Origin of the sequence: Modicisalibacter ilicicola DSM 19980, from assembly GCF_900128925.1 — a bacterium.
Lineage (GTDB): Bacteria > Pseudomonadota > Gammaproteobacteria > Pseudomonadales > Halomonadaceae > Modicisalibacter > Modicisalibacter ilicicola.
The window spans coordinates 17,921-75,591 of sequence record NZ_FQUJ01000016.1 but is presented as its reverse complement, the minus strand read 5'-3'; the positions used below and the strand labels follow the sequence as shown (position 1 = coordinate 75,591).

Annotated in this window: 42 protein-coding genes (1 of these 42 cut by a window edge); 22 read left to right on the top strand and 20 right to left on the bottom strand. The window is 63.3% G+C overall.

What is annotated here, in order from left to right; translation table 11 throughout:
• From lepA to pdxJ, 6 genes are all read left to right on the top strand, one after another.
• Positions 1-1,746 carry the 3' portion of a translation elongation factor 4 gene (gene lepA, locus BUA41_RS15805; protein WP_072824613.1) on the top strand. Its footprint begins 72 nt before the window's first position, so 1,746 of the gene's 1,818 nt are visible here — the last part of the coding sequence; the start codon falls outside the window, past its left edge; it ends in the stop codon at positions 1,744-1,746.
• Positions 1,747-1,776: 30 nt separating this feature from the next.
• Positions 1,777-2,580, top strand: coding sequence for a signal peptidase I (gene lepB, locus BUA41_RS15800; RefSeq protein WP_072824611.1), 804 nt, complete (start codon positions 1,777-1,779; stop codon positions 2,578-2,580).
• A 51-nt stretch (positions 2,581-2,631) separates the two neighbouring features.
• Positions 2,632-3,321, top strand: coding sequence for a ribonuclease III (gene rnc / locus BUA41_RS15795; protein WP_072824609.1), 690 nt, complete (start codon positions 2,632-2,634; stop codon positions 3,319-3,321).
• On the top strand, positions 3,318-4,217 hold the full coding sequence (gene era / locus BUA41_RS15790; protein WP_072824607.1) for a GTPase Era: 900 nt from the start codon (positions 3,318-3,320) through the stop codon (positions 4,215-4,217). Before rnc ends, era begins: the two co-directional genes overlap by 4 nt.
• Before the next feature lie 61 nt (positions 4,218-4,278).
• Positions 4,279-4,983: a DNA repair protein RecO gene (gene recO / locus BUA41_RS15785; protein WP_072824605.1), complete on the top strand. Its 705-nt coding sequence runs from the start codon at positions 4,279-4,281 to the stop codon at positions 4,981-4,983.
• 16 nt (positions 4,984-4,999) lie between these two features.
• On the top strand, positions 5,000-5,794 hold the full coding sequence (gene pdxJ / locus BUA41_RS15780; protein ID WP_072824603.1) for a pyridoxine 5'-phosphate synthase: 795 nt from the start codon (positions 5,000-5,002) through the stop codon (positions 5,792-5,794).
• A gap of 2 nt (positions 5,795-5,796) precedes the next feature.
• On the opposite strand, the gene BUA41_RS15775 is transcribed toward pdxJ, so the two are convergent.
• Positions 5,797-8,511 (bottom strand): ATP-binding protein, encoded by a 2,715-nt coding sequence (locus BUA41_RS15775; protein ID WP_072824601.1) that lies wholly within the window; start codon positions 8,509-8,511, stop codon positions 5,797-5,799.
• Between the two features lie 161 nt (positions 8,512-8,672).
• On the opposite strand from BUA41_RS15775, the gene cysM reads away from it, so the two are divergent.
• Genes cysM through ppc form a run of 5 tightly spaced genes read left to right on the top strand, consistent with a single transcriptional unit; the run spans position 8,673 to position 16,767 of the window.
• Entirely contained in the window at positions 8,673-9,569 is an 897-nt protein-coding gene (gene cysM / locus BUA41_RS15770) for a cysteine synthase CysM (RefSeq protein ID WP_072824599.1), read from the top strand.
• A gap of 2 nt (positions 9,570-9,571) precedes the next feature.
• Positions 9,572-10,963, top strand: a complete 1,392-nt coding sequence (gene rlmD / locus BUA41_RS15765) for a 23S rRNA (uracil(1939)-C(5))-methyltransferase RlmD (protein WP_072824597.1) — start codon at positions 9,572-9,574, stop codon at positions 10,961-10,963.
• Between the two features lie 32 nt (positions 10,964-10,995).
• A complete protein-coding gene (relA, locus tag BUA41_RS15760; RefSeq protein ID WP_072824595.1) occupies positions 10,996-13,260 on the top strand; it encodes a GTP diphosphokinase in 2,265 nt (754 codons plus the stop codon).
• Complete coding sequence (mazG, locus tag BUA41_RS15755) at positions 13,257-14,129, top strand: nucleoside triphosphate pyrophosphohydrolase (RefSeq protein ID WP_072824594.1); 873 nt, start codon at positions 13,257-13,259, stop codon at positions 14,127-14,129. The genes relA and mazG overlap by 4 nt, the downstream gene beginning before the upstream one ends.
• Positions 14,119-16,767, top strand: coding sequence for a phosphoenolpyruvate carboxylase (gene ppc, locus BUA41_RS15750; RefSeq protein ID WP_072824592.1), 2,649 nt, complete (start codon positions 14,119-14,121; stop codon positions 16,765-16,767). Before mazG ends, ppc begins: the two co-directional genes overlap by 11 nt.
• 114 nt (positions 16,768-16,881) lie before the next feature.
• On the opposite strand, the gene BUA41_RS15745 is transcribed toward ppc, so the two are convergent.
• On the bottom strand, positions 16,882-17,769 hold the full coding sequence (locus BUA41_RS15745) for a ketopantoate reductase family protein (RefSeq protein ID WP_072824589.1): 888 nt from the start codon (positions 17,767-17,769) through the stop codon (positions 16,882-16,884).
• On the bottom strand, positions 17,766-19,739 hold the full coding sequence (locus BUA41_RS15740; RefSeq protein WP_072824587.1) for a DNA topoisomerase III: 1,974 nt from the start codon (positions 19,737-19,739) through the stop codon (positions 17,766-17,768). Before BUA41_RS15740 ends, BUA41_RS15745 begins: the two co-directional genes overlap by 4 nt.
• Positions 19,740-19,838: 99 nt before the next feature.
• On the opposite strand from BUA41_RS15740, the gene BUA41_RS15735 reads away from it, so the two are divergent.
• A complete protein-coding gene (locus BUA41_RS15735; protein WP_072824585.1) occupies positions 19,839-21,092 on the top strand; it encodes an ABC1 kinase family protein in 1,254 nt (417 codons plus the stop codon).
• A gap of 6 nt (positions 21,093-21,098) precedes the next feature.
• Here the strand turns inward: BUA41_RS15735 and BUA41_RS15730 are convergent, their stop codons facing one another.
• On the bottom strand, positions 21,099-23,009 hold the full coding sequence (locus BUA41_RS15730; RefSeq protein WP_072824583.1) for a coiled-coil domain-containing protein: 1,911 nt from the start codon (positions 23,007-23,009) through the stop codon (positions 21,099-21,101).
• A 149-nt stretch (positions 23,010-23,158) separates the two neighbouring features.
• Here BUA41_RS15730 and BUA41_RS15725 point away from each other — a divergent pair, with 149 nt between their 5' ends.
• Positions 23,159-24,982, top strand: a complete 1,824-nt coding sequence (locus BUA41_RS15725) for an SEC-C domain-containing protein (RefSeq protein WP_072824580.1) — start codon at positions 23,159-23,161, stop codon at positions 24,980-24,982.
• 15 nt (positions 24,983-24,997) lie between these two features.
• Here BUA41_RS15725 and BUA41_RS15720 read toward each other — a convergent pair whose 3' ends face one another.
• Positions 24,998-26,371: an AmpG family muropeptide MFS transporter gene (locus BUA41_RS15720; protein ID WP_072824578.1), complete on the bottom strand. Its 1,374-nt coding sequence runs from the start codon at positions 26,369-26,371 to the stop codon at positions 24,998-25,000.
• A 149-nt stretch (positions 26,372-26,520) separates the two neighbouring features.
• Here BUA41_RS15720 and rfaH point away from each other — a divergent pair, with 149 nt between their 5' ends.
• Together rfaH and ccoM are read left to right on the top strand one after the other, a co-directional pair.
• Positions 26,521-27,066, top strand: a complete 546-nt coding sequence (gene rfaH / locus BUA41_RS15715; protein WP_072824576.1) for a transcription/translation regulatory transformer protein RfaH — start codon at positions 26,521-26,523, stop codon at positions 27,064-27,066.
• Between the two features lie 230 nt (positions 27,067-27,296).
• Complete coding sequence (gene ccoM / locus BUA41_RS19615; protein ID WP_281247856.1) at positions 27,297-27,419, top strand: cytochrome c oxidase subunit CcoM; 123 nt, start codon at positions 27,297-27,299, stop codon at positions 27,417-27,419.
• Positions 27,420-27,512: 93 nt separating this feature from the next.
• On the opposite strand, the gene BUA41_RS15710 is transcribed toward ccoM, so the two are convergent.
• The 10 genes from BUA41_RS15710 to BUA41_RS15665 form a co-directional block, all read right to left on the bottom strand.
• On the bottom strand, positions 27,513-29,033 hold the full coding sequence (locus tag BUA41_RS15710; protein ID WP_175546994.1) for a putative bifunctional diguanylate cyclase/phosphodiesterase: 1,521 nt from the start codon (positions 29,031-29,033) through the stop codon (positions 27,513-27,515).
• 122 nt (positions 29,034-29,155) lie between these two features.
• Entirely contained in the window at positions 29,156-29,776 is a 621-nt protein-coding gene (locus BUA41_RS15705) for a lytic transglycosylase domain-containing protein (protein WP_245791939.1), read from the bottom strand.
• Positions 29,757-31,478, bottom strand: a complete 1,722-nt coding sequence (locus BUA41_RS15700; protein WP_072824572.1) for a proline--tRNA ligase — start codon at positions 31,476-31,478, stop codon at positions 29,757-29,759. Before BUA41_RS15700 ends, BUA41_RS15705 begins: the two co-directional genes overlap by 20 nt.
• Positions 31,479-31,613: 135 nt before the next feature.
• Entirely contained in the window at positions 31,614-32,513 is a 900-nt protein-coding gene (locus BUA41_RS15695) for an N-acetylmuramoyl-L-alanine amidase (RefSeq protein ID WP_281247855.1), read from the bottom strand.
• Between the two features lie 44 nt (positions 32,514-32,557).
• Positions 32,558-33,295 (bottom strand): DUF3307 domain-containing protein, encoded by a 738-nt coding sequence (locus BUA41_RS15690; protein ID WP_072824571.1) that lies wholly within the window; start codon positions 33,293-33,295, stop codon positions 32,558-32,560.
• Between the two features lie 15 nt (positions 33,296-33,310).
• Positions 33,311-33,952, bottom strand: a complete 642-nt coding sequence (locus BUA41_RS15685; RefSeq protein WP_072824569.1) for a hypothetical protein — start codon at positions 33,950-33,952, stop codon at positions 33,311-33,313.
• A 245-nt stretch (positions 33,953-34,197) separates the two neighbouring features.
• Positions 34,198-35,373, bottom strand: a complete 1,176-nt coding sequence (locus BUA41_RS15680; RefSeq protein ID WP_072824567.1) for a vWA domain-containing protein — start codon at positions 35,371-35,373, stop codon at positions 34,198-34,200.
• Between the two features lie 3 nt (positions 35,374-35,376).
• A complete protein-coding gene (locus tag BUA41_RS15675; RefSeq protein WP_072824565.1) occupies positions 35,377-36,234 on the bottom strand; it encodes an AAA family ATPase in 858 nt (285 codons plus the stop codon).
• Between the two features lie 68 nt (positions 36,235-36,302).
• A complete protein-coding gene (locus BUA41_RS15670; protein WP_175546993.1) occupies positions 36,303-37,241 on the bottom strand; it encodes a GGDEF domain-containing protein in 939 nt (312 codons plus the stop codon).
• A gap of 155 nt (positions 37,242-37,396) precedes the next feature.
• On the bottom strand, positions 37,397-39,196 hold the full coding sequence (locus BUA41_RS15665; protein ID WP_072824561.1) for an ABC transporter transmembrane domain-containing protein: 1,800 nt from the start codon (positions 39,194-39,196) through the stop codon (positions 37,397-37,399).
• Positions 39,197-39,404: 208 nt separating this feature from the next.
• On the opposite strand from BUA41_RS15665, the gene BUA41_RS15660 reads away from it, so the two are divergent.
• The 7 genes from BUA41_RS15660 (at position 39,405) to BUA41_RS19310 (ending at position 47,752) form a co-directional block, all read left to right on the top strand.
• Positions 39,405-39,956 (top strand): O-acetyl-ADP-ribose deacetylase, encoded by a 552-nt coding sequence (locus BUA41_RS15660; protein WP_072824559.1) that lies wholly within the window; start codon positions 39,405-39,407, stop codon positions 39,954-39,956.
• The gene (locus BUA41_RS15655) at positions 39,953-40,525 is read left to right on the top strand and encodes an NnrU family protein (protein WP_072824557.1); all 573 of its coding nucleotides are present in this window, start codon (positions 39,953-39,955) and stop codon (positions 40,523-40,525) included. The genes BUA41_RS15660 and BUA41_RS15655 overlap by 4 nt, the downstream gene beginning before the upstream one ends.
• 253 nt (positions 40,526-40,778) lie before the next feature.
• Positions 40,779-42,278: a CoA-acylating methylmalonate-semialdehyde dehydrogenase gene (locus tag BUA41_RS15650; protein WP_072824555.1), complete on the top strand. Its 1,500-nt coding sequence runs from the start codon at positions 40,779-40,781 to the stop codon at positions 42,276-42,278.
• A 14-nt stretch (positions 42,279-42,292) separates the two neighbouring features.
• Positions 42,293-44,041 (top strand): GMC family oxidoreductase, encoded by a 1,749-nt coding sequence (locus BUA41_RS15645; RefSeq protein ID WP_084671708.1) that lies wholly within the window; start codon positions 42,293-42,295, stop codon positions 44,039-44,041.
• A 48-nt stretch (positions 44,042-44,089) separates the two neighbouring features.
• Positions 44,090-46,603 carry a CoA transferase gene (locus tag BUA41_RS15640; protein WP_072824553.1) on the top strand — a complete coding sequence of 838 codons (2,514 nt, stop codon included), beginning with the start codon at positions 44,090-44,092 and terminating at the stop codon, positions 46,601-46,603.
• An 11-nt stretch (positions 46,604-46,614) separates the two neighbouring features.
• A complete protein-coding gene (locus BUA41_RS15635) occupies positions 46,615-47,523 on the top strand; it encodes a LysR family transcriptional regulator (protein ID WP_072824551.1) in 909 nt (302 codons plus the stop codon).
• A 64-nt stretch (positions 47,524-47,587) separates the two neighbouring features.
• Entirely contained in the window at positions 47,588-47,752 is a 165-nt protein-coding gene (locus BUA41_RS19310) for an NnrU family protein (RefSeq protein ID WP_175546992.1), read from the top strand.
• A gap of 22 nt (positions 47,753-47,774) precedes the next feature.
• On the opposite strand, the gene BUA41_RS15630 is transcribed toward BUA41_RS19310, so the two are convergent.
• The 5 genes from BUA41_RS15630 to BUA41_RS15610 form a co-directional block, all read right to left on the bottom strand.
• A complete protein-coding gene (locus BUA41_RS15630; protein ID WP_072824549.1) occupies positions 47,775-51,368 on the bottom strand; it encodes a hypothetical protein in 3,594 nt (1,197 codons plus the stop codon).
• A 177-nt stretch (positions 51,369-51,545) separates the two neighbouring features.
• On the bottom strand, positions 51,546-52,445 hold the full coding sequence (locus tag BUA41_RS15625) for a hydroxymethylglutaryl-CoA lyase (RefSeq protein ID WP_072824547.1): 900 nt from the start codon (positions 52,443-52,445) through the stop codon (positions 51,546-51,548).
• A gap of 368 nt (positions 52,446-52,813) precedes the next feature.
• Positions 52,814-54,868 (bottom strand): acetyl/propionyl/methylcrotonyl-CoA carboxylase subunit alpha, encoded by a 2,055-nt coding sequence (locus tag BUA41_RS15620; RefSeq protein WP_072824545.1) that lies wholly within the window; start codon positions 54,866-54,868, stop codon positions 52,814-52,816.
• A complete protein-coding gene (locus tag BUA41_RS15615; RefSeq protein WP_072824543.1) occupies positions 54,865-55,719 on the bottom strand; it encodes an enoyl-CoA hydratase-related protein in 855 nt (284 codons plus the stop codon). The genes BUA41_RS15620 and BUA41_RS15615 overlap by 4 nt, the downstream gene beginning before the upstream one ends.
• A 219-nt stretch (positions 55,720-55,938) precedes the next feature.
• A complete protein-coding gene (locus BUA41_RS15610) occupies positions 55,939-57,546 on the bottom strand; it encodes a carboxyl transferase domain-containing protein (RefSeq protein WP_072824541.1) in 1,608 nt (535 codons plus the stop codon).
• Positions 57,547-57,671 lie beyond the last annotated feature (125 nt).

Below are 57,671 nucleotides of genomic sequence, written 5' to 3'. Positions count from 1 at the left end.
GGCAAGTCGACCCTGGCAGATCGTATCATCCAGCTCTGTGGTGGCCTGACCGAGCGGGAGCTCAAGGAGCAGGTGCTCGATTCGATGGATATCGAGCGTGAGCGGGGCATCACCATCAAGGCGCAATCGGTGACCCTGGACTACCGTGCCGAGAGTGGGGAAATCTACCAGCTCAATTTCATCGACACCCCGGGGCATGTCGACTTCTCCTACGAGGTGTCGCGTTCGCTGTACGCCTGTGAAGGTGCCTTGCTGGTCGTCGATGCCGCCCAGGGTGTCGAGGCGCAGTCCGTCGCCAACTGCTATACCGCGATTGCCCAGAATCTCGAAGTGCTGCCGGTGCTCAACAAGATCGACCTGCCCCAGGCCGATCCGGATCGCGTTGCCCAGGAGATCGAGGAAATCATCGGGCTCGATGCCGTCGATGCCTGCCAGGTGTCGGCCAAGACCGGCCTGGGCATGGAAGCCTTGCTCGAGCGTCTGGTGCGTGACATCCCGGGCCCCAGGGGGAGCGCCGAAGCGCCGTTGCAGGCATTGATCGTCGATTCGTGGTTCGACAACTACCTCGGTGTCGTGTCGCTGGTGCGGATCTTCGATGGCACCCTGAAGAAGGGCGACAAGATTCGCATGAAATCCACCCAGCGGGACTGGGAAGCCACCGAAGTGGGTATCTTCACCCCCAAGCGTCGCCCGACCGGCATCCTGCGAGCCGGTGAGGTCGGCTTCGTGGTCGCCGGTATCAAGGATATCCATGGTGCTCCGGTGGGCGACACCATCACGCATGCCAAGACACCGGATGTCGAACGCTTGCCGGGCTTCCAGAAGGTCAAGCCGCAAGTCTATGCCGGCATGTTCCCGGTGAGTGCCGACGACTACGAGGCGTTTCGCGATGCCCTCGAGAAGCTTGCGCTGAATGACGCTTCCCTGGAATATGAACCGGAGAATTCCGATGCCCTGGGCTTCGGCTTTCGCGTCGGTTTCCTCGGCACGCTGCACATGGAGATCATCCAGGAGCGTCTCGAGCGCGAGTACGACCTGGATCTTCTGACCACGGCGCCCACGGTGGTCTACGAACTGGCGATGGACGATGGCGAGATACGCTACGTCGCCAATCCATCGAAGCTGCCGGACATGGCCAACGTCGACGAGATGCGCGAGCCCATCGTGCGTGCCAGCATCCTGGTTCCTCAGGAGTTCGTCGGCAACGTCATCGCCGAGTGCGAACAGCGACGTGGCACTCAACTCGACATGCAGTTTCTGGGTAGCCAGATACAGCTGACCTACGAACTGCCGATGAGTGAAGTGGTCATGGATTTCTTCGACCGCCTCAAGTCGATCTCCCGAGGCTATGCCTCCCTGGATTACGGTTTCGAGCGTTTCGAGGCCGCCAAGCTGGTACGCCTGGACGTATTGATCAATGGCGACAAGGTCGACGCCCTGGCAGCCATCATCCACCGCGATCACGCCCACGGGCGCGGTCGCGCGCTGGTGGAGAAGATGAAGGAGCTGATTCCTCGTCAGATGTTCGATGTGGCCATCCAGGCGGCGATCGGTGGGCAGGTCGTGGCGCGCTCCACGGTCAAGGCCTTGCGCAAGAACGTCACCGCCAAGTGCTACGGGGGTGACGTGACGCGCAAGAAGAAACTGCTCGAGAAACAGAAGGCGGGCAAGAAGCGCATGAAGCAGGTCGGGCGGGTGGAGATTCCACAGGATGCTTTCCTGGCCGTGCTGAAAACTAACGATTGATTCAAAGAACCCTCAGGACCAAGACGACCCATGGATTTTTCGTTGCTGTTAGTGGTGGCCGTAGCCGTCACGGGATTGATATGGCTACTGGACATTCTCTGGTGGCGACGTGTGCGCCGCGACAAGCTGGCCAGGGCGGAGTCTGAAGCTGGCACGACGCTGGATGACAAGACCCGCCGCAAGCTCGGCAAGGAGCCCTGGCCGGTCGACTATTCCCGCTCGTTCTTCCCGGTGCTGCTGGTCGTTTTGCTGTTGCGCAGCTTCCTGGTGGAACCCTTCCAGATTCCGTCGGGGTCGATGCGGCCCACCCTGGAGATCGGCGACTTCATCCTGGTCAACAAGTACACCTACGGCTTGCGCCTGCCGGTGACCCACACGGAGATCGTCGATTTCGGAGAGCCGGAGCGTGGCGACGTGATGGTCTTCCGTTTTCCGGAGGAGCCAACCATCAATTTCATCAAGCGTGTCATCGGGCTGCCTGGCGACCGGATTCGCTATGAAGGCAAGCAGCTCTACGTCAACGGCGAGCCCGTGCCGAAGCAACTGACCGACGCCAGCCCGGCGGAGGCGCCGGGCGAACAGCGCTTCCAGGAGCGACTCGCCCAGCGGGTTCACGCGGTTTACAACAACCCTCGGGACCCGGGGCCTCAGGTGCGCGAGGTAGTGGTACCCGCGGGGCATTATTTCGTGATGGGTGACAATCGCGATCACTCCAACGACAGTCGCTACTGGGGTTTCGTCCCCGAGGAGAATATCGTGGGCAAGGCCTTCGCCGTGTGGATGCACTGGGATGGCGGACTGCCCAGCTTCACCTCGGTGCGTGGCATCGAATGAGCCCATCGCGACCCACCCCTTTTACCCGGCAACGACAGAAGTAGGAGCATCGTGAGTACCTCCCACACGGCCTTCAGCCGCCACATCGGCTATTCGTTTCGCGATCCCGCCCTGCTGGCGCTGGCGCTGACCCATCGCAGCTACGGTGGAGACAACAACGAACGCCTGGAATTTCTCGGCGATTCCATCGTCAATTTCGTGATCGGCGAGGCCTTGTTCCAGCGGTTCCCGCAAGCCCGGGAGGGCCAGTTGTCACGGCTGCGGGCGCGACTGGTCAAGGGCAAGACCCTGGCCGAGCTGGCTCGGGAGTTCTGCCTTGGCGAGCAGTTGCGCCTGGGGTCGGGAGAGATGAAGAGCGGTGGGTATCGGCGTGACTCGATCCTGGCCGACGCGGTCGAGGCGGTGATCGGCGCCATCTACCTGGATGGCGGCATGCAGGAGGCCAGGGCCCGGGTGCTTTCCTGGTACGCCAGCCGGCTCGAATCGATCAACCTCCAGGATACCCAGAAGGACCCCAAGACGCGGCTGCAGGAGTTTCTGCAGTCTCGCCAGTCGGCATTGCCGCGGTACGAGGTGGTCTCGGTGGAAGGCGAGGCACATGCTCAGACGTTTACCGTCGAGTGTCACGTGCAGCTGCTCGACGAGCATACTGTCGGCATCGGCACGAGTCGTCGCCACGCCGAACAGGAAGCCGCCGAAAAGGCACTGTCCCTGATCGAGCCCAGAGGAGGCCGCCCATGACGCAACGCTGTGGTTTCGTGGCCATCGTCGGCCGCCCCAACGTCGGCAAGTCGACCCTGATGAACCGGATCCTGGGGCAGAAGATATCGATCACCTCGCGACGCCCGCAGACCACGCGCCATCAGGTGATGGGCATCAAGACCGAGGGCGAGGCACAGTTCATCTACGTCGACACACCCGGCATGCACATCCAGACCCGGGACCGCAACAAGGCGATCAATCGCTTCATGAATCAGGCGGCCACCCAGGCGCTGCGCGACGTGGATTGCGTGGTCTTTATCGCCGACCGCACCCGCTGGACCCGGGAGGACGACGTGGTGCTCGACAAGCTTACCCACGTCAAGGCGCCGGTGATCCTGGTGCTCAACAAGGTCGACTGGCTCGAGAACAAGGCCGAGCTGCTGCCCTGGCTCGAGCAGCTGCAAGCCAAGCGGGAATTTGCCGCCATCCTGCCCATTTCAGCCAAGCATGGCACCAATGTGCCCGAGCTCGAGGCGGAGGTCGCCAAGTACCTGCCCGAAGGCGTCCACCACTTCCCCGAGGAGCAGATCACCGATCGCAGCCAGCGCTTTCTGGCGGCCGAGCTGGTCCGAGAGAAGGTCATGCGTCAGCTGGGAGACGAGTTGCCCTACCAGATGACGGTAGAGATCGAGGAATTCCGCGACGAGGGCCGTGTCGTGCACATCAGTGCCCTGATGCTGGTCGAGCGCGCGGGGCAGAAGAAGATCCTGATCGGCGAGAACGGCGAGCGCATCAAGAAGATCGGTCGCGAGGCACGCCTGGAGATGGAGAAGGCGCTCGGCGCCAAGGTCATGCTCAACCTATGGGTCAAGGTCAAGCGTGGTTGGTCGGACGATGACAGGGCGCTGAAGAGCCTGGGCTACGACCTGGACTGACCTTGCCAACCCTGGCCTGGCCATCGCTCGACGAGGGTCAGGCGAATGTCAGGAACTTGAGATGCAGCCTCAGCCGGCTTTCCTTCTTCACAAGCGTCCTTATCGGGAGACCAGTGCGCTGGTCGAGTTGATCACCCTCGAGCATGGGCGGGTGCGCGGCGTGGCCCAGGGTGTCCAGCGGGCCGGCAGCAAGGCGCGCTCGCGGCTGCAGCCCTTCACGCCGCTGCATGTCACCTGGATCGGGGAGGGCGAGCTCAAGCGCCTGCGGCTGATGGAGTCCGCCGGGGCGACGGCCCTGCTGGCCGGAGAAGGGTTGCTTTGTGGCCTCTATGCCAACGAGTTGCTGACTCGTGCGTTACCGCCGCTGTTGCCGGTGCGCGAGGTCTTCGCTTTCTATGGTGCCCTGCTCGGCGAACTGCCGGCCCCCGAGCGACGTGCTCCGGCGCTGCGGCGGCTGGAGGTCGCGACCCTCGAAGCATTGGATGCCGAGCCGGTGTTCCGAGATGAAGAAGAGCGCGAACTGGACCCTCAGCGTCGCTACGTCTATCGTGCCGAGAGTCGTCGCTTCGTCCCTGCCGGTGAAGGGCAGCAGGGCGCCGACGGGAGAACCCTGCGCCTGCTGGCCCAGGATGGCTGGACGCAGCCCGGCCTGGCCGGTGTGGCCAAATCGTTGACGCGTGCCGCACTCGCACCGCTACTGGGATCGAAGCCCTTGCGTTCGCGAGAGTTGATGTCACAACTGGCCGCGCGGCGACGGCCGAATTGAAACCTGGAGAATCCCCATGCAACCACCGCGCCTGTTGCTTGGCGTCAATATCGATCATGTCGCGACCCTGAGGCAGGCCCGTGGCACCCGCTACCCGGACCCGGTCCAGGCAGCGCTGCTGGCCGAGGAAGCCGGTGCGGACGGTATCACCGTACACCTGCGCGAGGACCGTCGGCATATCCAGGACCGCGATGTACAGCTGCTGGCCGAGGTGCTCGCAACCCGGATGAATCTCGAGATGGCAGTCACCGAGGAGATGATCGCGTTGGCGGAACGGGTGCGGCCGGCGCACGTCTGCCTGGTGCCCGAGAGACGCGAGGAGTTGACCACCGAGGGTGGCCTCGACGTGGTGAGCGGAGCCTCGCGCATCGCCCAGGCATGCCAGCGCCTGGCAGCCGCCGGTTGCGAGGTGTCGTTGTTCATCGACCCCGACCCCGAACAGATCCGGGCGGCCTTCGAGGCCGGGGCACCGGTGGTCGAGCTGCATACCGGCGCCTATGCCGAGGCCAGCGGCGAGACGGCGCGCATCGAACATGCGCGCCTCGCCGCTGCCGTGGAACTGGCCGGCGAACTGGGGCTGGTCGTCAATGCCGGCCATGGCTTGCACTATCACAACGTCGAGGCGATCGCCGCGATCCCGGGACTCAACGAACTCAACATCGGTCACGCCATCATCGCCCGGGCGCTGTTCGTGGGGTTGAAGGAGGCGGTCGCCGAAATGAAGCGCCTGGTGATCGCCGGTCACGAGGCGGGTTTCGTGGCTTCCCTGGAGGAGCACGACCACGGGCATGAAGCGGGTTGCTGCGAGTGATGTCACGCCTGGCTGCGTGATGCCTGCCACTCACGCAGGCGCTGCATGGCGCGGAAGACATCCTCGAGCATCTCTTGCGCAGCTTGGTGCCCCTGGGCCCTCACCCGGGTCTCGAGCGTCTCGCTGAGCAGTGCCAGTTCCGGAACGCCGCAATAGCGACAGGCGCCATTGAGCCGGTGCACGGCATCGAGAAACGCCTCCCCGTCATCGGCGGCGAAGCTTTCCCGCAACGCCGCCTCGCTGTCGTCCAGGCTGCCGAGCAGCATTTCCAGGGTGTCCTCGGCAATATCTGCCCGCCCGCCGGCCATGGTCCGTCCCAGTTGCATGTCCACCACCGGAAGGTCGCCTGGTTCATCGTCGCTCGCGATCGGCGGGGCAGGCTTGTCGAAGAAGGGGGCTGGCATGCCCAGGTGGGTGGTCAATACGCGGGCCAGGGCCTGCTCATCGAGGGGCTTGGTCAGCACCTCCTGCATGCCGGCCTCGAGTAGCCAGCGCGTTTCACCCTCCACGGCATGCGCGGTCAGGGCGACGAACGGACAATTCGCCCAGCGTCCACCGAGGCGGCGTAATGCGCGCATGGTGTCGACACCGTTCATGCCGGGCATGCGAATGTCCATCAGGACGAGATCGACGTTGCTGTCGTGGGCCAGGGCCACGGCCTCTTCACCACTCTCGGCAAGCAGTGGCTCGACCCCCGCCTGACGTAGCAACTCCTCGACGAGACGCCGGTTGGACGCGATGTCGTCCACTATCAGGACACGGGCGTTCCGAGCCCCGGTGTCAGGAAGATCAGGGCTTGGCGCGGTGGTCGTGTCGAGCTTGCCCGCCAGGGTGCGCTTGACGGCTTCACACAGTCGCGCCCGGGGGACCGGCTTGCACAGAATTTCGCTACCGGGGGGGAGCGTCAGGTCGGCCAGTTCATAGGGATCGGTATTGGCCAGCACCAGCACCGGGCAATCCAGTGCCGCCAGGCACTGGCCCCAGCTGTGCAGGGCATCACGGTGCAGATCGTTCCGGGCCAGGCTCACCACGAGCAGGTCCGGCGTCTCGGCCGTCGTCTTCTCTTCTTGACGTTCGATGATCCGGACTCGCGCGCCCCAGCGCCTGAATTGATGGCCCAGGGCCTGACGTGTCGTCCCATGGGGCTCCCACAGCGCGATCAGAGGCGCTGCAAGCCTGACTTCCGGAGCGCGTTCGGTGTCGGGGGTCAGGCTATGCAGCGCCAGCGTGAAGCTGAATTCGCTGCCTCCCTCGGGCTGGCTGGCAACGGTGATCTCGCCGCCCATCTGTTCGACCAGTTGCTTGCAGATCATCAGACCCAGCCCCGACCCCCCGTAGCGTCGGGCACGACTGAGCGAGCCCTGGCTGAAGGGTTTGAACAGATGCTCCTGGATGTCTGCCGGAAGGCCGATCCCGGTATCGCTGACCCTGATGCGCAGGGTGGTGGCATTGCCCTCGACCTCCTCGACGAGCACCCGGACGATGACCTCCCCGCGGTCGGTGAACTTGATGGCATTGCTGACCAGGTTGATCAGTACCTGCTTGATACGGTAGGGATCGCCGACGAGCTCGGCGGGAACGTCGTCGAACACCAGCCCCAGAAGCTGCAGATCCTTTTCCTGGGAAGCCGGCGCTTGCAGCGTCAGGACCTCGTCGACCAGGGCGACCATGTCGAAGGCCACGGCTTCCAGTTCGAGCTTGCCTGCTTCGATCTTGGAGAAATCCAGGATGCCATTGATGAGCGTCAGCAGGTTGTTCGATGCCGTCTCGATGTGCTCGAGCCATTCCCGCTCCCGGTTGTCGAGGCGGCCGCGGCCGAGCAAGCGACAGAAGCCGATGATGCCGTTCAGCGGGGTGCGGATCTCATGGCTCATGTTGGCGAGGAATTCCGACTTGATGCGGTTAGCCTGCAAGGCGCGGCGCCGCGCCATGTCGAGCTCGATGTTCTGGATCTCGATGGTTTCCATCGATTCCTGCAACTCCGCGGTGCTCTGCTCGAGCTGCAGGCGCTGGGCCTCTCGGGACTGCAGCAGATGCTCTCCCAGGCGATTGACGGCCCGGGCGAGGGAGGCAAGTTCTCGCGGGCCCGTTTCGCGAACCCGGTAGCCGTACTCGCCATCGATGAGCCGCTGCAAGGCCGAGCGCTGGGCCCTGAGATTGGGCAGGATCCGCCGCTGGATGCCATAGGCCACGGCGAGCAACAACACGGCCATGACCAACCAGGCGAGGGCATGGTGTGCCAACTGTCGATAGGTCGCGAGGGTCAGGTCGGTATCGCGGATGGTCATCTCCAGCCAATGAGGCTGGCTCGACTCGTCCCGGCGCGCCCAGGACAGGGGGATCATCGGCAGCGGCTTGAAGAGACGCCACTGATCGCCTTCTTCGATGAAGCGTGTCCGATTGTTTCTCGGCAGTCCCTGGAGAGGCTGAGTCTCGCCGAGCCTGACCAGCACCTGCCCATCGCCTCCGCGCAGCACGATGGAGCTGACCTCACGCAGATCCAGCAGCCGCTGCAGCAGCGGCTCCAGGCGTTCGCGATCACCGTTCAACGCGCGCGCCAGGGAGGGGGCCAGGAGTTCGACACTGTCATTCAGATGATCCTGCAGCATGTCGCGACGCTGCTGTCGATCCTGCAGGAACAGATAGCCGATGTAGAGCATCAATAGTAGCAACGGGATGCCCAGCACGAGGGTCAGGAGTCGATACTTCAACGGCATGGCAGTGTCCGGCGGTGAACCTGGCAAGGCAGTATCGCACATCCGCGGGGGCCGCCTGTCCAGTGACGGTCGGCACGGATATAATGCAGGCGACAGTGGTCGATAGTCAGTCTTTTACCCGACGGTGGCGGCATGTCTCCCGCCGTCAGAAGGATGGTCCCATGCAATTTCATACCCTCGAAGGTGTGGTCGGCAATACGCCGCTCGTGCGTCTGCAGCGTATCAACGCCGGTCACAACAATACACTCCTGGCCAAGCTGGAAGGGAACAACCCGGCCGGCTCCGTGAAGGATCGTCCGGCCCTGTCGATGATCAGCGAGGCCGAGGCCAGAGGCGATATCGCCGCGGGAGACACGCTGATCGAGGCGACCTCGGGCAATACCGGCATTGCCCTGGCCATGGCGGCAGCCATCAAGGGGTATCGCATGGTACTGATCATGCCCGACAACGCTTCGAGCGAACGCAAGCAGGCCATGGCCGCCTATGGCGCCGAGCTGGTGACCGTCTCCAAGGAGGCGGGCATGGAGGGCGCCCGGGACCTCGCCCAGAACATGATCGAGCGGGGCGAGGGCAAGCCCCTGGATCAGTTTGCCAACCCGGACAACCCCTTGTCGCACTACCGCACGACCGGCCCTGAACTGTGGCGGCAGACCGAAGGCACGATCACCCACTTCATCAGTTCCATGGGGACCACCGGCACGATCATGGGTGTCTCCCGCTTTCTCAAGGAGCGCAATCCCGACATCCGCATCGTGGGCCTGCAGCCCGAGGATGGGGCCAGCATCGCCGGCATCCGCCGCTGGCCCGAGGCCTACCTGCCGAGGATCTTCGACGCTTCCCGGGTGGACAGCGTGCTGGACATCGGCCAGCAGGAAGCCGAGGAGCACATGCGTCGCCTGGCCCGCGAGGAAGGCATTCTGGCAGGTGTCTCCTCGGGCGGCTCCCTGGCCGGGGCGCTGCGCGTCGCCGAGCAGGTCGAGAATGCGGTAATCGTCTTCATCGTCTGCGACCGCGGTGACCGCTACCTGTCGACGGGCCTCTTCGCGCCGGGAGTCTGACGATGGGCATGCTGGGTAGACGGCGCGCCGCCAGGGCGCCTGGGCTGCGTGTTTCCCGCGCATCATCCGGTCCGGAAGCCGAGGCGGCAGACTCGAGCCCGGACGAGCTGACCATCCTGCGCCTGGCCCATGATGGTCGCGGCATTGCCCGCGATGCATCGGGCAAGACCGTGTTCGTGGCCCAGGCATTGCCCGGGGAACGGGTCAGGGTGGCCATCCATCGCAGCCGCAAGCGCTTCGATGAAGCCCACCTGCGTGAGCTGCTGGTGCCTTCCGCCGAGCGTATATCGCCTCCTTGCCCCCATTACGCCCAATGCGGTGGTTGCGACCTGCAGCATCTGGCCTTGCAGGCCCAGCGCGAGCACAAGCGCGAGGTGCTGATCGACCAGCTGGCCCGCCAGGGCGTGTCCCTCGAGGTATCGCCGAGGCTACTCGGCGGGGAAGCATTCGACTATCGGCGTCGCGCTCGACTCGGGGTCAAGGTCGATGCCAAGGGGGAGGTGCATCTCGGCTTCCGGGCCCGAGGCAGTCGCCATCTGGTCGACATTCGCGACTGCCCGATCCTGGTGCCGGAACTGGCGGGGCTGCTGACCCCGCTGCGTGAGTGCCTGGATGCCCTCCAGGCGCCGCGACAGGTAGGGCATATCGAACTGCTAGCCGGTGACGAGGCCGTTGCCGTCGTGGTGCGCCAGTTGCGTGCGGATCCCGTCGATGCCCGCCGCTGGCGGCAATGGGCCGACACTCATCGGTTGTCGCTGGCCTTCCTGCGGGGGCGTGAGCAACCCGAGCTCCAGTGGGTCGGCAAAGTGCCGCGCCTGAGCTATACCCTGAAGAGTGGCCAAAGGCATCTCGAGCTGGAGTTTGCGCCGGGCGACTTTCTCCAGGTCAACGCCGAAGCCAACCAGTCGCTGGTTGCCACGGCCCTCGATTGGCTCGCTCCGGCGAGCGGCGATCGTGTGCTGGATCTGTTTGCCGGTACCGGGAATTTCACGCTGGCACTGGCACCCCACGTGGCTCGGGTCATCAGCGTGGAGGGGAGCACGACGATGGTGAAACGACTGCAGGACAATGCCCGCCGCAATGGTCTGAAGAACATCGAGTCGCACACGGGGGATCTGAATCAGCCCCCGTCCCTCGAACCGCTACCCGATATCGTCGTGCTCGACCCCCCGCGAGGCGGGGCGGAGGCCACATGCCGCGCCCTGGCGACGAGCCGGGTGGCGCGGATTCTGTACGTCTCCTGCGATCCGGCCACCCTGGCACGGGATGCGGCCCATCTGGTGCAGGCCGGCTATCGCATCACCCGAGCCGCCGTGGTCGACATGTTCGTGCAGACCGCACACCTCGAAGCGGCACTGCTGTTCGAGCGCGAATCGTTCCAGCACGCTCCTTAAATACCACGAACGACGCCAGGGAGAAGAGCACCATGGTCAAGGTTCGCGAAGATCAGCCACTGACCAATACCGGGAATGTCGATATCTCACTCTGGCTGGAGCGTCTGGAAGACGATGTGGCGCTCAGGGATGTCGACGAGATGCGCGCCGTGTGCGAGCTGGCCGATCATCTGGCCCGCACGGCGGAAAAACCGCACAAGGCATGGATGGAGAACGGCTCGAGCTTTCGCACCGGCCTGGAAATGGCCGATATCCTGGGGGAACTCAAGCTCGACCAGGAAACCCTGGAGGCCGCCGTCCTCTATCGGGCGGTGCGCGAGGGCAGGATCAGCGTCGAAGGCGTCGAAAAGCGCTTCGGCGGCGAAGTGGCCAAGCTGATCGATGGCGTGCTCTCCATGGCGGCGATCAGTCAGCAGCAAGCGCCAAGCCACGGCCTCTCCCAGCACAACCAGCAGGACAACCTGCGCAAGATGCTGGTCACCATGATCGACGACGTGCGTGTCGCCCTGATCAAGATCGCGGAGCGGACCTGTGCCCTGCGCCAGGTCCGGGAAGCCCCGCGGGAAAAACGCCTCCAGGTGGCACGGGAAGTCTTCGACATCTATGCGCCGCTGGCCCACCGCCTGGGCATCGGTCACCTCAAGTGGGAGCTCGAGGATCTGTCATTTCGCTATCTCCATGAAGAGGACTACAAGGCCATCGCCACGATGCTGGCGGAGAAGCGCCTCGACCGAGACCGCTACATCAAGGAGGTGGTGACGACCCTCGAAGGGTTGCTCGAGCAACAGGGCATCACCCGCTATCAAGTGGATGGTCGGGCCAAGCACATCTATTCGATCTGGCGCAAGATGAAGCGCAAGCACATCGACTTTTCCCAGGTCTACGATGTGCGCGCCGTGCGCATCCTGGTGCCGGAAGTGGCCGACTGCTATGCCGCCCTGGGCATCGTGCATTCGCGCTGGCATCACGTCCCCAACGAGTTCGACGACTATATCGCCAACCCCAAGAAGAACGGCTACCAGTCGCTGCACACGGCCCTGATCGGGCCGGAGAACAAGGTGCTGGAGATTCAGATACGCACCTTCGCGATGCACGAGGATGCCGAGCTCGGCGTCTGTGCCCACTGGCGTTACAAGGGCCATGAGGTGGGGGGCAAGAGCCGGGGCTACGAAGAGAAGATCGCCTGGTTGCGGCAGGTACTCGAATGGCAGGACGAGGTCGGCGATCTGGGCGACCTTCGGGAAGGGTTGTCCAGCGATGTGGCGCCGGACCGTATCTATGTCTTCACGCCCGAGGGGCATGTCATCGACCTGCCGCGAGTGGCCACACCCATCGACTTCGCCTATCGCGTGCATACCGAGGTCGGCCACCGCTGCCGTGGCGCCAAGATCAACGGTCGTATCGTGCCTTTGACCTACCGGCTCAAGACCGGGCATCAGGTCGAGATCCTCACCGCCACCCGGGGAGGGCCGAGTCGCGATTGGCTCAACCCCAGTCTCGGCTACGTCAAGACCTCCCGGGCGCGCTCCAAGATCCAGGCCTGGTTCAAGCATCAGGCGCGCGACCAGAACCTGGAGGAGGGGCGGGCGCTGTTCGAGAAGGAGTTCAAGCGCCTGGGGGTCGAGGGGGTCGATCTCCCCGCCCTGGCCAAGGCCGTCAACTACAAGACCCCGGACGACATGTATGCCGCCATCGGCGCGGGCGATCTGCGTATCGGCCAGGTGCTGCACCAGGCCCAGCAACTGTTCGGCGACAGTGACGACACGGAGCAGCTCGACCGCCTGCTGACCAAACCCAAGCCGCCCAGCAACAAGGACGACGGCATCACCGTGCTGGGCGTCGGCAATCTCAAGACGGCCATGGCCAACTGTTGTCACCCGGTGCCCGGCGACCAGATCATCGGCTACATCACCCAGGGGCGGGGGGTCACCGTCCATCGTCAGGACTGTCCGAACATCCTGCAGCTGCGCAGTGAAGAGCCAGGACGCATCGTCGATGTCGAGTGGGGAAGCCAGGCCCACAGCAGGTACCCGGTGGACATCGAGATCGAGGCCTGGGATCGCTCGGGACTTCTGCGTGACGTGATTCAGGTGCTGAGCCACGACCGGACCAACGTTCTGGCGATCAACACGCTCACCAACAAGAGCGACAATCTCGCTCGGCTGAAGATCACGCTGGAAGTCGAGAGCCTGGAGTCGTTGGGACGCATCTTCTCGCGCATCCAGCAGTTGCCCAACGTCGTCGATATCAAGCGCCTGCGCGACGGTGCCGGAAAAAAGAAGAGAGTGCGTTCATGAAAGAGCTTCCCCACCACGGCCTCGAGGATCTGCTCACCTTGATGGCGGTGCTGCGCGATCCTGAGCAGGGCTGCCCGTGGGACGTCAAGCAGGACTGGAACTCCATCGTGCCGCATACTCTCGAGGAAGCCTACGAGGTGGCCGATGCCATCGAACGCCGCGCCTTCGACGAACTGCCCGGCGAGCTCGGCGACCTGCTGTTCCAGGTCGTCTACTACAGTCAGTTCGCTCGCGAGGAGGCGCGTTTCGATTTCCATGACGTGATCGACACGCTGGTGACCAAGATGCTCAGGCGTCACCCCCATGTGTTCCCGGATGGCACCCTGGACTCGCGTCGCCAGGGGGTGAGTGCCGCCGATGTCGAGACGGCCCGGGTGAACTCGAACTGGGAACGACTCAAGGCCGAGGAGCGTGAAGGAGGGAACGACCCTGAAACGGTTTCGGTTCTTGCCGACATCCCACCGGGGCTGCCGGCACTGACACGAGCGGCCAAGTTGACCAGGCGCGCCTCGCGGGTCGGTTTCGACTGGCCCGATACCGACGGCGTGATGGCCAAGATTCGGGAGGAACTCGGCGAGGTCGAGGAGGCCCTGGTCGCTGGCGACGAGGAGCATCTGCATGACGAGGTGGGCGACCTGCTGTTCGCGGTGGTCAATCTCGCGCGACGCCTGAAGATCGACCCGGAGCAGGCGCTGCGGGCCACCAATGGCAAGTTCGAGCGACGCTTCGCCCATGTCGAGCAGGGCTTGGCCAGTTCGGGACGAACGTTCGAGGAGGTCGACCTGGCAGAGATGGATCGTCACTGGAACGACGCCAAACGTCTAGAATGCGGGCGGAACCGCAGCGAGGAGAGCAGCAATGAGTCATGATCTGCATGCGTCCCTGCGCGATAACGTGCGGGTGCTGGGCGATAGCCTGGGCCACACCATCGCCGAGGACCTGGGTGACGGCTTCGTCGACAAGATCGAGACCATCCGGGCGTTGGCCAAGCGCGGGCGTCAGGAAGGGGGGGAATCCCAGCGGGAGTTGATCGAGTACCTGCGGGCCTTGCCTGACCAGGACCTGCTGCCGGTGACCCGAGCCTTCAATCAGTTCCTCAACTTCGCCAACATCGCCGAACAGCACTACCGGGCACGCTTTCGGCGCGTCGAGGACTACAAGCCCGGCTCGCAACCGGTGCTCGGGGAGCTGATCGAGCGCATTCGCCAGGCCGGGCACAGCCCTCGCCAGCTGATCGAGACCCTGGCCGGGATGCGGGTCGAGCTGGTGCTCACCGCGCACCCCACCGAGGTCATTCGCCGAACCCTGATCCAGAAATATGACGCCATCGACGACTGCCTGACGGTGATGGAGGGCAGCGTCGATTATCCGGAAAGAGCCTCCCGGGCCCATGGACGCCTGAAGGAACTGATCAGCCAGGCCTGGCACACCGACGAGATACGCCACGAACGGCCGACCCCGGTCGACGAGGCCAAGTGGGGCTTCGCGGTGATCGAAAACTCGCTGTGGCAGGCCGTGCCGGATTTCCATCGTGATCTCGACAGCCTGTTGCTCGATGCCACCGGCGAGCGTCTGCCGCTGGATGCGGCACCCCTGCGCTTCGCTTCCTGGATGGGTGGCGATCGCGACGGCAACCCCAACGTGACCGCCAAGGTCACCCGGGAGGTGTTGCTGCTGGGTCGCTGGATGGCTGCCGACCTCTACCTGCGAGATCTCGACCAGCTCAAGGTCGAATTGTCGATGTGGAAAGCCAACAATGCGCTGCGCGCGGAAGTCGGCGACGAGGCGGAACCCTACCGGGCCTTGATCAAGCGCCTGATCACCCGGGTCGAGGCGACCCGGGACTGGGCCCAGGCCTGCCTCGATGGTGTCAACTACGATGGCGGACCGATCATCGAAACCCGGGACCAGCTCTATACGCCGCTGCTGGCCTGCTATCGCTCGCTTTGCGATGTAGGACTGAACGGCATCGCCAATGGCGTGCTGCTCGATACCTTGCGCCGGATCGCGGTGTTCGGCGTCACCCTTACCAAGCTCGACATCCGCCAGGAGGCCAGCCGGCATACTCAGGTGTTCGAAGAACTCAGCGACTACCTGGGACTGGGGCACTACCGGGAGTGGGATGAAGAGCGACGTCAGGCGTTCCTGCTGGCGGAGCTGGAATCGCGCCGCCCGCTCATTCCCCGACGCTGGGAGTGTTCCACCGAGACCCGGGAGGTGATCGATACCTTCCGTACCATCGCCCAGGAGCATCGCGAGGCGCTGGGAACCTACGTGATCTCCATGGCCGCACAGCCCTCCGACGTGCTGGCGGTGGCCCTGCTGATGAAGGAAGTCGGTGGCGACGTGCGCCTGCCCATCGCGCCGCTCTTCGAGACTCTCGCGGATCTCGATCGTGCCGGCGACGCCATCGACCGCCTTCTCGCCTTGCCCGGCTATCGGCGACTGGTCGACGATCGCCAGGAGGTGATGATCGGCTATTCCGACTCCGCCAAGGATGCCGGTCAGCTGGCGGCCGCCTGGGCCCAGTATCGCGCTCAGGAAGCCCTGGTCGACGTGTGCAAGCGGCACGGCGTCGATCTCACCCTGTTCCATGGACGGGGCGGCACCGTCGGCCGGGGTGGCGGGCCCGCTCATGCCGCCATCCTGTCCCAGCCCCCGGGCTCGGTGAACGGCAGCCTCAGGGTCACCGAGCAAGGCGAGATGATTCGTTTCAAGTTCGGTCAGGCGGACATCGCCCTGCGCTCGATGGAGATCTACACCTGCGCCGTGCTCGAAGCCACCCTGTTGCCGCCGCCATTTCCCGAGCCGGCCTGGCGCGAGGAGATGGACCGTCTGGCGGACATCGCCCACCGGGCCTACGTCGGCGTGGTGCGCGAGGACCCCAACTTCGTGCCCTATTTCCGTGCAGTCACCCCGGAGGGGGCCCTGAGCCGCCTGCCGCTGGGGTCTCGACCCGCCAAGCGCCGCCAGGAGGGGGGTGTCGAGTCCCTGCGGGCGATTCCCTGGATATTCGCCTGGACCCAGACCCGTCTCATGCTGCCCGCCTGGCTGGGCAGCGGCGAAGCCTTCGTCACCCGGGTCGAAGAGGAAGAAGGGCTGGAACGCCTGCGCGAGATGCGCCGCCAATGGCCGTTCTTCGGTACCTACCTCGACATGCTCGAAATGCTGCTGGCCAAGGCCGATATCGATATCGCCGCCTACTACGAGCACCGCCTGGTCGTCGAGCCTTCCCTCAAGGCCCTGGGAGGGCAGCTCCGCGATCGCCTGCGGCGTCTGCATGGCGTACTGCTCGAGATCCTCGACCAGGAAGCCCTGCTCGAGGATACGCCGCTGATCCGTCAGGCCATCGATGTGCGCAACCCCTACATCGACCCGCTGCACGGCCTGCAGGCGGAGCTTCTGCAGCGTAACCGCGATGCGGACGGGGCGATCAGCCCGGAGCTTTCGCGGGCGCTGATGGTGACGATGGCGGGGATTTCCGCCGGTCTGCGCAATACCGGCTGAGGCTTGCTGCGCTCGGCAATACTTTGTTGAAAATCGACGAGAAACGCTCATTTACTAACGTAAACTCCGCGTTCTCATCGGTTTCCGCCTAGCCTGACTATTGCCGGCAGGTTTTCAGCCCGGAGTATTTTCCCACAAGGCATCCAGTCGCGGCGCTGCAATGCCATGCCGCCCGGCCGCCTCGAGCAGCGGCCCGAGAATCGCGTCGCGTTCGGTGGGGCGGTCGGCCAGCACGTCCTGGAGCATCGAGGCGCGGTTGGTGGCGGTGGCTTCGATCACTTTCCAGATCATTGCCTCCCAGCCACCTTCGGGTGGCGCAATGCCTTCTGCCTGCATGATCAAAGTCAGCTCGTCGACAATGGCCGCGACCATGCCTCGAAAAGGACGGTCGCGCAGCTGGCCGTTGCGGATACGATAACGCGCGACCAGCGGGTTGATGGCGGCGTTGACGGCGAGCTTGTGCCAGAGACGTTGGCGGATATCGTCACAGGGGGTGGCGGCCAGGCCGGCCCGGCTCAGCACGGTGGCGATCTGGGTCGCGAGATCGCGGTGGCGACCGTCGAGATGGCCGATGAAGGTGTGGCCATGGCCGGCATGCACGACGCCATCCTCGCCTTGGGTATAGGCGCCCTCGGTGGTGGTGGCGCAGAGCACCTGACCCTGCCAGCACCGGGTCAGCGGTTCCTGTACCCGAAAGCCGTTCTGCCACAGCACCAGGGGCGTGGCGGGATCGATATGCGCGGCAAGCGAGGCAAGCGCCTGCTCGGCAGCATGGGCCTTGGTGGTGAGGTGCACCACCGCCGGTTGGCGGGGCGCCTGGCTCGCGGTGACACGCGGTATGGCGCAGCGCATCATCTTGCCCTCGGGGGTGCACAGATGCAGTGGTCGCGTGCTCGCGCGACGCCCCACCAGGACCGTCCTCATCCGGCTGTCGAGTCGACAGGCCAGCAGGCGCCCCAGGGCGCCGGGGCCGAGGATCAGCCAAGGTGCTGCTTCCGTCATGCGTCCTGTGTCCTGCGCGGCCGTCTGCTGCGGGCGGTCCTCTTTCCCGAACCGCTCTTTTCCGTGCCGCGCCCGCCTGCTGGCGAACTGCTGCGCCGACGTGACGCCTTGCCGCGTCCACGCCCGGCGGGGGCAGGCTCGAAGCCGTCGGCATCGCCCAGCGCCTGACGCATGCGCTGCGCGTCGGCGCCGGCCAGTAATGTGTGCAGGTCGGCGACCAGGTTCGTCATGAACGGCGCTGCCTGATCATCGCCCTCGGCGATGGCGCGCAAGCGTTGCTCCCATATCGCCGTACGCTCGGGGCGGGTCGCGGCGTCCGGCAGTGCGTCGATCAATGCTTGCCCGATGCGCGTGGCGCGCAGCGCGCTACCTTGGCGCACCAGATAGCGGCGATCGAGCAGCGTTTCGAGAATGCCGGCCCGGGTGGCTTCGGTCCCCAGGCCATCGGTATCGCGCAGGGTGCGCTTGACCGCGGGGTCGTCCACGTAGCGCGCGATATTCATCATCGCCTTGATCAGGCTGGCATCGGTGAAGGGCTCCGGCGGGCGGGTTTCCCGGTCTTCCACCGCCTGGTCGATTACCTTCGCGGACTCGCCTTCCTGCAGTGGCGGCAGCAAAGGCGCCTCGTCCCGCGTCGTGAAGAGCGGCTTCCAGCCGGGCACGAGCACTTCCTGGCCCTGGGCGCGAAAATGCTCGTCCAGCACGCTAAATTCTGCCTTGATTTCGCGGGTCTGCAAGGCGGGATAGAACTGCGCCAGCACGTTTCGGGCAATCAGGCGAAAGACGTTGGCCTCGGTTGTGGAGAGCCGGGAGAGGTCGGCAGTCGCCCCGGTCGGGGCCAGCGCGTGGTGGGCGCCCACGCGCTTGTCGCTCCAGGCCTTGGAGCGCAGCGAGAAGTCTGCGCCGGCAAGCCACCCTGCCAGTGTCGGGTCCTGGGCGCAGGCGCGCCCCAATGTCTCGCGTGCCGCTTGCCAGTGGGCATCGGGCAGATAGCGGCAGTCCGAGCGTGGGTAGGTGATCAGGCGGTGACGTTCGTAGAGTGACTGGCAGGTGTCGAGCACCGTCTTGGCCGAGAGCTTATAGCGTCTGGCGGCATCGACCTGGAGTGCCGACAATGAATAGGGCAGCGGTGCGACCTGGCGCTTGTCGCGGGATTCCAGCTGCGACAGCGTTCCTTCCGCCCCGGGCAAGCGCGCGGCCAGTTCCCGGGCGGGTCGAGGATCGAGCAGCCGCCCCTGGTCGTCGAGAGGGTGCACGTCGCCCGGCTGCCACCAGCCGCGTACCACCCCCTGGGCTACCTTGAAATCCGCCCACAGCACATGAAAGGGGCGAGGCGTGAATCGGGCGATTGCCTGATCGCGGCGTACCACCAGCCCGAGCACCGGGGTCTGCACGCGACCCACCGAGAACACGCCGTCATGGCCCGCCTGGCGTCCGGTCAGCGTCCAGGCCCGAGACAGGTTGATCCCGTACAGCCAATCCGCCCGGGAGCGTGTCTCGGCCGCCTGGTAGAGGCTGTGATAGGTGGCATTGTCCTCCAGCCGCGTCAGGGCGTGCCGCACGGCCGGCCGGTTGAGGTCGTTGATCAAAAGGCGCGATACCGGACCTTTCCAGCCGAGGTATTCGATGACCTCCTGTACCAGCAGCTGCCCCTCGCGATCCGGATCGCCGGCATGCACGACCTCGTCGGCCTGCTTGAGCAGCCCCCGCAATACCTTGAGCTGACCCCGGGCATTGCTGCGTGGCACGAGTTTCCAACGCGCGGGCACGATCGGCAGATGATCCAGGCGCCATTGCTTGTAGGCGGGATCATAGGTATCCGGGGCAGCCTGCTCGAGCAGGTGACCCAGGCACCAGGTGACGATGGTGTCGCCGACATGGATGGCCCCATCGCCACGTTTCGACGCCCCGGGAAGGGCGTCGGCGATGGCTCGCGCGAGACTGGGCTTTTCGGCGATGATCAGGCGCATGCCATATTCCCGAAGCAGTAGACATGGATATTCTTCCAGTATCGAAACGCGCTTTCCAGGTGTACGATTGCATGAATACCGTACAAGGCTTGTATCATTATGCGCGAACGCGGACGTTCCCGGCGACTATTGGGGCTTGGAGCAAGAACCGGTGGTGCAATGCTGCGAAGCCGGTTGGGCGGCAAGACGGATTGGCGTGCGCTGGGGGAAGCCCTTTTCGAGGGGTTGTCGGAACTCAAGGGGCCGGCGATGAAACTGGCTCAAATCGTTTCCCAGTGGGACGATCTGCTGCCGGCGGATCTTGCCGACGAGCTGGCTCGCCTGCAACGCCAGGCGGAACCCATGCCTTGGGCGCGCATTCGCGAGAGCTTGGAAGCCCAGTACGGCGAGCTGGAGCGGGTTTTCACCGATGTCGAAACGGCCCCGTTTGCCAGTGCCTCCATGGGTCAGGTGCACCGAGCCCGCACCCTCGATGGCGAGACCGTGGTGCTCAAGGTGCAGTACCCGGGGCTCGCCGAAGTGCTGGAAAGCGATCTCGCCCAGGTGCGAAGAATCCTCAGGCTCGGGCGCTGGTTCAAGGTACCCCAGGCCCGGCTCGACGCACTGTTCGAGGAGCTTGCCGCGAGCCTGCGCGGCGAACTCGACTACCGTGCCGAAGCCGAGGCACTGGCGCGCTATCGCTCGCGTTACGCCCACCTCGATTGGCTGGTTGTTCCCCAACCCCTGCTTTCGCTCAGCGGCGAACGAGTGCTCGCCATGCAGTACGTGGCAGGGACACCCCTGCGCGATCTCGAGAGCGCGGACGATGCCTTGCGCCAGCGGGTGGCGGGACATCTGGCGGACTGGCTGACCGACGAGCTTTTCACTCACGGTGAGCTGCATGCCGATCCGCATGCCGGCAATTTCGCCCTGGACGATCGAGGCCGGCTGGTTCTCTACGACCTGGGCGCGGTGATCCCGGTACCCCAGGCACGTCTGGTGCAGATGGTCGAGTTGCTGGAGGCGACCCTGGTCCAGGACCCCATGGCCATGGATCGGGCGCTGCGCAAGATGGGGGGGCGTCAGGGGGAGGGAGCGCCGTTGGCGCTGTACCGTGAATCGGCACAAGCCATTGCCCCGCTGTTCGCCCCGGGGGTGCAGGACTTCGGCGACATTCGCGTGCATCGACGCCTGCGCGAGCTCAGCCCCCGGGTCTGGGCGGCGATGGATCGCCTACAGCCCCCGGCGGATACCTTGCTGCTGTCGCGCACGCTGAATGGCCACTACTGGAATCTGGTCCGTCTCCAGGCGCGGCTCGACATGCATTCCCGTAGCCAGCCGTTGATCGCCTGGGCGAGTGGCGCCGGTTCCTGACGCTTCTCATCGAAGGGCTCGGCGCGCCTGCACCAGTGCGCGATACCAGTCGCGATGGGGTGCGTTGACCACCGCCGGTCGCTGGCTCAGGTAGCTCACGTTGCGGGTATCGCCCCGGGACGTGTTGGAGAGGTAGTTGGATAGCATGTTGAGGGTCGCTTCCCGGGCACCGTACTGGTTGATGAGAAACGTCTGAGCTCCCGGGTCGAGCTCGACCCGGTAATGACGCACCAGTGCCACCGCCAGGGATTCTGCGGTGCGCGAGAGATCGACATCGATCTCCCGGACCATCGCCGCACCCAGCGCCGCCTTGGCCGCCGCCGAGAGATTGGGTTCGAGCTGACCGAAATCAGCGGCATTCGAGCCGTTGATGGCGCGTTGCACCTGGGGTCGTGAGAGTTGGATATGAGGCTCCAGGGCCAGGGCGATCTCGATGGCCAGACGTCTGGAGGCGTCTATCCCCGTGGCCAGCAGACGCTCGCGATCGACGAAGTGGGGGTTGCGAAGCTGCTGGTGATCGATCTGTATGGTCTTGATGTGCCGGTCGAGGTGCTTGCAGACCTGCGCCTTGGCAGCATCGTCCAGGGCGATGACATGTTCGCGGATGCGCAATCCCCGGCGTCCCGGGCCCAGTCGCAGGCGCGTGTCGCCGTCGGCCAAATCGGCACTGATGGCGTCCCAGTGCTGCGAAGCCTTGAGCAACTGAGCGTGGCTGCGTCCCGCCTGTTCGTAGGCGTTGAGCGCCGTCCGATAGAGGCGCAGGGCATTGGTGAGCAGATCGGCCTTGGCGCGCAGGGAGGCGCGCCGTTCCGTCTGGCCAGCGTTGACTGCCTGGGCGAGATGCTGGATCTGCTCAGCCAGGGCGTCCATCGCCTGCTGCGAACGCTCCAGCAGTATCTCGGCGCGCAGGCCCCCGGCGGCGTCCTCGACCAGGGTGCCGGACTGCTCGGCTAGATAGGCGGTCAGGGCCTTGAGGCGCGACAATCCGGTGGCCTGGGCGATACGATGCTGAGCACGGGCCTTCTCGAGGTTGTCGAAGGCCTGGGCCAGACGCCAGCGGCCACGATACTCGAAGGTCAGCATGGGGATCTTGCGGCCGCTGATCAGCTCGAAGGCCAGAATCAGCATCTCCTCGACGTCCTGCAGGGTCATCAGCAGTTCATTGTTCTGCTCGATGGCCGCCAGTACCCGTTCGATGAAATTGTCGTCCCGGGCCACTCCCCGGCGCAGGTCCGGCGCCTGGCCCTCGAAGCGCTGACGCAGCAAGGCCGTCGCCTCGGGAATCAGAGCGGCGAGTTCGTTGAGTTGAGGATCGATGGTTTCCCGGTAGAGCGCGATCAGGTCGCGAATGCGTGCATGCTGTCCCACCCGTCGATAGATATCGATCTGGGCGATGATACGCGCGCTGTCGCGATCGTCGAGCAACTCGATGGCTGCCAGTTCCACCCCTTCCGGCGACAGGTCCTGCTTGCGCAGCAGCATGGCCGCTGCTTCGCGTCGCCGGGCATCTCCCTCCAGGCTTTCGACGATCAGATTGCGGGTCGCCAGCAGAAGATCCGGGAGGCTCTTGATGACCCGTTCGATCTTGCCGGCGGTCCTTTCCGCCTTGCGTCCGCCGGCGAGGTTGTGCACGACATTGGCGATGATGCCCGCCGCCCCGGTGATCACCGTGTAGGAGATGAAGAAGATGTAGTTCTCGGCGGTGGGCGCCTTGCCATAGCCCAGCAGGAAGCCGCCCCAGGCACCGAGCAGGGTGACCGGCCCGGCGGTCCAGAGGATCTGCAGGAGGCTGATCGTCCAGGGTACCTTCTCCACCGCCGAGGTGATGCGTCGAATCTCGTCCCGGCCTTCTCGTTCCAGACGGATCTGGGGCGTCTCGGTAGTGGTTCTGGCCGAGCGGCGAAAGGGCAGTCGCACGTCTTGGGTCCTTGGCGATAGGGATGTAACGGCGAGAAGCCCCGCTCTGGTGGGCTACCCTAGCACCCGCGATCGTGCCTCGCCAGAGCCGCGTCGTGTGAGCAGGAAAGCGCGCGTGCTAGAATGGCCATTTCGACAACGGAGGTGCGATGCTGGCGATGTGGGTGGAACAGCTCTTGAGCTATGCCGGCGGCGCGCTGATCGCCATTCGCGATGATGAGCACTACCCATCGCTGATGGTCTGGGCCAGGGACGAGGGCGTTCGGCGCCTGGCCGGCGATCTGGCGCTGGCCCAGGCCCTGGCGCCGGAGCTGTGGAATCAGACGCCACTCGAACGGCTGAACTTCGACACCGAACCCCTGGCGCGCCCCGAGCCCAACGAGCCTTGCTGGTGCGATTCGGGACGCAAGAGCCGCGACTGCTGCGGGGCCGTCACCCTCCCAGGCCCGGTGCCCGAGCATCTGATGTGGATGCTATCCCTGCGCGAATGGAAGGGCGCGACGTTGAAAGCGGCGCTGGCAAGCGGGCGTGCGCCTGCCCAGGCGCTGCTCGAGGCCGGTCTGATCGCTGCGGAGGGTGGCCAGCAAGGTCGCGCCCAGCAGATTCTCGAGGCACTCTTCGGGGTCTCCGACTGGAGCCTGCTGCCCGAGCAGACCGAACCGGCCCTCGAACTGCTGATCGATCTCTACCAGGAGCGCGGCTTCCACCGCAAGAAGGCGGCACTGCTCGACGGCGTGCTCGAGCGCGGGCCGCTTTTCCTGCGTGGCGTGGCCCTGGAAAGGCTCTGCCTGATGCATCTCGACAGCGATGACCTGGCCAGCGCCCGGGAAGCCTTCGTGCGTGCCCAGCAAACGCTGCCGGACTCCCCGACGCTCGCCTACATCGAAGCAATGCTCCTGCTTCACGAAGGTCACCCCCAGGAAGCCAGCGAGCGAGCGCGTTTCTGGTTCCGTCGCCTGGCCCGCCACAGCGATCTCGATCCCGAACAGCTGCAGTTTCTTGCCGACCTGGCAGAGAACCCGGGGGCCACCCTGGCCGAGCAGATGGTCAACTCCGAGGAAGCGCTGGCCACCCCGTTGACCAACCTTCAGGCCCTGCTCGAGACACTCGACGGTGCACCTCGCCTGAGCCTCGAACATGGTGTCGATGGCCACCTCGAATACCATACCAGCGCTCGGGAAGACACGCTGTATGCGGCTTGGCAGGCTCACTTCGTCATCGAGGTCGACGAGGATGCCGCCCTGGGTTTCAAGGACGATCCCTGGCCTCACGCTGCGGATTGGCTCGACGAGCTGTGCGCTCACCCCGAATGGCTCGATTCGCCCCAGGTCGTCCAGGCCCTGGTCATCGCCCTGGCGAGCCGCTTCGGCAGCCTGCCCTGGATGGCGGAAACCTTCTTCGTACCCCTCGCCGCTCGCTTCGAACGCTGGCTCACCCAGGTCGAGGAGGCGGGGGGGCGTTTCGCCTGGGACGATGCGGACAACGCGCTGCTGCTACGGACAGGGCTGGCGCTGGTCGTGGGGATGGAGCGCGGCTCGCGTCGGCGGTCGCGCCAGCTGGCCGAGCGTCTGCTGGTGCTCGACGACCAGGATAGCCTGGGACTGCGCGAGCTGGTTCTCGATCAGCTGCTGCGCGAAGGTCGCGACGAGGAAGCCGTGGTCCTGAGTGACCAGCGCGATCCCGAAGGGGAAGAGCCGCTATTGGGCGTTCTGATGGGGCGCGTGCTGGCCCTCTACCGGCTACAGCGCCATGAGGAAGCCAGGAATTCGCTGCGCACCGTGCGCGAGCTCAATGGCCACGCCATCGCCATGATGTGCGCCCCCAACCCGCGTCCGGTGCCCCTGGCCCTGGAGGTGCCGGAACCGGGAACCAAGGCCGAAGCCTGGCAGTATCGGGCGCTGATGCGCGATCAGTGGGCTGCGACACGGGGCGCGCTGGAATGGCTGGCTCGACAGCAGAAGGAGCTCGACTGAAAAGGAGTCCCGGGCTCAGCCAGCCTCCATGACCTGCCCGCGATCCGGCATCAACTGCGGGTCGCGACTGATGCGCCAGGCCAGCCAGACCGCTGGCAGGCCCATCAGCGCCGCCAGCAGGAAAAACACCATGTAGCCCTGCTCGGCGACCACCATGCCGGAAAAGCCACCGATGAACTTGCCGGGCAGCGTCATGAGCGACGAGAACAGGGCGTACTGGGTCGCGGTGTAGGCGCGGGAGGTCAGGCTCGAGAGGAAGGCGATGAAGACCGTGCTGGCCAGTCCGTTGGCCAGGTTGTCGCCCATGATCGTGATCACCAGCATCGGCAGCTCCGCACCGATCAGCGCCAGGACGGCGAACAGCAGATTGGTCAGCGCCACGATGAGAGCGCCACCGATCAGCATCGGCCCGATGCCGTAGCGCACCACCAGCAGTCCCCCGACGATGCCGCCGGCGATGCTCATCAAGATGCCGAACACCTTGGTCACGTTGGCGATCTGCGAGAGCGTGAAACCGAGATCGATGTACAGCGGATTGGCCATGGCCGCCATCGACAGGTCGCTGATGCGATAGATGCCGATGAAGACCAGCAGCCACAGGGCGCGTCGCCCATAGCGCGAGAAGAAGTCGGTGAACGGGCAGACCACCGCACCGATCGACCAGGCGCCCAGCCGACGCCACAGACGCGCTCGGCCCCGGCTGGCACGCAGGAAGGCGCGTACTCGAGGCTCATGAATCAGCTGTATGCCCAGGGGCGAGCGAGGCGGTTCGGGGCGCAGCAGTACCGTGAGCATGCCCACCCCGACCAGACAGGCCATGGTCAGATAGGCCCAGTGCCAGGACGCCAGGTCGGCGACGTAGAGCGCTCCGGCCCCGGCGGCCAGCAACCCGCCGCGGTAACCGATGATATAGGTCGAGGCCATCGCCGCCTGCACCTCTTCCTCGGCGGATTCGATGCGAAAGGCATCGATGACGATGTCCTGGGTCGCCGAACCGAAGGCCACCAATAGCGCGAAGCCGGCGATGGCAGCCAGACCGGCCCGCGGGTCGGTATAGGCGAGGCCCACCAGGCCGGCGGCGATCATGGCCTGGGCCAGCAGCATCCAGCCGCGGCGCTGACCGAACAGCCGGGTCAGGCCGGGCAACGGCAAGCGATCGACCACCGGCGCCCAGAAGAACTTGATCGAATAGAGGATGCCGATCCAGGAAAAGAAGCCGATCGCGGCGACCTCGATGTCGACATCGCGCAGCCAGGCGGTCAGGGTCGAGAAGACCAGCAGAAAGGGCAGGCCGGCAGAGAAGCCCAGGAACAGCATGGTAATGACCGGCGCTTGCAGATAGACGGTCAGCGCATCCCGCCACGAACGGCGCGCGAGAGAGCGGGTCATTGGTAGGCTCCTGCCATCAGAAAGGTCCTTGGTGAGCGGGCGTGAATCGCCGAGCTTGGCAACGGTGTTAGACTGCTGGACAACTTACGTGCTCCGTGCCTGGTAGATCAATGCCTTGCCACGGAGCAGGCCTCTAGCTATGGAGTGTTATGAGCGATCAATCTGCCGATGACGAGTTTTTCGAGGGCGACGCAACGCCTCGCTGGTACTTGATCCAGTGCAAGGGAGGCGAGTCCTTTCGTGCTTCGGAGCATCTGAACAATCAGGATTATGAGGTGTTTCATCCGGTGCTTCAGGTGCAGAAAAAGCGCCGCGGCAAGCTCGAATGGCTCGATGAGCCGCTGTTTCCGTACTATCTGTTCATCCGCCTGGACCGGCTGGCCAGCAACTGGCGTCCCATTCGTTCGACCCGAGGGGTACTCAGGCTGGTCGGCTTCGGCAACGAGCCCCTGCCGGTGGCCGACGAGTTGATCGATGCCTTGCGCAAGAGTTCCCTGGAAACCGCTTCTTCCCGGGATGGCAACGTCTATTTCCGCGCCGGCGAGATCGTCGAGATCACCGAAGGCCCCTTTCGTGCGCTTCAGGCAGTTTTCGAAAGCCAGAAAGGCGAGGAACGGGCCATCGTGCTGCTCAACATGCTGCACAACCAGCAACGCCTGGAAATGCCCGTTCACCATTTGCGCCGTCAGGAATGATTCCCGCGCAAGGATATGCCATGACCATCGCCGCACCCCGGGCGGTGACCGTGCATTACACCTTGCCCGAGTCGAGGATCGCCAGGGCCCTTGGCTGCCCTGAACATGATTCAAGTCAAGTTTTGTTCGTCTCCCTGTCGAGCACGCCCGAATACTTGATTCCAATCAACATCCCTGCGTGCTCCGTCTTCTAGAGTGGCTTCAACGAACATGAGGAAGGAGGTATCACCATGTACTGGGATGAAGCTGTCATTTTCGGGCTGGTGACCGTCGGCATGATGATCGCCTTCATGGGGGGATTCGCCGCCTTCATCATTCGCGATCAGAAACGCAAGGGCAAGCGTCTGCCCTGAGGTTCTTCGGGAAAGACTTGTCAGCGTGATCGCAGGATTGTCGTCAGGGGAGGGGGCTCCGCCCCCTTGTAGCCGGCCTTCGGGTCGGCTTTTTTAGGTCTGCACGACACGCAGGAAGGAGGGCGGGGCCGAGGCTCGGTACTCCTTGAGCCAGGGAATGACTCGATCCGCATCCATGGCGCGCGAGATCAGATATCCCTGGGCCTGATCGCACCCGGCCTTGGCCAGCAAGGCCAGCTGCTGCGGCGTCTCCACACCCTCGGCGATGACTTCCAGGCCGAAGTCATGCGCCAGGGCGATGCTCGAATTCACGATCATGGTGTCTTCTCGCTGCGACGGCAGACCCATGACAAAGGACTTGTCGATCTTGAGTACATCCAGCGGCAAGTGGCGCAGCTGAGCCAGGGAGGAATAACCGGTGCCGAAATCGTCGATGGCCACTCGGATGCCCTGATCACGCAGCTCTTCCAGCAGGCGTGCCGCCAGCGCCGGATCGAGCATCATCGTCTGCTCGGTGATCTCCAGCATCAGGTGACGTGCAGGGAGGCGTCGGCGGTTGAGCCCGGCCAGTAGGCGCCCGGCAAGCTGGGTATCGTCGAGATCCACGGCGGAAAGATTGACGGCCACATCCTCGGCGTAACCATGGACCTGCCACTCGGCCATGTGATCCATCACACACTCCATCATCCAGCTGCCGATCAGGGCCATGTGTCCCGAGTGCACGGCCAGGGGAAGGAATTCGTCGGGTTGCAATAGTCCCAGGGAAGGGTGCTGCCACTGCAGCAGGGCCTCGAAGCCGGCCACCTGGCCATTGGCGATACGAATCTTGGGTTGATAGACCACCTTCAGTTGCTGGTGCTGAACGGCATGCACCAGGTCCTGGAGAAGTCGCTTTTCTCGCTCGTGGCGATGGTCGAGCCCGCACTGATAGACGTGAAAGCCATCCCGGGATTGCCGTGCCTGTACAAGGGCGATGGAAGAGCGATACAGCAGCTGATGAACGTTTCGGCCATCCTCCGGGCCTTGCAGTATCGCCAGGGCGATCGTGGGAATCAGCGAGGTCCCGGAAAGCTGCAGCGGCTGGCCGAGGTGCTCGCGCAGCTGCTCGAGAAAGGCGGTCCCCACGATGGGCGGAGACACCAGCATCAGGAACTCGTTGCCGCCCAGGCGATAGAGGCGTCCATGATGGTATTCCAGCCGGATGAGGCGCTGGGTCAGGGCGACGAGCAGTTGATCGCCGATATCGTAGCCCAGGGTCTTGTTGATTCGCTTGACGTTGTCGATGCTCAGGCGGATCAGCATGAACGCCTGGTCGGCGTCGAGAAGCTTTTGCATCTCGCGCTGGGCGGACGATTGGCTGGCAATGCCGGTGAGCGGGTCGGTGTGGCGAAGCTGCAGGCGAGCAAGCAGGGCAAGCAATCGACTCTGAAGCCGGCTCGCGCGCCTTTCCTGGCGGGGCCGACGCCGTGATGCCCTCAAAAGCGGTTCAGCACCCCGGCTGGCGCCCACGGCAAGAAACAGAAGTAGGAGCCCGAGGCCCCGGCTCAGCGAGGCGAGGGTAACGACGATATAGCGTCTTGCGCGCCAGACCCAGGCGTAATTGAACGCGTTCAAGAAGTTCTCGATAGTGACAAGAGCGGTTTTTGCAGAAAGCACACATGAGACAACAACGGCTGGCATCGGTGCCAATTCGATTCGCAAACGACCAGTTCACGTTGAGGTAACAAAGGCTGCGTTCACGGCGATGCGCCGAGTGTATCGCCCTGCCACTCGCGGGGCGCTCGCCAGCGGGTCGACCAGGCCCGCATGACGCGTTCGGGGTACCAGGTCTGTCCAAGGCTGCCGTTGTAGCGTGCCAGGGCGCGGGTCAGGTCGCCCTCTTCCACGCGCAGATAGTGTGCCAGGATGGTGCAGCCGTAGCGCAGATTGAGAGCGGCATCGAAAAGATCATCCTCGGGCCGGCCGATGACCTCCTTCCAGAAAGGCATGATCTGCATGAGTCCCTGGGCGCCGGCGGAGGAGACGGCCGTTGGGTCGAAGGCACTCTCCACCTGGATGAGCGCCAGCACGAGTTCCGGTGACAGGCCGGCCAGAGCCGCCTCGAGTCGAACACGGTCGAGCAGGTCGGGGTATTGGCCGTTGCCCGGGGCGATTCGGTCGAGACGCGGCTGCATGGCACTCAGCCAGCGTCGGGACTGGGTATCCCGCTCCTTTTCTTGCGACGCCCTGACCGTGGACGCCAGGGTATCGAGGAGGGTAGAGGGAATGCTCTCGGGGGCACGCGCGGCACCTGTCGCCGATGAGGACAACAGGGCCGCAACGAGTCCAACCAGAAGGCTATGCTTGAAGGCGCTCACGCAGGAAATCGATCAATTCGTCCGCTGGGACCATGGTAGTGTTATCGTCACGACGGCCCTTGTACTCCAGTTCGCCGTTGTCCAGACCGCGATCGCCGATCACCACGCGGTGCGGAATGCCGATCAGTTCCTGATCGGCGAACCTGACCCCGGGGCGTAGGTCACGGTCGTCGAGCAGCACGTCGATGCCCTGGGCGGCGAGTTCGCCGTACAGGCGTTCGGCGGTCTCGCGCACGCGTACCGACTTGTGGGCATTCATCGGCACCAGCACCACCTCGAAGGGGGCGATGGCGTTGGGCCAGATGATGCCGTTGGCGTCATGGTTCTGCTCGATGGCGGCGGCCACCACCCGGGTCACCCCGATACCGTAGCAACCCATCCACAACGGCGTGGCCTTGCCGGTTTCGTCGAGCACCGTGGCGTTCATTGCCTCGGAATACTTGGTACCCAGCTGGAAGACGTGACCGACCTCGATGCCGCGCTTGATCGAGAGCGTGCCCTTGCCATCCGGAGAGGGATCGCCGGCCACCACATTGCGCAGGTCGGCCACCTTGGGCAGCGGCACGTCGCGTTCCCAGTTGATGCCGAAATAGTGCTTGCCGTCGCTATTGGCGCCGGCACCGAAGTCGCTCATCAGGGCCACGCTGCGATCGATGACGATCGGCATGTCGAGGTTGACCGGCCCCAGGGAGCCGGGCCCGGCCCCCACGACTGCACGGATCTCGTCTTCCGTCGCCATGGTCAGGGGTGCGGCGACCTCGGCCAGGTTCTCGGCCTTTATCTCGTTGAGTTCATGGTCGCCGCGAACCAGAAGGGCGATCAGGCCGCCCTCGGCAGCATGCACCATCAGCGTCTTGATGGTCTTCTCGATGGGCAGGCCGTGCTGCTCGACCAGGGTAGCGATGGTCCGGGCGTTGGGCGTATCCACCAGGCGCAGCTCCTCGGTCGGCGCTGGGCGAGTGGCCTGGATGCCCATGGGGACGGGCAATGCTTCGGCCATCTCGATGTTGGCGGCGTAGTCGGAGTCGCTGGAGAAGGCGATATCGTCCTCGCCGGATTCCGCGAGCACGTGGAACTCGTGAGAGCCGGTGCCGCCGATCGCGCCGTTGTCCGCCAGTACCGGACGGAAGTCGAGGCCCAGGCGCGTGAAGATACGCACGTAGGCGTCATACATCACCTGGTAGCCCTCCTTGAGCGAGGCTTCGTTCGCATGGAAGGAGTAGGCGTCTTTCATGATGAATTCCCGGGAGCGCATCACCCCGAAGCGCGGCCGGATCTCATCCCGAAACTTGGTCTGAACCTGGTAGAAGTTCATCGGCAACTGCTTATAGCTGCCGATCTCGCGACGCGTCAGATCGGTGATCACCTCCTCGTGGGTGGGACCGATGCAGTAATCGCGCTGATGGCGGTCGATCACCCGCAGCAGTTCGGGACCATACTGTTCCCAGCGCCCGGACTCCTGCCACAGCTCGGCGGGTTGCACCGCCGGCATCAACACTTCCTGGGCGCCGGCCCGATTCATCTCCTCACGCACGATGCGCTCGACCTTGCGCAAGGTACGCAGACCGACGGGCAGCCAGGTATAGAGCCCCGATGTCAGGCGACGAATCATGCCGGCGCGCAGCATCAGCTGGTGGCTGACGATTTCGGCGTCGGCCGGGGTTTCCTTGAGGGTGGCGATCAATAGCTGACTGGCGCGCATGGGGTAGAAGGTTCCTTGATGGCTTGTCGGCGTGGCGGCTCGCCACGGTGGTGACGTATCGGATGCATTGTACGGGCAAGCCCTGATGGCAGCAAAAGTCGAGGAAAGCGCGTGCGGGAGAGCGTGGCCACCCCGCTATTGGTATTCGTCGGTCTCGTCGTCGTCGCCTTCCTCGGCGCGGTAGCGCTCGCGCAGCGCCCAGGCGATCGCGGCGGTTTCCGCATCGGGAAGGCCGCGATAATCGCGTGGCCGAAAATGCATCTGGAATGCTCTCAGGACATGGCGCGTCTGGGGGTCGAGCTCGCCCGTCACCGCCACGGGATAGCCGTAATCGGCAAGTGTCGACTGCAACTCGGCCAGGGATGGCGCCTGCCGGCTGAAACGGTCGCGATAGTGCGCCACCCTGTCGGCCTCCGGCCAGGCGCCGATGCCAGCCTGATAGAGCCGGTGCCAGGGAAAAAGCGGGCCCGGGTCGATCTTGCGGGAAGGGGCGATATCTGCGTGACCGACCACGTTGGTGGGGTCGATGTCGTATTGGGCGATGATGTCCCGGGCAAGGCGAATCAGGGTATCGATCTGGGCCTTTGGGTAGGGCGCCCAGTGAATGGCGTCCTGGCCCTCGGGCCGGCCCTCGAGCAGTTGCTCGACCTGCACGAACGGGCGGTCGGGCCCCAGGTTGACGATCTCGATGCCGATCGAGGTGTCGTTGATGTTGCTGCGCTTCTTCCAGGCGCTGTCGCCGGCATGCCAGGCGCGACGGGATTCGTCCACCAGTTGATAGACCAGGGGCTGCCCGCGGGCGTGCCGGGCTGGCAGGGGAAGCAGGTAGTGGGCGCTGACCCGGGAGCCGGTCAGCGTCGTCAGCGAGCGCGACTCGTTGCCATCGGTGTAGTGAATCACCAGATGGCGTATGCGGCTTGAATGGGAAGGTGCTACCTGCCGCTGGTCGACGATATAGCCGGGGCGCTGTTCCAGGCCGCTGCAGCTCGCCATGACGAGGGTGACCACCATGATCAGCAGCAGTGGTGGGCACACCCTGCAGCGTGGGAGCCGACTTCGAGAAAAATAGGCGGACAAGGTCATGGCATCTGGAGTAAGTAGCGCAGGGCGAGCCCCAGCAGCAGGGTCAGGGAAAAGCTGAGCATGGTGCCCAGCAGCACATACTCCGTGAGCTTGCGATCGCGGTCCTCGCGCAGGTCGCCGAAACGCAGTACCGACTTGGCGGCCAGCAGAAAGCCGATGGGGGTGAATTCTCCGCTCAGCACGAAGGTCAGTACCAGGAAGCGTTCCAGCATGCCGATTCTTGCCCCGGCATCGGCCAGGGTGCCCCGGTTGTCGACCTGGGCACTCCAGCGCTGCATCACCAGCGCGACGAGGATCGACAGCGGGCGCGTGATCAGCACGTAGGCCAGCAGGATCGCCAGCGGTTCGGGGCGCAGCAGCCAGGCCTCCAGCGCGGGCATAGGCTCGGGCCGCGCCAGCCAGCGCCAGGCCAGCAGGATCACCAGCAGATGCAGCGTCTGGTCGATCAGAAAATAGCGGACCTGGTCGGGGGTGTAGCTCTTGAGGATGTCGATGAGCAGATGGCTGACGCCGATGGCCAGTGCCGCCAGCAGCGCGGCCCCCAGCGCCTGTCCGCTGACCAGCATGGCGACCAGCGCCAGTAGCGCATGCACCCCGGCATGCTGGTAGACCGCCGGAGAGCGGTAGCCTAGCTGCTGCTTGCTGCGCACCCACTTCTTGCCCTGCAGCAGGAAGTCGCCGGCCAGATGGGCGAGCAGCAGCAACAGCAGTAATGAGAGAGCCGAAGACGTCATGGCAGTTCCCTTTATTCAGCGCTTCGCTTGCTTCAGCTTCGAGGCGGTGTAGGCCAGGTAGTCGCGAATCAGAGGCCAGCGCGCCGCTGCGAGGCGACGATTGATGGTTGGCTGGGCACGGCCGAGGCGACGTGCCAACGCCTGCTGGGACTCGTCGTGCAGCAGGCTCAGCGACACCACCTCCGCGGAGAAGCGCGACCAGTGGCTGAGTATGTCGTCCGCGAAGCGCGTTACCAGCGTCAGTGTCACGTCGAGTTCGGGCGAAGAGGTGACGATCGCCAGGCGGTCCGTCGTGTCGCTCAGCTCATCCAGACGTCGGCCCGAGAGTATGAAGGCCTGGCCGTCGGCCTGCGCGAAATGCTGGGGGTCAGGAACTTCACCGGTTCCCACGCCGACGGCGATGCGCGCATCCCACATGGCCTGGCGGGAGGGCGACTGCTCTATCAGGGCCGCGCGAAGCAACACCGCTGCGGTCATGCTGTTGGCTGGATCGGGAAGCACGACCTGGAAACCATCGCCTCGGTAGCGGTCGCTGAGCGCATCGAAGCGGTTCTCGAGCAGTTCCAGGACCCGATCCAGGGTGCTGCCAAGCCGGGATTTGTCCTTGATGCGTTGCGAACCGACCACGTCGCCGGTCAGTACCCCGATAGTCGCCATTCTCTCCATTTGCCTCGAGTCGCGATCGCCTTAAAACGCTATATTGGCAGATTATAGCCGTAAAAAGCTATATATAGTGATAGCTAAAAAATACTATTAGTCAATATTATAGCTTTAAATAGCTATAATTGCCCATCCAGAGAAAGCGATGTGAAGCAAATTCTGTAATTATATACAGTATCAAAAGCCAGGCAATTACCGCGCGAGCCTTTGTTGTATCGGCCTGTAACAGTCGGTGTCGCGGCTCAGCGCACGAGTTCCCGGGTGGCTTCCTCGAGCCCCTGGAGCGTGGTGGGATACATGCGGTCATCGATCAATTCGCGAATCAGGCGAGTGGAGGGGGTGTACTCCCAGGCGCGGCGTGGCAGCGGGTTGAGCCAGGCAAGCCTGTTGAACCTGCCGGTGAGTCGCTGGAGCCAGACCGCGCCGGACTCGTCATTGAAATGTTCCACGCTGCCGCCGGGGTGGGTGATCTCGTAAGGAGACATGGCGGCATCGCCGACGACGATCACCTTGTAATCCGTCCCGAAGGTGCGCAGCAACTCGAACGTGCCGAGACGCCTGTCCCGCCGACGATTGTCCCGCCACACCCCTTCGTAGAGGCAGTTGTGGAAGTAGAAGTGCTCGAGGTGCTTGAACTCGCTGCGACAGGCCGAGAACAGCTCCTCGCAGACGCGGACATGATCGTCCATCGAGCCGCCCACATCGAGCAGCAGCAGCACCTTGACCGCATTATGGCGTTCCGGGCGCATGCGGATGTCGAGCAGGCCGCTGTCCCGGGCCGTGGCCTCGATGGTGCCCTCGATGTCGAACTCTTCGCCGGCACCGCTGCGGGCGAAGCGCCGAAGCCGGCGCAATGCCATCTGCATGTTGCGGGTACCGAGTTCCAGGGTGTCGTCGTAGTCACGGAAGTGGCGCTCGTCCCATACCTTGGCCGCGCGGCGATGGCGGGAACCGTCCTGGCCGACGCGGATCCCCTCCGGGTTGTAGCCATAGGCGCCGAAGGGGCTGGTGCCGCCGGTACCGATCCACTTGTTGCCGCCGGCATGGCGCTTCTGCTGCTCCTCCAGGCGCTGCTTGAAGGTCTCGATCAACTGTTCCAGCCCACCCAGGGACTGGATCCTGGCCTTTTCCGCGTCGGTGAGCGAACGCTCGAACTCGCGGCGCAGCCAGTCGTCGGGGATCAGGGACTCGATGGCCGACTCCAGGCTCTCGATGCCTTGAAACCAGGCGCCGAAGGCGCGGTCGAACCGGTCGTAGTAGCGCTCGTCCTTGACCAGTATCAGGCGCGCCAGGCGATAGAAATCGTCCGCGTCGGCAAACACGATGCCACGCTCGACCGCGGCATGCAGGTCGAGCAGCTCGCGCAGGGAGACCGGCACACCGGCACGCTTCAGGGTGTCGAAAAGGCCGATGAACATGACTCAGCGACCCTGGCCGCCGCGTTGGCGGCGCATCATGAAGGCCAGTCGATGAAGCAGGGCGGTGTCCTGCTCGTTCTTGACCAGGGCTCCGGCCAGGGGCGGTATCGCCTGGCTCGGGTCGCGCTGGTAGAGCGTCTCCCGGGACAGTTCGTCGGCCATCAGCAGCTTGAGCCAGTCGATGAGTTCCGAGGTGGAGGGTTTCTTCTTCAGTCCCGGTACCTCGCGCAGGTCGAAGAACACCTCCAGGGCCTGCGCCACCAGCCGCGATTCGATCTCCGGGAAGTGTACATCGACGATGTTCTGCATCGTCTGGTGGTCCGGAAACTCGATGTAGTGAAAGAAGCAGCGGCGCAGGAAGGCATCCGGCAGTTCCTTCTCGTTGTTGGAGGTGATGACGATGATCGGCCGGTGGCGCGCCCGCACGGTCTGGTCGGTCTCGTAGACGTAGAACTCCATGCGGTCGAGTTCCTGGAGCAGGTCGTTGGGGAACTCGATGTCCGCCTTGTCGATCTCGTCGATCAGCAGCACCACGCGCCGATCGGCTTCGAAGGCTTCCCAGAGCTTGCCGGGCTTGATGTAGTTGCGCACCTCGTGAACGCCCTCGATGCCCAGCTGGGAATCGCGCAGACGGCTGACCGCATCGTATTCGTAGAGCCCCTGATGGGCCTTGGTGGTGGACTTGATGTGCCAGGTGATGAGGCGGGTGTCCAGCGAATGCGCCAGTTCCTCGGCAAGCAGGGTCTTGCCGGTGCCCGGCTCTCCCTTGATCAGCAGTGGTCGCTCCAGCGTTACTGCGGCATCGACGGCCAGGCGTAGCGCGTCCGTGGCGATATAGGTCGACGTTCCTGCGAAGGCCATGGGCTTCTTCCCTGTTGAAAGATGTCGACCGAGTGTACGAGAGGGCTTGCGCCATCTCAATCGAGGGATCAGTGCAGCATCGAGTCCAGGTTATCGCGCATCTCGGGGTTCATCTCGCAACACAGGACGCGATTGCGCCCCTGATCCTTGCACCGGTAAAGCGCCGCGTCGGCACAGGCGATCAGGGTCTCCGTGTCGATCTGGGTGCCGGCCTCGGCGGTGGCCACGCCGATGCTGACCGTCACCACGGGGCTTATCGGTGACGCGGGGTGTCGAATGCCCACCGCCTGAAGCATGCTGCGCATGGCTTCGGCCAGGTCCATGGCGACCGCCTTGTCCGCATCGAGCAGCACCACGAGAAATTCCTCCCCGCCGTGGCGAATGACGATGTCCGTTTCCCGGCGGAAGGTATCGCGCAGCACGTTGGCGATCTCGACCAGGCAGCTGTCGCCGGCGGCATGGCCGTAATGGTCGTTGTACTGCTTGAAATAATCGACGTCGATCATGAGCATCGACAACGGCGTCAGGCGCCGGCGCGAGATGGGCAGCGTCATTTCCAGTCGCTGATCGAGCAGACGGCGATTGCCCAGGCCGGTCAGCGGATCGATGAGAGATTGCACGCGCAGGAGCACGTTCTGACTGCAGAGGGTTTCCAGCAGGCGATGGATCTCCTCGGTCAGCACGGTGATGTCGTCCGCGTTCTCGAACAGTTCGGTGGGGGGCGTTCTGACGGGGCCCTGCTGCTGGTGTTTCACGTAGTCGACCAGCAGGTGTACCCGATGCAGGAAATAGCGCTGCAACAGGATGACCAGTACCACCAGAAGGGTCAGGAAGAGGGCGCCGAGGCTGCTCAGCAGGGCCAGCATGCTGGCGCTGAGGAAGGCGCCATCCGGGACCAGATAGGCGCGGGCGTGCCACCACAGCAACAGGCCCGAAACCACCAGCTGACAGATCAGGGCCGGTAGGATGTAGCGATGAAACAGCAGTCTGGTCGGTAAGAACCCCATGGCCCGTCCCTGTCCTGTGGCCGATATCATGCCGAACATGGGGCGTCCATCTCGACCGGGACACGCACGCACTATCGACTCACTCTACTCTATCGGCAGAACCGGGGCGGTCTTGAACGGCGTATGGGCGAGCGCAGGCACTTTTCGGGCATAGTCTAGCGATGATACCCCGTAGGCTCCTTGGTGGATAAGGCTCCGGTGCCTCCGTTCAGATCGAACTGCAGGCTGGCCAGGTGGCGGTAGAGGGCGTTGCTCTCGAGTAGCTCGGTGTGGGCACCCGCGCCTACCAGCCGGCCGTGATCGAAGACCAGCAGGCGATCGGCGGCCACTACCGTGGCCAGGCGGTGTGCCACGACCAGGCTGGTGCGGCCGACCATCAGCCGGTCCAGCGCTTCCTGTACCAGTCGCTCGCTTTCGGCATCCAGGGCGCTGGTCGCCTCGTCGAGCAGCAGTACGGCCGGGTCGCGCAACAGCGCTCGGGCGATCGCCAGACGCTGGCGCTGGCCTCCCGACAATTGCACGCCCCCCGGCCCCAGGTAGGTGTCGAAGCCGTTGGGCAGGGCCAGGATGAAGTCCAGGGCGTTCGCGTCGCGTGCCGCCTCCCGAACGGCCTCATCGCTGGCCTCGGGTGCCCCGTAGCGAATGTTGTCTGCGGCGGTGCCGGTGAACAGCACCGGCTCCTGGGCGACCATGCCGATCGCCCGGCGCAACTCGGCAGGATCGAGCTCGCGAAGATCCACGCCATCCAGCATCAGTCGGCCTTCCTGAGGGTCGTAGAAGCGCAGCAGCAACTGCAGCAGCGTACTCTTGCCCGCCCCCGAGGGGCCGACCAGGGCGATCCGTTCACCGGCATGGATATGCAGATCGATGGCTGCGAGCACTGGCGACTCCGGCCGGCTTGGATAGCTGAAACTCAGGTTCTCGATGACGATCTCGCCGCGAAGCGGGGAGTCCAGCGAGACGGGGGTCGCCGGTGCCCGGATCTGGGCCTTTGCATCGAGCAGTTCGAGCAGGCGTTCGGCGGCCCCGGCGGCGCGCTGAACATCTCCCGCGACTTCGGCCAGCGCCGCCACGGCGCCGGCGGCAAGCACCGCATAGAAGACGAAGGCCGAGAGTTCCCCGGCGCTCATGTCACCGGCGAGCACCGCGTGGCCACCCTGCCACAGCATGACGGCCACCGCGGCGAACACCGCCAGCATGGCGAGGCCGGTCAGCCAGGCACGCTGGCGCGTGCGGCTGATGGCGACGGCGAAGGCGGATTCCACATGCCGTGCATAGTCGCGGCGATCGGTTTCCTCGTGCCCGAACGCCTGCAGGGTGCGAATGCCTGCCAGGGCTTCCCCGGCATAGCGGCCCAGTTCGGCAACCCGGTCCTGGCTATGGCGCGACAATCGGCGGACTCGCCGGCCGAACCACAGGATCGGCAGCACCGTGGCGGGAATGCCCAGCAGCACCAGGGCACTCAGCCAGGGCTGGGTGATCAGCATCAGGATGACCGCCCCGATCAGCATCAGCAGGTTGCGCAGGGCCACCGACAGTGACGAGCCGAACAGGCTCTGCAGCACGCTGGTATCCGCGGTCAGGCGCGACTGGATCTCGCCGGCGCCATTGCGCTCGAAGAAATCGGGTTCCAGGGTCAGCAGATGATCGAACACGCGACCGCGCAGGTCGGCGGCCAATCGCTCGCCGATCCAGGTCACCAGGTAGTAGCGTGTCGCCGAGGCCACGGCCAGCAAGGCCACCACGGCGATCAGGCCGGCCAGGGCCTGGTTGAGGCTGGTGACATCGCCGTCCATGAAGCCACGGTCGATGACCAGGCGCAGCCCCTGGCCCATCAGCAGCACGCTCCCCGAGGCTACCAGCAGGGCGATGCCGGCGCCTGCCAGGCGCCAGCGATAGGGGCGTAGCAGTGACAGCAAGCGCAACAGGATGCGCGGGTTGGGGCGAGAAGTCATTGACGTTTTCCGACAGGCGGCGATAGGGGAGTCCTTCTATCGACCTTACCAGCGCTTGTGTCGGTGGTCATTCCAATGATATGCCGCAAGAACCTATCATCAGGAGATCGAGTTGAACGCTGCCGATTGCGACGCAGTCGCCAGGCGCAGCAATTATTCTCAGGAATGAGGCAATATCAACTTCATTCAGGCAAAGCCAGGAGGAACGATGGACAAGGACCTGTTCGCACGCCGGGTCAGCGTAATCACCGGCGACATCACCCGGCTCGAGGTGGACGCCATCGTCAACGCCGCCAACCATTCGCTGATGGGCGGCGGGGGCGTGGACGGCGCCATTCACCGCGCCGCCGGCCCCGAGCTCAAGCAGGCCTGCCAGCGTCTGCGCGACAGCGACTGGCCCGACGGCCTGCCGGACGGCGAGGTCGCACTGACCGACGGCTTCAAGCTGCCGGCGCGCTACGTGATCCACACCGTAGGCCCGGTCTACGCCAAGACCAAGGACAAGTCGCACCTGCTCGCCAACTGCTACCGCAACGCCCTGGCGCTTGCCGCCGAACATGACTGTCGCAGCATCGCCTTCCCGGCGATCTCCACCGGCGTCTATGGCTATCCCTTCGACGAGGCGGCGCGGGTGGTGCTCGACGTGCTGGCCGAAGCGTTGCCGCGCCACGAGCTGGACGTGATCCTGTGCTTCTTCGGCGAGAAGGATGCCGAGGCTTTCAAGGCGGTCATGCGAAAGGCCGAAGGAGAAACGCCATGACGATCCTGATACTGGGTTTGCTGCTGTTCTTCGTTCCTCATGGCGTCGCCATCGTCAGTGCCGACTGGCGCGACGCCCAGGTGCGCCGTTTCGGCGAACTGCCCTGGAAAGCCGGCTATGGATTGATCTCGTTGCTGGGACTGGTGTTGATCGTCTGGGGATACGGCATGGCGCGCCAGACACCGACCCTTCTATGGACCTCGCCGACGGGAATGCGGCATCTCACTGCTCTGCTCATGCTGCCGGTATTTCCGCTACTGGTGGCCGCCTACGTGCCGAGTCGCATCAAGCGCTGGACGCGTCATCCGATGCTCATCGCGGTAGTGCTCTGGGCGCTGGCGCACCTGCTGATCAACGGCACCCTGGCCGATCTTTTGCTGTTCGGCGCCTTCCTGGTGTGGGCAGTGCTCGATCTGCTGTCGTTTCGCCGACGCCATGCGCGGGCCGTGCCCAGCGTGCCGGTAAAGCGCGGCGGCGACGTCGTCGTGATCGTCGCGGGATTGGCGCTCTACGTCGCCTTCGTCTTCTGGCTGCATGTCTGGCTGATCGGTCGTACGGTGATGGGGTAGTTGCGGTGTAACGCCAAGCGACTCGGCCCCGAGTCGTTGATCAGGTATCGGCGCTGAAGTCTCAACGACCACTATCCCTGTCTTTCCCGATCGATGCGTATGATGCGCTTGCGATATTAGCGCTGCTTATGATCGCGTTTTGAAGAAGTCATTGGATTTCCTGACGCATACCGCGCAGTTTACCCCTATGCCCAGCCAGGCGAGTCTGCAAACCGCCTGGAAGGAAAACAATAGCATTAACGGGGGCTTGATCATGAGCATTGCAAATATCGATCACTTCATCGCTGGACGCTCTGCCGCCGGAGGTTCCGGGCGGACTCAGGACGTCTTCAATCCCGCCACCGGGACCATCACCGGTCGTGTCGCCCTGGCGGATGCCAAGGATGTGGACGCCGCTGTAGCGGCAGCCGCCGCGGCATTTCCGGCCTGGGCTGCCATGCCCGCCATCCGTCGGGCCCGCCTGATGAACAGGTTCCTGCAGTTGCTCAACCAGCACAAGGAAGAGCTGGCCCGGGCGATCACCCTCGAGCATGGCAAGGTGTTCAGCGATGCCTGTGGCGAGGTGGAGCGGGGCATCGATATCGTCGAGTTCGCCTGCGGCATGCCCCAGCTGCTCAAGGGCGACTACACCGACCAGGTGTCCACCGGCATCGACAACTGGACCATGCGCCAGCCACTCGGCGTGGTGGCGGGCATCACGCCCTTCAATTTCCCGGTCATGGTACCGATGTGGATGTTCCCGGTAGCGATTGCCGCGGGCAATACCTTCATCCTGAAACCCTCGCCGACCGATCCGACGCCATCGCTTTTGTATGCCGAGTTGATGAAGGAGGCGGGTTTTCCGGATGGCGTCTTCAATGTGGTGCAGGGCGACAAGGTCGCGGTGGATGCATTGCTGGAGCACGAGGACGTCAAGGCGATTTCGTTTGTCGGCTCGACCCCGATCGCCAACTACATCTATGAAACCGGCGCCCGAAACGGCAAGCGAGTGCAGGCGCTTGGCGGCGCCAAGAACCACATGCTGGTGATGCCGGACGCGGATCTCGACAAGGCGGTCGATGCGCTGATCGGTGCCGCTTACGGATCCGCAGGCGAGCGTTGCATGGCGATCTCGGTGGCGGTGCTGGTCGGCGATGTCGGCGATCGTCTCATCCCCATGCTCACTGACCGGGTGCGCCAGCTGAAGATTACCAATGGTCTCGAAGCCGATGCCGAAATGGGGCCGATCGTGTCCGCGGCGGCGCGGGACAAGATCACCGGCTACATCGCCAAGGGCATCGAGCAGGGCGCCGAGCTGGTGGTCGATGGTCGGGATCAGCAGGTGCCGGGGCATGAAGACGGGTTCTGGCTGGGGGGCACGCTCTTCGATCATGTCACCGCCGATATGGCGATCTATCGCGAGGAAATCTTCGGCCCCGTGCTTTCCTGCGTCCGGGCCAAGGATTTTGCCGAGGGCGTGAAACTCATCAATGATCATGAATATGGCAATGGCGTCAGCCTCTTCACCCGGGATGGCAACGCGGCACGCGAGTTCGGCCGCCAGGTTCAGGTCGGCATGGTGGGTATCAATGTGCCGATTCCCGTGCCGATGGCATGGCACGGTTTCGGTGGCTGGAAGAAGAGCCTGTTCGGCGACATGCATGCCTATGGCGAGGAGGGCGTGCGCTTTTACACCAAGCAGAAATCGATCATGCAGCGTTGGCCGGAAAGCATCACCAAGGGTGCTGAGTTCGCCATGCCTGTGTCCCGCTGATGGAGATCAATGTCATGCCACGCGATGCCTTCGATTACATCATTGTAGGGGCCGGTTCCGCCGGTTGCCTGCTGGCCAACCGGCTAAGCAAGGATTCCTCGAAACGAGTCCTGCTGCTTGAAGCTGGCCAGAAAGACAATTACCCCTGGATCCATATTCCGGTGGGGTATCTCTATTGCATCGGCAACCCGCGCACCGACTGGCTCTACCAGACCGAGCCGGAGGCGGGGCTCAATGGACGCTCACTGCGCTATCCGCGCGGCAAGACCCTGGGCGGCTGCTCCTCGATCAACGGCATGATCTACATGCGCGGCCAGGCGCGGGACTATGACCACTGGGCCGAATTGACCGGTGACGACGCCTGGAACTGGGAGAATTCGCTACCCGACTTCAAGGCTCACGAGGATCATTACCGCCTGGATAACGGCGCCACTCCCGAGGCCAGGAACGGCGATCGCTTCGCACAGTTGCATGGCAACGGCGGCGAGTGGCGCGTCGAAAAGCAGCGGCTGAGCTGGGAAATCCTCGAGGCCTTTGCCGAAGCCGCCGGTGAGGCGGGATTCGAGCGTACCGAGGACTTCAACACGGGCGACAATGCCGGTGTGGGGTATTTCGAGGTCAACCAGCGCTCGGGATGGCGTTGGAATACCTCGAAGGCGTTCTTGCGCCCTATTAGAGATAGGTCGAATTTGACCGTCTGGACCGGCGCCCAGGTCGAGCGCCTGGTGTTCGAGTCGACGGGAGAGGGCGGTACTCGCTGCGTGGGCGCCGTCGTGCGCCGGGGCGGCGATGCGGCCACCGTCCGTGCCAACAATGAAGTCGTTCTCTGCGCAGGGGCCATCGGCTCACCGCAGATCCTGCAGCTTTCCGGTGTCGGTCCGGCGGCGCTGCTCAAGGCCCAGGGCATCGAGGTCGTGCGTGATGCGCCAGGGGTGGGCGAGAACCTGCAGGATCATCTGCAGATCCGCGCCGTGTTCAAGGTACAGGGCGTAAAGACACTCAATGTGCTCACCAGCAGTCTGTTCGGCAAGGCCAAGATCGGCCTTGAATACATGCTGCGCCGATCCGGGCCGATGAGCATGTCACCGAGCCAGCTCGGCGCCTTTACCCGCTCGGATCTGAGTCACCCGCATGCCAATCTGGAATACCACGTACAGCCCCTCAGCCTGGATGCCTTCGGTGAAGGGCTACACAAGTTCCCCGCCTTCACCGCAAGCGTATGCAACCTCAATCCCACCAGCCGCGGTTCGGTCCATATTCGCTCGAATCGCTGTGACGATCCGCCGCTCATCGCGCCGAATTATCTGAGCACCGACGAGGATCGCCGGGAGGCGGCCGCCAGCCTGCGTCAGGTACGCGAGATCGTGGCGCAGCCCGCGCTTGCCAAATACCAGCCCGAGGAATGGCGGCCGGGTGTCCAGTACCAGACCGACGAGGAGCTAACCAAGCTGGCCGGTGATATCGCCAGCACCATCTTCCACCCTGTAGGCACGGTGAAGATGGGGCGTGACGATGATCCGTTCGCGGTGCTCGACACACGACTCAGGGTTCGGGGTATCGCAGGCCTGCGGGTGGTCGATGCCAGCATCATGCCGACGATCACCAGTGGCAACACCAATGCGCCTACGCTGATGATCGCGGAAAAGGCGGCGCGCTGGATCATCGCAGACGGACTACGCCATAGCGATGATTCGGCTAATGAAAACAACCGTGCCAACTCAGCCGCTGATTCCAGACGGGCTCAAGAGACGCAAGCACCCTAAACGGTCGTCCCCCTGGCCATTCTTCATACGCCTGCAATGGAGAGAACCATGCCCGGCAATCCTCACTCCGCGCTGCCGCTGATCGGCGTCAAGGTCATCGACTTCGGCCAGTACATGGCAGGGCCCGCCGTGGCGATGATTCTCGCCGATCTGGGCGCCACGGTGGTGCATGTCGATCCTCCCGGGGGGCCATTGTGGACGACCCCGGCCAATGCCACGCTGAACCGCAACAAGTTGATCGTGCAGATCGATCTCAAGACCGCCGAAGGCCTCGAGCAGGCCAGAGACTTGATCGAGGAAGCCGATATCGTGATCGAGAGCTTTCGCCCCGGGGTGATGGCGCGACTCGGCCTCGACTTCCAGCAATTGCGAGAGGCACGACCGGAGCTGATTACCCTGTCGATCCCGGGGTTTGCCTCCAATGACGAGCTGCGCCGGGATTGGCGAGCGTTCGAGAGCGTGATCGCGGCCAATTCGGGCGTCTTTACCGACATGGGTCTCAACCGGGTGCTGATGGGCGTCAACCCCTCCTTCTCGCCGCTGCCCCTGGCATCCGCCTACGGCACCATGCTGGCGGCCTCTGCTGTGGTGCTTGCCTTGCAGGCGCGGGAGCGCACCGGCCTCGGCGATCAGGTCGAGGTGCCGCTGGTCGCGGCTGTCATGGAGGGGCTTAGCTACAACTCGATCAAGATCGAGGACTACCCGGAACGTTACAAGACCCAGCGGGAGCAGGAGATCGAACGTCGGCGGATCGAAGGCTTGCCGATGAACTTGAGCTATGACGAGCTGCAGGAGTTGCTCGATCCGTTCTACCGCAGCTACAAGTGCAAGGATGGGCGCCAGTTCTATGTCGTCTGTCCGAGTCACAAGTCCCACGCCAAACGCTGTCTCAAGACCCTGGGCATCTACGACGAACTGGTCGAGGAGGGGCTCCGCGAGGAGGAGGACACCTATCGACCGGTCAGCGAATGGGCATCCGACGTATCGCTCGGCGTCTATCCGCTGCCGAAGTTCTGGGCCGACAAGATCGCCGCGCGCATGAAGGAGGTGTTCATCACCCGCACTGCCAAGGAGTGGGAGCGCATCTTCGGTCGCGGCAAGTTCCCCGGCGCCCCCCAGCGCTGGCTGCAGGAATGGATCCATGACGATCATGCCGAGACGGCGGGGCTGATGATCGAGGTCGAGGATCCCGAGTTCGGCACCATGACGCAACCGGGGCCGATGGTTTGGCTCGAGGAGAGTGGCGAGGAGATGCTGGAACCGCAGCCACGCCGCTGGGTGAGCTTCGAAACGGCGTTGAGGCGTCTCACGGCCATCGAGACCAAGCTGCCGCGGGTGCGTGCCAAGAATGCCCGGGATGGTTGGCTTCAGGGCGTGCGCATTCTCGATCTGTGCAATGTGATCGCCGGCCCGCATTCGGTGGCTTATCTCGCCCGTTTCGGTGCGGAGGTCATCAAGCTCGATCCGTCCAAGCCGTTCTATGACTGCTGGAACACGGTGATCTTCGGCATGTCGCATATGCGTGGCAAGCGCTCGGTGCTGACCGATATCAGTGCCCCCGAAGGCCGCGAGATCTTTGTGAAACTGGTCAAGTCCGCCGATGTGATCGTCTGGAACGCCACCGACAGGCAGGTTAGGGCGATGGGCTTGGATGCCCAGGGATTGCGGGCGCTCAACCCCGAGGCGATATTCTGCCAGCTGGATTGCTTCGGTGGCGTTCGCCCCGGGCCGCGCACCAACTATCTGGGCTACGATGATCTGGTGCAGGCCACCACCGGCATCATGCTGCGCTTCGGGGGGGAGATGGACACGCCGGAGGAACATGCCCATGTGGGCACGATCGATGTGATGTGCGGCTTTGGCGGTTCACTGGGCATCGCCGCGGCGCTTTACCAGAAGCTCAAGACCGGACGGGTTGGGCGGCCGCGCACCTCCCTGGCCGCACTCAGCGGCCTCGCGCAAATGCCATTCTGCTATGACTACGAACGGCGTGGGCTGTTCGACGAACCGGCGGGACGGGAGTGCAACGGCTTCGATGATCTGGCCCGTTTCTACTACACCTCCTCTGGCAGCTATGTCCTGCTGAGTGCCTATGAGTCGGATGTCGAGCGCATCGACAAGGTCGCGGGATTGGAAGGGTTCGCGGAAGTCGTCAAGGAAGGCAGGGCGGCCTTTCTGGCCAATGCCTTCATCGGCGCGGAGGCCGGGGATTGGGTCAACCGGCTCCAGAAGTGCGGTGTCGCGGCGGCGGTGTGCGAGAACCTGGACACCATTCGTGCCTACCACAGTCGACCCGCCGACGGCACGCCGGGAACCGATCGCGGCAGCTACTCCTTCTCGGTCTATGAGGATCATCCGAGTGGCCACGTGGTCACCCAGCTCGACCCCTATGCGATTCGCCCCGTGCGCGGGAAGATCTACGCCCTCGAACCGGCGCAGCAGTATGGCGCCTCGACCCGGGAAGTGCTGTGCGAACTGGGCTACGACGAGGCCGCGATCGATGCCATGATCGAGTCTGGCGCCGTCAGTGAACGCTGGAGCCGGGAGTATCTGCCGAGCTGAGAGACGCAACCATGGACTATGCCGGTCTACGAGCCTTCGTGACCGTCGCCCGGGAGGGTAACCTGACCCGGGCGGCGGAGCGCTTGTGCCTGACCCAGCCAGCCTTGAGCCTGCAGATCAAGAAACTGCAATCGACGTTGGACCTGGTGCTGTTCGAGCGTACTCCACGCGGCATGCGGCTGACCGATGCGGGGCGCAAGCTGCTGCCGGCGGCCGAGCGTGCGCTGGCGGCGGCAGCCGAATTCGATGCGGCGGCGACCGGCATGAAGGGCCCGCTGCTGGGCAGTCTGAGGATCGGCACGATCCTCGATCCGGAATTCCTGCGTCTGGGGGCCTTCCTAGGGCTGCTTGCCAAGCGTTATCCGGGGCTTGCCTTCGAGTTGTGCCATGGCATGTCGGGGGCCGTGCTGCGCGAAGTAGAACTGGGCAATCTGGACGTGGCCTATACCTTGGGGTTCCCGGGATTTCCCGATTTTCATGATCGCTTCCAGGTAGTGGCGCTGGCACGTTTCCGCTATCGGGTCATCGCGCCCCCTGGCTGGGCGAGTCAGGTCAGTGGTAAGGGATGGCACGAGCTGGCGGCACTGCCCTGGATTGCCACTCCACCGGAATCGATTCATTCGCGCCTGCTCGCGCGCATTTTCAGCGCCGAAGGGGTCGAACAGAACGTCGTGGCGCGTGTCGATCTTGAGCCGTCGATGCTCGATCTGGTCAAGTCCGGGGTTGCCCTCGCGCTGGCGCGGGACAGCCTGGCGTTGCGCGCCGCCCATGCCGACGGGGTGACCATCGCCGACAGCGTGGCGGTCGACGCCGAACTGGGATTCGTATGCCGTCGGGATCGTGCATTGGAGCCTGCTGTCACGGCGGCGATGGCTGCCGTTCGAGAGGCCTGGGGGGATTGGATGTCAGGGGGAGGCTGAACTCGCCCGCTGGCACTTGAGCCGCTGCACTTGCATTTGTCTCCGCCACTCTGCCGAGCGGGCAGTGCTCGATCTGCTGTCGTTTCGCCGACGCCATGCGCGGGCCGTGCCCAGCGTGCCGGTAAAGCGCGGCGGCGACGTCATCGTGATCGTCGCGGGATTGGCGCTCTACGTCGCTTTCGTCTTCTGGCTGCATGTCTGGCTGATCGGTCGTACGGTGATGGGGTAAGGGCCATGAAGCAGCGGGGTGGCTATGTATTGCGTCGTCTTATGATGGCAGGCAGATTGGCGGCGAGAAATATCCATAGTATGAATTGAAATATTGAAATAGTTTGTGCCAGGTCGTGGGGTGAAAGCGACAAACCACTTTGACAAAGAGGACGACAAAGTAAAGGCTGATTATTGTTATTCGGATTGTCGGTCTCATCGAAGGGATTGCAGGTACTGCCTAGAATTCTGGCGCGCGTAGTTTCATATTTCGCCCCTCCATAGAATGGGATCGCATAAGACACTGCGAGTCCCAGGGCTTTCCAATTGTTCCATCGCTCCTCTTGTAAATAAGTATTGACTAATTCTTGACGATCAGCACCAATTTCTTCAATGTTGCGGTGATCGGAAAGAAATAAGAAAGAAAAAAAGGTCATAAGAGCCAGCCAAAAGAACATCAATAGTGGCTGTGTCCGATTCAAGGAAAAAGCCTTGTCGAGACAAAATATAAGTTTTCTCCAGGTGAGGTTTCTTGAACCATCCGTACTTAGTTGCTTGGCCATTTTTCGATAGACCTTGTTGGCCAGCTGAATCTCCCCAATGACCGACAAACGGCTTTCTATATCCACGTAGTTTCTGGCATCGAAATAACTTTTTCTTCCAGGCAAATGGGTTCCGTGGAGCAGTGTCAGACATTCCTCCGGTTTGATTCCCCAATTATTGACCTGAATGGCTTGCAGGTTGAGCGGTACTGGAAAAGGAGGGGCAAGGTTTTTGATGACCAGATTGTTGATTCGTGCGCCAGAGAGATCGATACACGCGTCGGGATGATCGTGGTCTAAAATGCTATGGCCATCGATGACCAATTTCGGGGCCACCAAGCCCTGCAAGACTATCGATTTTTTGACTTCAAGCTTAGGTTCCTCAAGTTCCTGTTCGTCGCCCTGAGACTGTTCGTTACCGGAGGCCAGCCACACGGCACCGGATACCCTCATGTTACTTGCCATAAAACTTCCCGAAATGACTTGTAGACCCCGAGCATCCAGTTCGCCTTCGATATTGGCCTCGTGGATGGTAATATTCCCTATAAGTCTTGTTTTTATATCGTCGGCATTCTCCGTCAAAATCACTAGGTTGTTCTTTATTGTCGCGTTGTCGAGCATTATTGCATTGTCAATTTCCCGAACATTTGAGTTGCATATCTTGGACAGGTTTAGACCTCCCTCGGCGTATAGAGTCCTGAAGTCGATGGAGTCAACATGAGAGATTATGTCTCGCATTTTACTTTCTATACTCTCATTTAATGCATTGTAACTCCAACCCTCGTTGTTTAGGTTTTCTTGTATTTGCTCTCGCAAAAAAATCTTTCGCCGACTACCCCAGAATCTTACCCTGCCGTTCACGACGAGGTTATTAGTTGTTATGCTATCATCGATAGATATTCCCACCATGGATAACGTGCCTAAACAACAATCGAGGAGTACGACATCTTTTTGTACCCAGGTTGGCACGAGTTCCAGTCGATCCTGGATCCGCTCTTCTGGCTCTTGCGATACAGAGTTATCATGAAAATACTGTGTTTTTCGCCAGGTGACGTTGGCAATTAGTCGCTGGCAGCTACCGCTGACCAGACGCAGCTCTCCTTTGATGCGCGCGCCGCACAGGTCGATATCGCCTTTCGTTCGGGTCCCGTCGAGTATCAGATTTCCCTGAATCAACGTCCTGGCACTATTTCTGAAACCGATATCGAGATGGCAGGAATGCTCTATCTCTGATTCGCAAAGATTCAGGTCGCCGGAGACTCGAATGCCACGCCCATTGATGTATTCGCAATGTAAGTAGGCCATCTCCAAATCACCTTCGATTTGAGTACGCCACCCCAAATGCGGTAGATCGGTACTGGAAATACAATCGAATTCGACGGCACTCTCGATTTGTGCCGACATAAGATGGAGATCGCCTTTCACGAAAACGCCATTCATCTGCAAAACTTCAGCCTTGACGCCGGATAGCAGACAATCGCCCTGCAAACGCGTACGTTGGTTTTCCTGAGGTGACCCGCCTCCACCATCGGCAACCTGACTCGAGAGATCCATTGGGCCCGACACTCGGGTATGCCGGAAATCCACCACTGCCTTGCTGTGCCCGGCGTCCTGATCGTAGGGCTCGGGTCGAGGAAATACGCGAAGCCCGCGTGCGCTGAAGATATTGCCTATTTGCATCCACTGGGCACGAATGCGTCCATGTACCCGTAACCGATCGGCGAAAAAGCTGTTATGGATTTTTAGTCCGTGCAGTGCCAAGGCGGGTTTCAATCTTTTCGGTGTGTCGACGTTAGTACCGCCATCGATGAAGCAGTCATTGAGTGTCAGGGAGCCCTTGATGGTAGCATCCTTTGCGGAAAAGCCTTGGTAAAAGTGGCAGGAACGGAACATTATCGAGCCGGTAATGATGCAGTTGTCCAGCACGACATCACCAGCGAACTTGACATCAATCAGAGTCAAGGAGAGATCGAGGCGATGAACGAAGCGAATGGCCTCCTTGCTCGTGATATACAAGTTGGATAACTCGACATGACAGTTATTTTGATCATCGAAGACCTTTCCTTCTCCTTCTTTTGCGCTTTTCCCGATGAGTCGGAAAAGATGTTCGGCGCTGATTCGCTCACGTTTTTTCTTCTGGCAAAGCAATTGAATGCCGTTCGAAAGCTGACGTATTTCGTGTCTTGGGAACAGCAGTCTTGGCCGGTAGCTTAGTGCGTTTATGCGGTCGATGGAATTTGTATTCTGAGTGCCTTTGCCATTATCTGAACTTTTTTTGTCAATCTCTTGGCAATAGACGCTTGTGGCATTTACTATTATGTGTTTTGTTTTATTGGCGGTAGTACAATCCCTGTTTTCTTCAAGTCTTTCATTTATTTTCTGTTTTTCGATGTCCAGTATATTGCTGATAGTCTTGGGTTCATCAGAAGTTTTGGAATCATCGTGGTTGAGTAACTTTTCAAGTAATGTATATTGTTGATCTGAAAATTCATCGCAATTTTCCAGACAGAAGTTTTCGGGTTTTTCATCAATTATCTGCCATGAAAAAAGATAGAGTTCGGAGTCGTTACCTTCGGCGTCACCTGTGTCGGTGTCAATGTTCTTCACAACAAGGTGAGGAACCATGGGCGCAGAATTACCCGGCTTGGTGGCTTTAAGCAGGCTGCGAAGGCAAAAAATATCGTCAGCCTTGTCATCGTCAATGTTTTCATCTTCAATAAATTCATTAAGATGCTCCGATGGCGGCCACCGCATGATGGTTTTGCAAGGTGTACCGTCATTTCTTATTGTATAAATTACGAAGATGTCTTGATAATCGGTGCAATCCTTCAGTGTGCTGGCAAGACTTCGCGAGAGCTTGATGCCCTGTGCGTCAAACGTTATTGGTATTCTGAATAATAATGTTGTTTTACTTTTTTCGCTGACTCTAGACATCTCCCTATAAAACGTATTGCCTAACTGGTAGCGTATTCCTCTTCCATGATCGTCGCAAACATTGGTCAACTGACCCCCAAGAAAATGTCTTACCTCGTTGGCGGCGTTTAGAATAGTCGTGTCTTTGCATTGCTCTAAGGGGTCGAGATGGTGCCAGTACATGACAGCTTTTCTCTTGTTGTTGATTATTGAGAAGCGCTGAGCCGAGCATCAAGCGCGATGTTCGGTTCGGTTGTCAAACTACGTCAAGCGTAGACCCGCCTGGCGGGTCTAGCGAGAGGTTGGTTGAAAGGGGATGAAGATGAAGTGGGGAGGGAGAGAGCGGTAGTCGCAGGAGCATCAAGCAGCGTTCAACGCCACGCCGACCTTGGAACGATTGGGCCGACCGATTGCCTGGGTGATCCAGTTTCCGGTCGCTGCAAGCGCATTCAAGTCGATGCCGGTCTCGATGCCCAGGCCGTCGAGCAGGTAGATCACGTCTTCGCTGGCCACGTTGCCGGCAGCACCCTTGGCGTAGGGGCAGCCGCCGAGGCCGGCGACGGAGCTGTCGATGACCGCGATGCCTTCCTCCAGCACGGCGTAGAGGTTGGCGATGGCCTGGCCGTAGGTGTCGTGGAAATGGGCTGCCAGCTTGTCCATGGGGATTTCCCTGGCCACCGCCTCGAGCATGCGCTTGGCCTTGAGCGGGGTGCCGGTGCCGATGGTGTCGCCCAGGGAGACCTCGTAGCAGCCCATCTCGAACAGCGCCCTGGACACCTCGGCGACCTTGGCCGGCGCGATCTCGCCTTCGTAGGGGCAGCCGAGCACGCAGGAAACGTAGCCGCGCACGCGTACCCCGGCCTTGCCGGCGCGTTCCAGCACCGGGGCGAAACGTTCCAGCGACTCGGCCACGGAGCAGTTGATGTTCTTCCGGGAGAAGGTTTCGCTGGCCGCGCCGAATACGGCGACTTCCTCGATACCGCACTCCAGCGCCGCCTCCAGCCCCCTGAGGTTGGGGGTCAGCGCAGAGTAGGTGACGCCACTACGGCGTGACAGGCCGGTCATGACCTCGCGATGGTCGGCCATCTGCGGTACCCACTTCGGCGAGACGAAACTGGCCGCCTCGATATGGCGAATGCCGGCGCCGCCGAGCCGGTCGATCAGTTCGAGCTTGGTGCTGGTGGCGATCGGGTCGGGCTCGTTCTGCAGGCCGTCCCGGGGGCCGACCTCGACCAGGCGCACGGATGAAGGAAAGGACATCAGTTTCTCCTGTCGGTGTGCTCTGCAAATATCATCGCTCGCTGAAGCGAGCTCCTACAAGAGCAGTGCCTGCGGTTTGGTAGGAGCCCGGTTTACCGGGCGATGGCTGGGTTGCTATCGCTCGCTGATGCGAGCTCCTACAAGAGCAGTGCCTGCGGTTTGGCAGGAGCCCGGTTTACCGGGCGATGGCCAGGTTGCTATCTCTCCTTGATGCGAGCTCCCACAAGAGCAGTGCCTGCGGTTTGGTAGGAGCCCGGTTTACCGGGCGATGACTGGGTTGCTATCGCTCGCTGATGCGAGCTCCTACAAGAGCAGTGCCTGCGGTTTGATAGGAGCCCGGTTTACCGGGCGATGGCCGGGTGTTCGAGTCACTCCGCCGCGGTGAACGTCAGCAACACATCCCCCTGACCGACGGTATCGCCGGCGGCAAAATGAAACGCCTCGACGGCCCCATCCGCCGGGGCGTTCAGGGTATGTTCCATCTTCATCGCTTCCATGACCATCAGTGGCGTGCCTTTCTCCACTGGCTGCCCCGGTTCGATCAGCAGTGCCACCACGGTGCCGTGCATCGGCGCGGTGAGGGTGGCATCGACCTCGTGATGGCCGTGATCGACGGCATCCAGGCGGCGCCAGAACAGGCGTATTTCCCGCTCGGCATCGCCCAGTACCAGCACCTCGCCATGCTCGGCCCGGTCGCGGCGGGCCAGCCAGCGGCGGCGATGGCCATCCAGGGTGATGGCCACGCCATCGCCTTCCACCGGCTGTAGATGGCCTTCCAGGGTGCGGCCGTTCAGGTGCAACCGCCAGGGACTGGCACCCTGGCGCTCGGCCAGCACGGTGACGATGGCCGGGCTGTCGGACTCGTCGTCGGCATGGGTGGAGTCCGTCAGGGCGATGCGCACCCGATCCGGGGCGTTTAGTCGCCAGCCGTCACGGCGCTCCCAGGGCGTGCCGGCGCGAGATTCGCGTCGCAACAGATCGAGGGCGACCAGGGCGGCACTAGCATAGGCCTCGTCGTCGAGTACCGCGGTGGCGAACAGTTCCTCGCCGTGGTGCTCGATGAAGCGCGTCGTCAACTCGGCCTTCTTGAAGGCGGGATGACTGGCCAGGCGCTGCAGGAAGGCACGGTTGGTCGTGACGCCGGAGACGTCCAGCGCCGCCAGGGCGCGATTGAGCGTGGCCAGTGCCTGGTCGCGATCGTGGCCATGCACGATCAGCTTGGCCAGCATCGGGTCGTAGTGCATCGAGACCTCGTCGCCGGCCTCGACCCCGCTGTCCAGGCGCACGCTTGCCGCGGACAGGCCGGCACCGGCGAGATCCAGGCCGAAACGCTCCAGGTGGCCGGTGGCGGGCAGGAAGTCCTGCTCCGGGTCCTCGGCGTAGAGTCGTGCTTCGAAGGCATGACCACCGATGGCCAGTTCATCCTGGTTCCTGGGCAGCGGCAGGCCGGCGGCCACGCGCAGCTGCCATTCGACCAGGTCCTCGCCGGTGATCATCTCGGTGACCGGGTGCTCCACCTGCAGACGGGTGTTCATCTCCATGAAGTAGAAACTACCGTCCACGTTCAGCAAGAATTCGACGGTGCCGGCGCCGACATAGCCGATCTCCCGGGCGGCGCGCACCGCGGCCTCGCCCATCTCGCGGCGCAGCTCCTCGTTCATGCCCGGTGCCGGCGCCTCCTCGAGCACCTTCTGGTGGCGGCGCTGCACCGAGCAGTCGCGTTCGAACAGATAGACACCGCGACCATGGCTGTCGCAGAACACCTGGACCTCGACATGGCGCGGCTGGGTCAGGTACTTCTCGATCAGCATGCGCTGGTCGTTGAAGGCGGCCTGGGACTCGCGCCGGCAACCCTCGAGGGCGGCCTGGAACGCTTCGCCATGCTCGACCACCCGCATGCCCTTGCCGCCGCCGCCGGCACTGGCCTTGAGAAGTACCGGATAGCCGATGCGGTCGGCCTCGGCCTTGAGCACGGCATCGTCCTGATCGTCGCCGTGGTAACCGGGCACCAGGGGCACCCCGGCCGCCTCCATGCGTGCCTTGGCAGCGGACTTGTCGCCCATGGCGGCGATGGCGCTGGCCGGGGGGCCGACGAAGGCGATGCCGGCCTCGTCGCAGGCCGCCACGAAGGCCGCGTTCTCGGAGAGAAAACCGTAGCCGGGATGGATCGCCGAGGCTCCGGTGCGCCTGGCCGCCGCGATGACCGCCTCGACGTTCAGGTAGCTCTCCCGGGCGGCGGCCGGGCCGATGCGGATGGCTTCATCCGCTTCCCGGACGTGATAGGCCAGGGCGTCGGCATCGGAATAGACCGCCACGCTCTTCAGGCCCAGTCGACGGGCGGTGCGAATCACCCGGCAGGCGATCTCGCCACGATTGGCGATCAGCACCGTGGTCAGCGGTATCGGCGCATTGGCGAGGCTCATGAACGCGGCTCCCTGTTGTGATCGTTGCTTGGCTTGTCGCTCCGATGGTCGGTCGGTTTCCAGCGGGGCGAGCGCTTGTCGAAGAACGCCGCCAGGCCTTCCTGCCCCTCGCGGCTGACGCGCAATTTGCTGATGACCTGGCAGCAGTGTTCCCGGGTGGCATCGGCGTCGCGTTGGCGGGCGACCTCGGCGAGCAATGCCTTGGTGGCACGGCTGGCCTGGGGCGAGGTGGCCAGCAGGGTATCGATGAAGGTATCGATTCGCGGGTCGAGAGCGTCCTTGGCCGTCACCTCGTGCACGAGTCCCAGCATCTGGGCGGTGCTGACGTCCATGACCTCGGCCGTGAGCGCATAGCGGCGCGCCTGCCGTTCACCGATGGCGCGCTGCACGTAGGGGCTGATCACCGCCGGCGAGAGACCGATTCGCACCTCGGAGAGGCAGAAGCGCGCGGCTTCGCTGGCGACGACGATATCGCAGCAGGCCGCGAGCCCCACCGCGCCGCCATAGGCGGCACCTTGCACGCGACACAGCGTGGGGCAGGGCAGGGTATCGAGGCGGTGCATCAGGCGCGACAGCTCCCGGGAGTCGGCGAGATTGTCCTCGACGCTGTAGTCCACCATGCGCTTCATCCAGTTCAGATCCGCCCCGGCGGAGAAGTGCTTGCCCTCGGAGCCAAGCACCAGCACCCGCACCTCGTCGCGCTCGACGGCCTCGAACAGCCGGTCGAGATACCCGTTGAGTTCGTGGATCAGGGCATCGTCGAAGGCGTTGTGCACCTCGGGACGATCCAGGGTCAGCCAGGCGACGCCGCGATCGTCGATGTGCAGTGTCGAATAAGTCTCTTTGGTCATTTCGATATCCTGCTGGCTTCGAGCTTCCAGTGCGAAGCGTTGTCCCATCATCGCCCGATGAATCGGGCTCCCACCACCCCTCGGGTCTGGGCTTTTGTGGGAGCTCGCTTCAGCGAGCGAGGGGATGACATGGTTAGCCATCGCCCGGTGAACCGGGCTCCTGCCGGCACCCGGGGGCCGGGCTTTTGTGGGAGTTCGTTGATACCCACAAACAGTGCCTTACATCCGAAACACACCGAAGCGCGTCTCTTCGATCTCCGCATTCATCGCCGCAGACAACGCCAGCCCCAGCACGTCCCGGGTCTGGACGGGATCGATCACGCCGTCGTCCCACAGTCGCGCGCTGGCGTAGTACGGATGGCCCTGATGTTCGTACTGCTCATGGATCGGGGCCTTGAACGCGGCTTCGTCGTCGTCGCTCCATTCTTCTCCATGGCGCTCGAGCTGCTCGCGCTTGACCTGGGCCAGCACGTTGGCGGCCTGTTCGCCCCCCATCACCGAGATGCGCGCATTGGGCCACATGAACAGCAGGTTGGGCTCGTAGGCGCGACCGCACATGCCGTAGTTGCCGGCCCCGAAGCTGCCGCCGATCAGCACCGTGAACTTGGGCACCTTGGCGCAGGCCACGGCGGTGACCAGCTTGGCGCCATGCTTGGCGATGCCTTCCTGCTCGTACTTCGACCCGACCATGAAGCCGGTGATGTTCTGCAGGAAGACCAGCGGGATCTTGCGCTGGGCACAGAGTTCGATGAAGTGCGCGCCTTTCTGGGCCGACTCCGAGAACAGCACGCCGTTGTTGGCGACGATGCCCACCGGGTGGCCATGCAGATGAGCAAAGCCGGTAACCAGGGTATCGCCGTAGTAGCGCTTGAATTCGTCGAAGTCGGAATCGTCGACCAGCCGGGCGATGACTTCGCGCACGTCGTAGGGCTTGCGCAGGTCGGTGCCTACGATGCCGTAGAGTTCCTCCGGGTCGAGGCGCGGCGGTCTGGACTCCTTCATCGCAAGCCGGCCGCGTTTCTGCCAGTTCAGGCGCGACACGGCACGGCGTGCCAGTTGCAGGGCATGGGCGTCGTTATCGGCGTAGTGGTCGGCGACGCCGCTGATCTTGCAGTGCACATCGGCACCGCCCAGGTCCTCGGCACTGATCGTCTCACCGGTGGCGGCCTTCACCAGCGGGGGGCCGCCGAGGAAGATGGTGCCCTGTTCCCGCACGATGATCGACTCGTCGGCCATGGCCGGCACGTAGGCGCCGCCGGCGGTGCACGAACCCATCACCACGGCGATCTGGGGGATGCCCTCGGCAGAAAGCGTGGCCTGGTTGTAGAAGATGCGTCCGAAATGATCGCGGTCGGGAAAGACCTCGTCCTGACGGGGGAGGAAGGCGCCGCCGGAATCCACCAGGTAGATGCATGGCAGGCGATGCTTGCGGGCGATCTCCTGGGCTCGCAGGTGCTTCTTCACCGTCAGCGGATAATAGGTGCCGCCCTTGACCGTAGCATCGTTGGCGACGATCACGCACTCCACCCCCGAGACGCGCCCGATGCCGGTCACCACCCCGGCGGCGGGTACCGACGACTCGTAGACCTCATGCGCGGCGAGGGCACCAATCTCTAGGAAGGGCGCGCCCTCGTCGAGCAGGTGGTCGATGCGATCGCGGACGAACAGCTTGCCTCGGGATTCATGGCGCTCGCGGGCCTTCTCGCCACCACCTCGGCAAATCGAAGCGATCAGCGACTGCAGCTTGTCGACCTCGCCGCGCAGGGCGGCATCGTTGGCCTGGAACGCCTCGGTGCGCGGGTTGACTTGGGTGTGCAGGATACTCATGGCACTTCCTTGAATTCGGCTTTCGGCATTGTGTCGGCGGCTGTTGGGGCTCGGTTTACCGAGCGATAGATGGTTTAGTTGGCCACCATCGCCCGATGAATCGGGCTCCTACCAACACCCGGGTC

Bases quoted from the DNA above. Each gene is read 5' to 3' on its own strand.
- recO (WP_072824605.1), top strand. From the start codon at position 4,279: ATGCAGCCTCAGCCGGCTTTCCTTCTTCACAAGCGTCCTTATCGGGAG.
- BUA41_RS15635 (WP_072824551.1), top strand. From the start codon at position 46,615: ATGGACTATGCCGGTCTACGAGCCTTCGTGACCGTCGCCCGGGAGGGT.
- BUA41_RS15620 (WP_072824545.1), bottom strand. From the start codon at position 54,868: ATGAGCCTCGCCAATGCGCCGATACCGCTGACCACGGTGCTGATCGCC.
- BUA41_RS15640 (WP_072824553.1), top strand. From the start codon at position 44,090: ATGCCCGGCAATCCTCACTCCGCGCTGCCGCTGATCGGCGTCAAGGTC.
- BUA41_RS15775 (WP_072824601.1), bottom strand. From the start codon at position 8,511: ATGCCGTTGAAGTATCGACTCCTGACCCTCGTGCTGGGCATCCCGTTG.
- rfaH (WP_072824576.1), top strand. From the start codon at position 26,521: ATGAGCGATCAATCTGCCGATGACGAGTTTTTCGAGGGCGACGCAACG.
- BUA41_RS15720 (WP_072824578.1), bottom strand. From the start codon at position 26,371: ATGACCCGCTCTCTCGCGCGCCGTTCGTGGCGGGATGCGCTGACCGTC.
- BUA41_RS15665 (WP_072824561.1), bottom strand. From the start codon at position 39,196: ATGACTTCTCGCCCCAACCCGCGCATCCTGTTGCGCTTGCTGTCACTG.
- BUA41_RS15610 (WP_072824541.1), bottom strand. From the start codon at position 57,546: ATGAGTATCCTGCACACCCAAGTCAACCCGCGCACCGAGGCGTTCCAG.
- BUA41_RS15725 (WP_072824580.1), top strand. From the start codon at position 23,159: ATGCTGGCGATGTGGGTGGAACAGCTCTTGAGCTATGCCGGCGGCGCG.
- BUA41_RS15735 (WP_072824585.1), top strand. From the start codon at position 19,839: ATGCGCGAACGCGGACGTTCCCGGCGACTATTGGGGCTTGGAGCAAGA.
- BUA41_RS15625 (WP_072824547.1), bottom strand. From the start codon at position 52,445: ATGTCCTTTCCTTCATCCGTGCGCCTGGTCGAGGTCGGCCCCCGGGAC.
- BUA41_RS15740 (WP_072824587.1), bottom strand. From the start codon at position 19,739: ATGCGCCTGATCATCGCCGAAAAGCCCAGTCTCGCGCGAGCCATCGCC.
- cysM (WP_072824599.1), top strand. From the start codon at position 8,673: ATGCAATTTCATACCCTCGAAGGTGTGGTCGGCAATACGCCGCTCGTG.
- BUA41_RS15670 (WP_175546993.1), bottom strand. From the start codon at position 37,241: ATGGGGTTCTTACCGACCAGACTGCTGTTTCATCGCTACATCCTACCG.
- BUA41_RS15685 (WP_072824569.1), bottom strand. From the start codon at position 33,952: ATGGCGACTATCGGGGTACTGACCGGCGACGTGGTCGGTTCGCAACGC.
- BUA41_RS15680 (WP_072824567.1), bottom strand. From the start codon at position 35,373: ATGTTCATCGGCCTTTTCGACACCCTGAAGCGTGCCGGTGTGCCGGTC.
- BUA41_RS15700 (WP_072824572.1), bottom strand. From the start codon at position 31,478: ATGCGCGCCAGTCAGCTATTGATCGCCACCCTCAAGGAAACCCCGGCC.
- BUA41_RS15650 (WP_072824555.1), top strand. From the start codon at position 40,779: ATGAGCATTGCAAATATCGATCACTTCATCGCTGGACGCTCTGCCGCC.
- ccoM (WP_281247856.1), top strand. From the start codon at position 27,297: ATGTACTGGGATGAAGCTGTCATTTTCGGGCTGGTGACCGTCGGCATG.
- era (WP_072824607.1), top strand. From the start codon at position 3,318: ATGACGCAACGCTGTGGTTTCGTGGCCATCGTCGGCCGCCCCAACGTC.
- mazG (WP_072824594.1), top strand. From the start codon at position 13,257: ATGAAAGAGCTTCCCCACCACGGCCTCGAGGATCTGCTCACCTTGATG.
- relA (WP_072824595.1), top strand. From the start codon at position 10,996: ATGGTCAAGGTTCGCGAAGATCAGCCACTGACCAATACCGGGAATGTC.
- BUA41_RS15690 (WP_072824571.1), bottom strand. From the start codon at position 33,295: ATGACGTCTTCGGCTCTCTCATTACTGCTGTTGCTGCTGCTCGCCCAT.
- ppc (WP_072824592.1), top strand. From the start codon at position 14,119: ATGAGTCATGATCTGCATGCGTCCCTGCGCGATAACGTGCGGGTGCTG.
- BUA41_RS15745 (WP_072824589.1), bottom strand. From the start codon at position 17,769: ATGACGGAAGCAGCACCTTGGCTGATCCTCGGCCCCGGCGCCCTGGGG.
- rlmD (WP_072824597.1), top strand. From the start codon at position 9,572: ATGGGCATGCTGGGTAGACGGCGCGCCGCCAGGGCGCCTGGGCTGCGT.
- BUA41_RS15645 (WP_084671708.1), top strand. From the start codon at position 42,293: ATGCCACGCGATGCCTTCGATTACATCATTGTAGGGGCCGGTTCCGCC.
- BUA41_RS15615 (WP_072824543.1), bottom strand. From the start codon at position 55,719: ATGACCAAAGAGACTTATTCGACACTGCACATCGACGATCGCGGCGTC.
- BUA41_RS15655 (WP_072824557.1), top strand. From the start codon at position 39,953: ATGACGATCCTGATACTGGGTTTGCTGCTGTTCTTCGTTCCTCATGGC.
- BUA41_RS15630 (WP_072824549.1), bottom strand. From the start codon at position 51,368: ATGTACTGGCACCATCTCGACCCCTTAGAGCAATGCAAAGACACGACT.
- pdxJ (WP_072824603.1), top strand. From the start codon at position 5,000: ATGCAACCACCGCGCCTGTTGCTTGGCGTCAATATCGATCATGTCGCG.
- BUA41_RS15675 (WP_072824565.1), bottom strand. From the start codon at position 36,234: ATGGCCTTCGCAGGAACGTCGACCTATATCGCCACGGACGCGCTACGC.
- lepB (WP_072824611.1), top strand. From the start codon at position 1,777: ATGGATTTTTCGTTGCTGTTAGTGGTGGCCGTAGCCGTCACGGGATTG.
- BUA41_RS15660 (WP_072824559.1), top strand. From the start codon at position 39,405: ATGGACAAGGACCTGTTCGCACGCCGGGTCAGCGTAATCACCGGCGAC.